The sequence below is a fragment of the Pseudomonas sp. BP11-1-1 genome, assembly GCF_052112105.1.
In the GTDB taxonomy this organism is placed as follows: domain Bacteria; phylum Pseudomonadota; class Gammaproteobacteria; order Pseudomonadales; family Pseudomonadaceae; genus Aquipseudomonas; species Aquipseudomonas alvandae.
Window position 1 is genome coordinate 1 of sequence record NZ_JAUTYU010000024.1, and the last position, 57,671, is coordinate 57,671.

Genomic DNA, 57,671 nt, shown 5'->3' on the forward strand with positions numbered 1-57,671 from the left:
GCAGAATCCCCATGTCAGCCTGGAACTTGATCGGCGAAAACGCCCAGGTCGACACCGCCACAGCCAACGTCATACCCGTCAACAACACCACTTTCCCCGTGAACAGCAGCGCCTGGTAATACGCCTGGGCCAAGGTATCGCCGGCCCGCATCCGAGCCAGGATCACACTCAACACATACAACGCATAATCAACACCAATGCCCACGCCCAGCGCGATGACCGGCAGCGTCGCCACTTTCACCCCCATGCCCAGCCCCACCATCAGCGCCTCGCACAGGATCGACGTGAGCATCAGCGGCAACATCGCGCAAAGGGTCGCGCGCCAGCTGCGGAAGGTCAGCAGACACAACAGACTGACCGCACCGTAGACCCAGAACAGCATCTCGCGCATGGACTTCTTCACGACGATATTGGTCGCCGCTTCGATCCCCGCGCTACCGGCCGCCAGCATGAACTTGACCTCCGGCACCCGGTGCTCGGCGATAAATTGCTCACTGGCCTCCACCACCCGGCTCAAGGTGTCGGCCTTGTGATCGGCCAGGTAGACGTACAGCGACAGCATCGAACAACCCTGGTTGAACAGCTCTCGCGGCGCGCGGGTTTGCACGGCCCCCAGGGCGCCGTCATTGGGGATCAGTTCATACCATTTGAAGTTGCCCTCGTTATAGCCCGCCGTGGCGATCTTGCTCAGCGCCGCCATCGAAGTGGTCGATTCCACTCCGGGCAATTGCTCCAATCGCCAGGCCAGCGCATCGACCGCCGACAGGCTGGCGTAACGGGTGCATTGATCCTCCGGGGTCTTGATCATGACCACGAAGATGTCCGAGCTGGCCGCATAGTTCTGCGTCATGAACAGCGCATCGCGGTTGTAGCGCGAGTCGGCACGCAGCTCCGGCGCGCCAGGGTCCAGGTCGCCGATCTTCAGGTGCAGGCTCACGGCAAAACCAAACGCGGCCAGCAGCAAACCCGTCAACATGGCGGCAACGGCCCAGCGCCGTTGGGTGAACAGATCGAGCGCACGCCACAGTGGATGCTTGATCTGCGCCTGCTGTTCGGTGGTTTCCGCACTCAGGCTGCGTTGGGCCGCCGCCGGACTGACGCCGATGTAGCTGAGCAGGATCGGTAGCAGGATCAGGTTGGTGAAGATCAGCACCGCTACGCCGAGGCTGGCAGTGATCGCCAGGTCCTGGATCACCCGGATGTTGATCAGCAGCAGCACCGCAAAGCCCACCGCATCGCAGAGCAAGGCGGTAATGCCGGCGGCGAACAATCGGCGGAAGGTATAGCGCGCGGCGACCACCCGGTGGGTGCCACGGCCGATGTCCTGCATGATGCCGTTCATCTTCTGCGCGCCATGGCTCATGCCGATGGCGAACACCAGGAACGGCACCAGTGCCGAATATGGGTCCAGCTCATAACCGAGCAAGGCCAGCAGGCCCAGTTGCCAAAGCACGGCGGCCAGCGAACAGATCACCACCACCAAGGTGCTGCGCGCGCAACGTGTGTAGCCAAACAGCACCAGTACCGTCACCAGTACCGCCACCACGAAGAACAACAGGACTTGGGTCATCCCTTCGATCAGGTCGCCGACGATCTTGGTAAACCCGGTGATATGAATCCGCAGGTCAGCGGTTTGATACTTGTCTCGCAGTGCCTCCAGTTGCCGTGAGAACTCGCCATAGTCCAGCGCCTTGCCGGTCTGTGGATTGATCTCCAGCAACGGCACGAAGATCACACTGGACTTGAAGTTGCCGGCGACCAATTGACCCACTTCGCCGGAGCGGGCCACGTTGATCCGCACTTGTTCAAGGCTGGTCGCCGACCCATCGTAGTCATCGGGAATCACCGTGCCGCCGTCCAGCCCCTCTTCCGTCACGGCGGTCCAGCGCGTGGTCGGCGTCCACAGTGATTTCATGTAGGGCCGATCCACCCCCGGCAGCAGGTAGAGTTCGTCGTTGAGCTTGGCCAAGGTGTCGAGGTAGTCCTTGGTGAAGATGCTCCCCTCCCTGACTTCCACAGCGATGCGCAGCGAGTTGCCCAGGCCGCTCAGTTCACTGCGATTCTCGAGGAAATTGGCAACGTAGGGATGCTCGGTGGGAATGGTCTTCTCATAACTGGCGTTGATACCGATGCGCGTGGCTTGCCAACCGAGCACCAGCGTCACCAACAGGCACAGGAGGACCACCAGCGGTCGATGGTTGAAGATCGCTCGCTCGGCGAAGTTGCCCGACGCCCGGTCGAAGTCTTCCTGGCGGCCGATCACGGTTTGGGTTTTGTCGTCTTTCAAGGTTGACTCCTGTTGCGCGAGCCGTGGCTCGATAGCGCTACACCGTGAAGTTTCAAGGTTTGCCGGACGCCCGCGGGTCCTGGTCAGCGGCCACGCCGCTCAAGCCGACGCTGGCCAGGCTGCCGTCGACCGCCTGTTGCACGGCAGCGACAGTGCCACCGCTGCGAACCTGGCGTTTGTCAAAACTGCGGCCCTGGTCATGACTGAAGAGCAGCTCGCCACTCTGGCTGGCCAACAACAGGCTGCCGTCGCGCAGTTCCACGGCAGTCGCCAGAGTCGATTCGAGACCGGTATCAAGACGTCGCCAGCTGTTGCCACGGTCATCGGAGCGCCAGGCATTTCCCCGCAGGCCGTAGGCAATCAAGGCCCCATCACGCGTCGCGAGCAGGCCGAAAAAGCTGCCCTCGTAAGGGGAATTCAGCGCCTGGAATGACTGTCCGGCATTGGTCGAACGCAACAGCAAGCCGCGCTCTCCCACCAGCAACAGATCGTTGCCCTGGGCGCGGATGCCATACAGGTTCAACCCTTGGGGATTGTCGACATGTTGCATCCACGGTTGCCAGCTTCGCCCGCCGTCGTCGGTGCGGTAGATCTGGTTGTAGGCGCCGACGACATAACCGTGCAGGCGGTCGCTGAAGTACAGGTCCAGGAACGGTTTATCCGGTCCGTCCTCGAGCATGTGCCGGGCCTGGGCCAGGTTGCCGGCGCCGCCCGGTTGATGGGCGTCGCGCTCGGCAACGTGCACCGCCAGCGCGATGGCGCGCTCGCCGTCGAGTTGTTTTTGCCAGGTTTCACCGCCGTCCTGGGTATGCAGCACCACCCCCAGGTGACCGACCGCCCAGCCCTGCTCGGCATCGACGAATTGCACCGCCGTCAGGCTGACGCTGACCGGCACCTGGGCCTGGCGCCAACTGACGCCAGTGTCATCCGAAAGCAGCACGATCCCACGCTCGCCGACCGCCACCAGGCGTTCGCCGGCCCGGGTCAGCCCCAGCAATACCGCGCGCTGGGCCTTGGCCGTCGGTATCGCCGGTTGCTGCAGCACGGCCAATGTCGTGGCCTGCGCGACCCAGGGCCCGCTCGCCAACAGGCACAACGCCAAGGCGCAAACGCTCCGTAGCGGATGGCGCCGCGCAAAGATTCTTTCAACGCTCATGTCTTTATCTCGCCTGGAAAATCACAAGCGGCCGCGGCGCATTTGCCGCGACACGGCCGCCACAGGTTCAGCGCATGTTTTCGTTGGCCATGGCGTCCGGCGTGAAATACGACGCAGAAGGCTTGGCGACTTTCTGATACTGAACCGCCAGGTCGTTGCTCGATGAGTTGAGGAAATAGGCCCCGGTGTCGAGGTTGTAGCTGCCCCACATGACCTGTGCGGTCAGGGCCGGCAGGTCTGGCGCCAGCAGCGTCAACGAATACATCTGCCGACCGAGTTTGCCTTGGGCGTCATAACCGTCGGCCATCAGGATCTGCCAGGAGTCTTCGTCGACGTAGTAGGTGCGGCGCGGCACGACATGGCGCTTGCCGGATTTGAGCGTGGCCTCGACCACCCAGACCCGATGTTTCTCCCAGCGCACCAGATCCGGGTTGAGGAAATTCACCCTGACCAGGTCGTCGCTCTTGGCCAATGCGGCGCGGTTATTGTTGTAAGGGACGATCAGTTCTTTCTTGCCCACCAGCTTGAGGTCGTAGCGATCGGTCGGCCCGAACAGCATGAACGCTTCGTCGAACAGGCCGACGCCAGAGGTCACGAAGTCCGGCGTGTCATAGGCAATGTTCGGCGCCCGGCGAACCCGGCGCTGGCCGACCAGGTACTGCCAGGCCGCACGGTTGGCCGGGTCCAGGTCCCAATGGGTCATCAGGCCTTCGCCGGCCTTGGACGACGGCAACTCGGTGAACAGCTTGCCCAGCAGGTACTTGCCCGAATAGTTTTCCGGGCTGCCGCCTTCGACGTAGTAGGGAAACTGGTAGGTGTACTGGGCCCGGGTCGCCTGGACTTTCTTGCCGCCAGCGGTCATCAGCCAGGTATCGAACGGCGAGCTGATGGTGTCGCCGCCCTGCCAGGACAAGCGGTAGTTCCACAACACTTGCGCACCGTTTTCCGGGATTGGGAATGGAATGCCACCGTAGGCGTTGGAGACTTTTTCGCTGTCCACGTCCAGCGTGGCGCGGGTGGCGTTCTTGCCGGTGTTGTCATAGACCCATTGCGGCGCGGCCGCCGACCGATGGGTCGGGTACACGTCGAGGCGATAGTCCGGGTATTTCTTGAGCAACAGCTTGGTGCCTTCGGCCAGCGCACTGGCGTACTGCTCGATGTTCGAGGCCTTGACCGAATACAGCGGTTTTTCCCCGGTGAATGGGTCCGGTCGTTTGTCTCCCGGTTTATAGCCGGGCGCAACCTGGGTGTAGCCGCCCTGCCAGGCCGGAATGCTGCCATCGGCATTGGCGGCACGCTCGGCGCCGAAGGGGGTCAAGTCGGTTTTCAGGCGCGCGGCCTGATCAGGCGCCACCGCCGCCTGCGCCAGGCCCGTGCTGGCCAGCGCCAGGGTCAGGAGACAGGTGTTCAGGAATGTTGTGTTCTGCATGGCGAATCCACCTTATTAGAATGAGGTTTTCACGTAGAGCGAGACGAAGTCGCGGTCGGCCAACGACTGTCCGTAACTGAAATTGCCGTCCTCGCGCAGCCCGGCTTTCGGTGCGCCAAAGAAATTCACGTAGTTGAGGCCGACGTCCCAGCGTTGCAGATAAGTCGCCTTGAGCCCGACGCTCCAGTCGCCGGAGTGGGTATTGCCGAAGCCGGACTTGTTGACCGCCGAGGAGCGCCCATCAAGCACGATCCCCATCCCGATCGGCACGGTCAGGTCGATCCCATCGATGATCTGGAAGTACGCCGGCTCCATCAGGACCCGGAGCGCCGTGGCATCGCGGGTGGTGTTGGAGTCCAGCGCGGCCGCGTTTTCAGTCACGCTCAAGGTGCGGTTCCACGCCAGTTCAGCCAGGGCCGAGCCGCCGTCCCAGAACGCGGTGGGCGACAGCAAGTAAATCGCCGACAGGTTGGCGTGAGCGGTCTTGCCCCTGGCAAACAACGCGTTGTCGCCACCATCGGCTTCGACGCCGGGAGCCACCACTTGCAGGTTGCTCACCAGCGGCGCGTTCCAGCGCACCGAGGTTTCACCGGCGAAGTTGAACGGGCCGTAGGCCGTGGAGAAGCTCATGCCAGCGGTCTTGATGTCTTCGGCATAGACCTGCCGGTAGGACCCCAGGATCGGCAATCCGCTGGCCGCCGCTGCCGGGCCGTCCAAATAGGCGTACAAGCCGATTGGCGCTTTGTCATGGTACTGGGCCGCGTAGAAACCCAGTTCCAACTCAGTGCCGCTCGGTTTGAAGCGGATCTGCATACCGCCCTGCCCCGAGTTACGCGGTTTCAGGTCGCCGCCATTCACCGTGTCGTTGCCGAACACTTCGCGCAGCGGACCACTGCCGTAGCCGATGGGATCGGCATCGCTCAGGTAGCTGCCGGCGCCGGGCAGGTTGGAACGTTCCCATTCGAACTGATAGTAGGCGCCCACCGACAACTGCGGGTTGATCTGCAACTGCCCGGAGATCTGATTGACCGGCCGCAGGATTTCCTTGAATTGTGTGCCCGGCACGCTGAGCAACTTGACCACATCGGTCGGCCCCTGGGCATTGGCGATGCCGTTGCCGCCGTAGAACAGGCTTTCGCCATAGATCAGGCTGTGTCGGCCCAGGCGCGCGACGCCTTGGGAGTCTTCGCCCAGATCGCCACGCAAGAACACGAAGGCGTCGAGGATTTCCGCGTCGCGACCATGAAGCTTGCGGGTTTCGCTGAGGAAATGCGGTTGTTCGCGACTGTCGGTGTCCTGGTTGTAGATGTCGTCGTACCAGGCCGCGCCGCTCACCCGCAGCCCGTAGTTTTGCCGGCTGAGGTCCATTTCGGAAAACAGGTCCAGGCGGTTGGAGACCAGCCCACTGCTGAAATTCTTGTCGCCCTGGCTCTGGATCGACGGGTACAGGCCGTTGGCGGTGGGCGCGTTGGTCAAGCGACTGTCCTGCCCATGCAGGCGCCAGGCCTGGCTGTACTTGATGGTGTTGTCCCAACGCAGTTTCCAGTCGGAATCGCCCAGGTCCATTTGCATGGCCTCGACCGTCTCGACCATCACACCCGCGCTGCATAACGCCAGGAACAGGGCGCACTGCTTGAAACCAAGGCAATCTTTGACGTTATCCATGGAGGCTTCTCATTATTGTTATTTTCGGATAGCGGCTTGCGCCGCGTGCTACGGATAAGCCCTTCAGATGTAGGTGGATGCCAATCCTCCATCGACCGGCAAGTTGACGCCGTTGATCCAGCGCGATTCGTCGGCACACAGGAAGGCGATCACCGCCGCCACCTCATCGGCGTAGGCAGGACGTTTCATGCGATGGGCATCGGCCTGGGTCCGGGCCTCCCCAAGCATGCTCACGAAGTCATCGAGAATGGGGGTGAAGACCGGGCCTGGCGCGACGCTGTTCATGCGCACCGAATGTTCGAGGAACCAGGGCTGGGCCTGCACATAGGTCCAGACAATCAAGGCTTCCTTGAAGTACTGGTAGCAGGTCGGGGCCGGCACCGGATGCTCGGCCAGCCAGGCTTGCCCGGCGGCGAAACCTTCAAGGCGGGCCAGCGCCTTGTGCTGTTCCAGGCGCAATGGCCATTCGGCACCCAGGATCGAGGCGATGTTGACGATGCTGCCGCCCGCGTTGATGCGCGGCAGCAACGCTTGGCTCAAGTGACGCAAGCCGAGGTAGTTGACCCGCGCCAACAGTTGCGGATTGGCGGTGCCCGGCACCCCGGCAATGTTGCAGAGGCTGTCGAACCGCGCGGGGAGCTGCGGCAGCAGCCTGTCGATGTGCTCGGCGCTGCTCAAATCGCCCTGCACAAAACCATCCAGGGTCATGTGCGGCGCCTTGAGGTCGACGCCGATCACCTGGGCGCCCTGGGCTCGCAGCAGGCTCGCCGTGGCGGCGCCGATGCCCGACGAGACGCCGGTTACCAGCACAATCTTGTTGTCGAGTTTCATGTTGAGTCCTCTTGTTATTGTTGTCTGCTCGCAGGGCCTTCAGCTCATCCGCCCCGATACAACCGGCTTGTCAGAACGGGTAGATCGGCGCCTTGTCCTTGACTGTCACCCACTGCCATTGGGTGTACTCATCCCAGTCCGCCGGACCGCCCACATTGCCGCCATTGCCCGAGGCGCCGCGGCCGCCGAACGGGTTGATGCACTCATCGGCGACGGTCTGGTCATTGATGTGCAACAGGCCGCACTGCAAGCGCTCACCGATCGCCATGGCCCGGCCCACCGACGGTGAAATGACCGCCGCCGCCAAGCCGTACTCGGTGCGATTGGCTAATTCGATGGCTTCGTCATCGGTGGCGAAGCTGACCACCGTTGCCACAGGCCCGAAGACTTCTTCGTCGAAGGCGCGCATGCCGGGCTTCACGCCGCTGAGCACGGTGGCCTCATAGAACAGCCGATCGTGATTGCCACCGGTTTCCAGCCGCGCCCCGGCGCGCACGCTGTCGCTGACGATGTCATGGACCCGTTGCAACTGGCGTTGATTGATCAGCGGTCCCAATGCTGCTTCGCCCTGGGCGGCGTTGCCGACGGTCAAGGCCTGGGCCTTTTCCACGAGCTTGCGGGTCAGCTCTGCAGCGATGGACTCATGGGCGAGGATCAAGCCGGTGGCCATGCAAATCTGGCCTTGGTGCAGCCAGGCGCCCCAGGCCGCGTTACGGGCCGCAAGGTCGAGGTCGGCGTCTTCCAGAATGATCAGCGGGTTCTTGCCGCCCAGCTCCAGCGCGACTTTCTTCAGGTTGCGCCCGGCCACTTCAGCGACCTTGCGACCGGCACCGGTGGAACCGGTAAACGCGATCATGCGCACGTTGGGATCACGACACAGCGCCTCACCGGCGTCCGCCGCCCCGGGCAACACCTGCAGCAAGCCTTTGGGCAAGCCTGCGGCTTCGAACAACCGGGCGATAAGGAAACCGCCACTCACCGGGGTCTGCGGGTCCGGCTTGAGCACCACCGCGTTGCCCGCCGCCAGGGCCGGCGCGACAGAACGCATGGACAGCACCAGGGGAAAGTTGAAGGGCGAAATCACCCCGACCACGCCATGTGGCTGGCGACGCGCATAAGACAAGCGCCCGGCTTCGCTGGGCAGCACCACCCCGTGGGCCTGGGACAACATGCCCGCTGCCTGATGCAGCAACACGATCGCTTCGCGTACCTCATGCTGCCCCTTGAACAGCGCCGCGCCGGTTTCCCGGGCGACGTACAGCGCCAGTTCGTCAAAGGCCTGCTCGGCCACGTCGGCGGCCTTGCGGAAGATCGCCGCGCGTTGCCGCGGGCCCAGTGCCGCCCATGCCGGTTGGGCCAAGGCAGCATCGCGACTGGCCTTGGCTATGTCGGCGGTGTCGGCGGTGGCGCTGTACATCAGCCGCTCACCGGTGGCCGGTTCGATGATTGAACGCATAGGGCCCGACGCCTTCACCCAATCACCGTTGAAGACACATTCCGACTCGATCACCTGGGACAGCAGTTGGCTTTTGGATGCAGACATTTAAAACTCCCGGCTCTTTGTTGTTGTCATCGTTTGCCGCACCTGGAAGGTATCGAGGCAAACGCCGTACGGGTGCCTGAGCAAGCGCTGTGCCGGTTTGTGCCAGGGCGCTGGATAAACCTGGCGCAAGGCTCTGGCCTGGGGATCTCCGCCTGATGCGGCGCGGATGGGTCATTCGGCAATCTGGCCGTTGGCCAGCCACTGCTTGTTCATTTGATAAAGTTATGCTTAATAACTATCTCGCCAGGTGATCATTTCGATCACCCCGCCATCAGGGGCATAACAATGAACAATCCCCACTGTCCGCTGCCGGATCACCGCTTCGCCGCCGAACCGTTTCGCCCCCGAGGCGACAGCAACTCGCTGGACGACAGCAGCTCGCCCACCCCGGCGGAGTTGGCGGACTGCCTGTTCTTTTCTCCTGACGACGGGCGCATCTGGCTCAACGACCAGCGCATGTTGCTGCTGCACAGCTCGTCGTTCGGCGCCTTGCGCCGGGAAATCATCGGGCGCCAGGGGCTGGAGCAGGCGCGTGGCATGCTCACCCGAACGGGCTACACCTCTGGCGCGCGGGACGCCCGGCTGATTCGCGAGCGCTGGCCACGGGCCGATGCCGCCGCCGTGTTTCGCGCCGGCACGCACCTGCATACGCTGGAGGGCATGACCAAGGTCGAACCCCTGCACTTCAAGTTCGATGCGGACTCGGGGTTCTATGAAGGCGAATTTCTCTGGCACCACTCCTGCGAGGCCGACGAGCATGTCGCCGCCTTCGGCACCGGGCAGGATCCGGTGTGTTGGACTGAGTTGGGCTATGCCATCGGTTTCGTCAGTGGCTTGTTTGGGCAACTGGTGATCTTTCGCGAAGTGGAATGCCGGGGCATGGGGCATGAGCGCTGCCGGGTCGTTGGCAAGACCGCCGAGCAATGGGGCGACATCGAGCGCGACCTGAGTTACCTCAACGCGTCGCAACCGGCGGTGGCCCTGGAGCCGGGCGCACGGACCGAGGGTGTCGCCAGCAGTGTCCCGCTGCCGGACAGCGAACAGCCCTTGATCGGCGCGAGTGCGACATTCAATGCCGCGACCCAGGCCCTGCAGCGAGTGGCCCTGACCCCCGCCACCGTCCTGGTCAGCGGCGAGTCCGGGGTGGGCAAGGAAATGTTCGCGCGCCAACTGCACCAACTGAGCCGGCGCCGCGACGGTCCGTTCATCGCACTCAACTGTGCGGCCATCCCGGACAACCTGATCGAAGCCGAACTGTTCGGCGTCGAGCGCGGTGCCTACACCGGGGCCACCCATTCTCGTCCCGGTCGGTTCGAGCGGGCCAACGGCGGCACGTTGTTCCTCGATGAGATCACCTGCCTGAGCCTGGCTGGCCAAGGCAAGCTGCTGCGCGCATTGCAAGAACGGGAAATCGAGCGAGTCGGCGGTGGACATGGGATCAAGGTCGATGTGCGGGTCGTCGCGGCAACCAACATCGACATGCGCAAAGCCGTGGCGCAGGGTGATTTTCGTGAAGACCTGTTCTACCGGCTCAACGTCTACCCCATCGCCCTGCCGCCTCTACGCGAACGCCGCGATGATGTCCCGCTGCTGATCAATGCCTTCCTCAAGCGATTTTGCCTGGAATATGGCCGTACGCCCGTGGGCCTGACCATGCGCGCCTTGAAGACGCTGCTGCGCTATGACTTCCCGGGCAACGTGCGGGAACTGCAGAACCTTATCGAGCGTGGCCTGATTGCCAGCGAAGAAGGCCAGGCCATCGACCTGGTGCACCTGTTTCGCGATGAGCGACTGCCCGTGGACGCGTATTCGGTCGATGGCAACGGCGGGCTCTCGCCACCGGCCAAGGCAGCGAGCGATGGCACGACCGGAACATCGCTGCTGCAGTCCCTACGCCAATCGGGAGCGGATTTCAGCATTGATGGCCTGGAATCACGCCTGATCAACGAAGCCTTGCAGATGAGCGATGGCAACCTCGCCGCGGCCGCCCGGTCGTTGGGGCTGAGCCGGGCGCAGTTCGCCTATCGGTTGAAAAAGCATCAGCTCGTGAGCGATGAATGAGCCAAGTCCAGGCATGTGGCGAGGGCGCTTGCTCCCTCGCCACGGATTTTGTTGAGGCTCAGTCCGTCGTGCCCGCCGCCATGACGCTACGGCGATAGTCGCTGGGCGTCTGGTTCGTTTCGATGCGGAAGTGCCGATTGAAGTTGGACAGGTTGTTGTAGCCGACTTCAAAACAGATGTCAGTCACGGCCATTTCACTGTGGGACAGCAATCGACAGGCACGCTGGACGCGGAGCTTGCGCATCAGGTCGATGAATCCGTGACCGGTGATGCGTTTGAAAAATCGTGAGAAGCCAGGTTCGCTCATGCCCAGTTGCCGGGCGATCACCGACACTCGAAGGTCGCCGGTGAGCTCGGCTTGCAGGTATTCGAAGGCTTTCTGGATGCGCGCCGAGCTGCGGGCATCCAGGGCAGGCGCATAGCACGGGCTTGCCAGGCATTGGACCTCGCGCTCGCTGGCGCGGCCAAGGGTATCGAGCAGTTCGAAAAACAATGCCAGGCGCGCCAGCCCCTGGGCCGGTCCGATCGCTTCGAGCAGGTACGCCGCCTGGCGCGCTGTGTCGCCGCTGAAGGCCAGCCCTCGCCGGGCGCGCTCGAATAACCTGTGCAGATCACCCAGTTCCGGCAGCGTCTGACGCATCGACATCAGCGTGGCACCGTCGAACTGCAACACCACGTCGCGCCCAGCCAGGCACTCGCCCGGCGCCAGGTCCCCCATCCAGTCGTGGGGCAAATCCGGACCGATCATCGCCACATGGCCGGGGCCGAAGGGCCCGATGTAGTCACCTGCCAGGAGCCTGCCGCTGCCGTGGCGAATCAAGTGGATCTCGAATTCCGGGTGATGGTTCCAGCGCGCCATCGCGTAGGGATAGTCATGCTCGTACCAGCGAAAGCTGTGTTCGGGCTCGGGCAGGATGACTTCCAGTTCGGCCGGTCGCTGGTCGTACAGGAGCGTTCGGTGATCAGGCATGTCGCGCCTCTTTATCGTTATAGGCGGCACCTTACGTCGATCGCACAGCGGTACGCCAGCCTTGAACCGACCGGCCACTGATACTTTTTTAACAGTGCCCGCCGAGGTTAAAAAAGTACCTGCAGTCGATCCTTTTCGCATTTGTCGGCCTTTGACGGCGCTGATGTAATCGGCTTGCCATGGACGGCTGGCAGGTCGGTCCTGCCTCCATGGCTTTCCAACAATAATAATCCTGCGCCCAGGCGCAGCTCTGGAGAAACCCATGAAAATGCTGCGCAAGGCGCTCGTCATGTCCGCGGGGCTGTCCTTCGCCCTGGCCGGCCACGCCGCCGAAACCATCACCATCGCCACCGTCAACAATGCCGACATGATTCGCATGCAAAGGCTTTCGAAAGCATTCGAGGCCGAGCATCCGGACATCAAGCTGAATTGGGTGGTGCTCGAAGAAAATGTCCTGCGCCAACGCCTGACCACCGATATCGCCACCCAGGGCGGGCAATTCGACGTATTGACCATCGGCACCTACGAAACCCCGCTATGGGGCGCCAAGCAATGGCTCGAACCGATGACCAACCTGCCCGCCGCCTATGACCTGGAAGACATATTTCCTTCGGTGCGCCAGGGGCTTTCAGTCAACGGCACCCTTTACGCCCTGCCCTTTTACGGCGAAAGCACCGTTACCTACTACCGCACCGATCTCTTCAAGCAGGCCGGGCTCAGCATGCCCGGGCACCCCACGTGGGGCCAGCTTGGCGAATACGCGGCCAAGCTTCATCAGCCCGACAAGGATCAGTACGGCCTGTGCCTTCGCGGCAAGGCCGGCTGGGGCGAGAACATCGCCTTGCTCAGTACCCTGGCCAACACGTTCGGGGCTCGTTGGTTCGATGAGCAGTGGAAGCCGCAATTCGATAGCCCGGAATGGAAGGCCGCCGCGAGCTTTTACGTCGATACGCTAAAGAAATATGGACCGCCGGGGCTGACCAGCAATGGTTTCAACGAAACCCTGGCGTTGTTCAACAGCGGCAAGTGCGCCATTTGGGTCGATGCAAGCGTCGCCGGCTCGTTCATCACCGACACCAGCCAGAGCAAGGTGGCCGACCGCGTCGGCTTCGCCGCGGCTCCTACGCAAGTGACAGACAAAGGCGCGTCCTGGCTGTACGCATGGTCGCTGGCAATTCCAACCAGCTCCCGCCACAAGGACGCCGCCAAGTCTTTCGTCACTTGGGCCACCTCCAAAGACTACGTGCAATTGGTTGCCAAAGAGGATGGCATCAGCAACGTGCCACCCGGCACTCGTACCTCCACGTACAACGACGCCTACCTGGACGCCGCGCCCTTTGCGCGAATCACGCTGCAAATGATGCAGAAAGCCGACCCGGCGCACCCCACGGCCAAGCCAGTGCCTTACGTGGGCATCCAGTACGTGACCATTCCCGAGTTCCAGGCCATTGGTACATCGGTTGGCAAGCTGTTTACCGCCGCGCTCACTGGCCAGATATCCGTGGAACAAGCCCTGGCGTCGGCGCAATCGAGCACCGAACGGGAAATGAAACGGGCCGGATACCCAAAGAAATAATGGCATGGCCATTCCCGTGGCGAGGGAGCTTGCTCCCTCACCACAACGGTTCACAGACACACTTTTTTTATTCAGGACAGGATCTCCCCCATGAAACGACTGCAAGGAAAAAGCGCGCTGGTCACCGGTGCTGCCCGTGGCATTGGCAAGGCGTTCGCCCAGGCCTATGTCGATGAAGGCGCCACTGTGGCGATCGCCGATATCGACCTGGATCGGGCCCGGGAGACTGCCGCTGAATTGGGCGACAGCGCCTATGCCGTCAGGATGGACGTGACCGATCAGGCATCAATCGACCAGGCCATCGATTCCGTCGTGGCCCGGGCAGGCAAGTTGGACATCTTGATCAACAATGCGGCGCTGTTCGACCTGGCGCCCATCGTCGAGATCACCCGGGAGAGCTACGAGCGGCTGTTCTCCATCAACGTCGCCGGCGCACTGTTCACGCTGCAAGCCGCCGCCCGCCAGATGATCCGCCAGGGCCACGGCGGCCGGATCATCAACATGGCGAGCCAGGCCGGCCGCCGTGGCGAGGCCCTGGTGGCGGTCTACTGTGCCTCCAAGGCTGCCGTGATCAGCGTGACCCAATCCGCCGGGCTGGATTTGATCAAGCATCGGATCAATGTCAACGCCATTGCGCCAGGGGTGGTGGACGGTGAGCACTGGGACGGCGTCGACGCAATGTTCGCCCGTCATGAAAACCTGCCCTTGGGCGAAAAGAAGCGTCAGGTCGGGCAACAGGTGCCTTATGGCCGGATGGGCACCGCGCAGGATCTGGTTGGCATGGCGATTTTCCTGGCTTCGGCCGACAGCGAATATGTGGTAGCCCAGACCTATAACGTCGACGGCGGTAACTGGATGAGCTGACGATCCTGAAGTTTTATGGCCTTGAGACGACGAAAATGGACCTATCCGCCTGAAAATTGATCCCACTACTTGAGGATCATCCCGAACGGTACCCAACGGTGCCGTTCCAAGGGATTTCAAGAGAGCGTGAATACCGTTGCCCCAGCCGGGCAAAAATTGCGCATCATAGGCGCCGTCCGCTCAAGGGAGATTTACATGCGTGCCATTTTTTCCGTCATGCGTCTTGCCGCGCTGTCGCTGGGACTGGCCTTTGCCGCCAATGCCGCAGCCACCGAAGAGACGCAACTGGTCGAGTCCATCAATCTTTACCGCAGCCAATCCCAAAGCTGCGCGGGCCAGGCTTCCCTGGAGCTGCCGCCGCTGGCAATGGATTCACGGTTGATCCTGTCGGCCAATGGCATCGGCGATTTGCAGCAAGCGTTGGCGCGGGCGGCCTATCCGATGGTCAACGTGCAGGCCATCAGCCTGTCCGGTCCTCGGGACGCCCAGGCTGCGATGAAGGCTGTACAGGAAAGTTTTTGCCAAGTCGTGCTGGACCCGCAGTTCGTGGACATCGGCGTGAGTCGACTGGACCGGGAATGGCGCATCGTGCTGGCTCGCCCACTGTTGTCGGCGCGCCTCGGGGATTGGCAGGCCGAAGGCCAGAAACTGCTCAAGCTGATCAATAGCGCCCGCGCGCAGCCACGCCGCTGCGGCACCGAAGCGTTCGCCGCCACGACTCCGCTGGCCTGGAACGCCGATCTGGCCCTGGCTGCGGTGAATCACACCCGCGCCATGGCCAACAACAATTTCTTCGACCACAAGGACCGCGATGGGCGCATGCCGGGCGATCGCGCCGAACTGGCCGGTTACCTGGCGCAGGTCATCGGCGAAAACATCGCAGCCGGGCAGGACACGGCGTTGAAGGTGGTGGACGGCTGGCTGGCGAGCCCGGGGCACTGCGCCAACTTGATGAATCCGCAATTTCGCGAGTTGGGGGCCGGGTATGCGATGGACCCGAAGAGCGATGCGGGGATTTATTGGACGGCGATGTTTGGTACTCAGTAGTTATGTTGACCGTGCTTTCGCCATCGCGAGCAAGCTAGCTCCCACAAAGGGATGCCGCAATCAGTGTGGGAGCGAGCTTGCTCGCGATGGCAGCGCATCGGGTCTTACTCCTGCCGCAATACCCGCCGCACATGCCCCATGAACTGGCTTAACGACGGTGACGGGGCCACCGGCTTGCGCTGCAGCAAGCCAATCGAGCGTTTTGTCGGTTGATCAATGGCAGTGACCGCGCACTGCTCACCGATGTTGAACACCGCCGTGCAACTGGCCGGCAACAAGGAAAACCCCAGCCCCTCGCGGACCAGCGCCGTGGCCGTGCTCATGTGCGCCACTTCCCAGGCGGGGAACGGATCGACATTCATATAACGCAACGCCGCGTCGGCCAACGGCCGGATGCTGGTGTCCGGCGTCAGGGCGATATAGGGCTGCTGTTTCCAGTCGCGGTGATGATCCTTGTGGCTGAGCAGGACCAGGTTGTCATCCAGCAGGCGCTCGAAGCTCAAGCCAGACAAGTCGTCCGGCAACGAACTGATGCCGGCGTCCACCTCGCCGCGCTGCACCCAACCCATGATTTCCCCGGCGCGACCATCCAGAAGATGCACCTTCACGCCTGGGTGCTCACGCTGGAACGAGGCGATAACCAGCGGCAGGAATGAAGCGGCGGCGGTCGGCAGCGCCGCCAGCCGGAGCGTGCCACGGCTCAAGCTGAGAGTGTCGCGGGCATCGCGCACGGCGTCGTCCATGTCCCGCAGCATGCGCCGGGCCTGGGGCAGGAAATGCTCACCGGCGGGCGTCAACTCGACGCTGCGGGTGTTACGCGCGAGCAACTGCAAACCCATGCTCTCTTCCAGTTTGCGGATGCTGTAGCTCAGCGCCGGCTGGGACAGGTGCAGTTGCTCGGCCGTGCGGGTAAAACTGGAGGTTTCAGCGATCAGGATGAAGGCGCGAAGCTGGCGGAAGGAGACGTTCATGACCCGCTCATAAAATTAATGGATCAATTGATTCTACCTTTAAAATTCACAGAACAATCCAGCGTCTCCACTATAGGGCCACCCTTCAGTGGAAAACGGACATGACAAAAACAATTCTCGTCGGGTGTGGCGCCGGTTTCGCCAATGACCGGCCTGACGCCGCCCTGCGCCTGGCCCAGGACCTGGCACAACGCAGCGGCCAACGCTACATCATGCTGGAGCTGTTGGCGGAACGGACCCTGGCCGAGGCGCAATTGCGCAAGCGTCTCGACCCGCAGGCCGGTTATTCCGCCCGATTGTTCGATTTTCTCGAGCCCATGCTGGACCTGTGCATCGAAGCCGGCATCCCGATCATCACCAACGGCGGCGCCGCCAATCCTAGGGCTGCCGCCCAGCGATTGCGCCACGCCCTGGCGGGTCGTTTCCCTGGGCTGAAGATCGCTTGCGTGCTGGGTGACGACCTCTTGGACGAAACACCTGCGCGCTACGCACGATGGCTGTCGTCCGATCCGCAGGAACAGCCTGTATCCGTAAACGTCTACACCGGCGCCGACGGTATCGTCCAGGCGTTGACCGACGGTGCCGGCATCGTCCTGTGCGGCCGTGTCGCCGACCCCTCGCTGGCCGTCGGTGCGATCCGCCACGGGTTGGGTTGGAAAGCCGACGATTGGCAGAAAATCGCGGTAGCGACGGCGGCTGGACACTTGCTGGAGTGCTGTACCCAGGTCACCGGTGGCTATTTTGCCCACCCCGGCATGAAAGACATTCCAGACCCGGCGAATCTCGGTTGTCCGATTGCCGAGATCCACGAGGACGGCCGCTTGATCATCGGCAAGACCCGCGACAGCGGCGGCCGGGTCAGCGAGCAGACTGTGAAGGAGCAGCTTCTTTACGAAGTCCACGACCCACGACGCTACCTGACGCCGGACGTTGTACTGGACCTTGGCGAAGCCCGCGTGCAGGACCTGGGCGAAGACCGTGTCGAGATCAACGGCCTGCTCGGCCATCCGCGCCCCGAGACCCTGAAAGGCTTGGCAGGCGTGCGCGGCCTGTGGTTTGGCGAGGCGGAAATATCCTATGCCGGCCCCGGCGCCTTGGCGCGTGCGGCCCTGGCGCGAGAAATTCTGCTGGAACGTTTCGACCGATTGGCGCCAGGCCTGCAGCCCTGGATCGATATTTCCGGCGTCGCCAGCCTGTTCAACGACCAGGGCGGTCGCTATCTGCAACAGCAACTCGCCCAGGCTCCGGCCCTGGAGGATGTGCGCGTACGCATCGGCCTGACCCACACCGACCGACCGCTGGTAGAAACGCTGTTGGCCGAGGTGGAATCGCTCTACACCAACGGGCCGGCAGGCGGCGGTGGCGTGCGACGGCATCTCGTCGAGGCCGTCACCACACGAAGTTTCCTGCTGCCGCGCGATGAAATCCACACGACCCTGGAGTGGTACTGATGAACCTCGTCACCCTTGCCGATTTCGCTCACGCCCGTGCTGGCGACAAAGGCAACATCCTCAGTATCGCGGTGTTTCCCCACGACGCGGCCCACTACGCCTGGTTGCTGCAGACGCTGACCTGCGAGCGGGTCGCCGAGCAATTCGCGACGCGACAACCCTCCAGGGTGCACCGCTATGAACTGCCGAACCTGAACGCGCTGAACTTCGTCCTCGAGGATGCCCTGGAGGGCGGCGTGAACCGCAGTTGCGGCCTGGACCGCCACGGCAAGAGCCTGAGTTACCTGCTGTTGGCCTTGCGCCTGCCCGGCCCGACGGACTGACCGAATCCAGTGCCTGCGAACCATCCGACAACAATAAAAAGAGAGGCTGCAACATGATTACAACCCTGGGTTTCCTGATGATGCTCGCCATCATCGGCTTGATATTGCTGCGCCGGATCAGCCCGGTGGTGGCGTTCACCACCCTCCCCGTGATCGTCTGCCTGCTCGCCGGCTTCAATCTTGGGCAGATCGGCGAGTTCATAAAGGCCGGCCTGATCACCGTGGCCCCGACCGCCGCGCTGTTCCTGTTTGCCATCTTGTTCTTCGGCATCATGCGTGACCGGGGATTGTTCGATCCGCTGGTCAACCTGCTGATCCGCAGCACCGGCGGCAAGCCGCTGGCCGTGGCGTTGGTGACGGTTTTGGTGACGTCCGTGGTGCATCTCGACGGCGTTGGCGCCGCCACGTTCCTGCTGACTATCCCGGCGCTGCTGCCCTTGTACAAACGCCTGAACATGAGCCCGGCAATGTTGCTGTGCCTGGTGGGTACCACGGCCGGCGTCATCAACATGGTGCCTTGGGGCGGCACGACCGCCCGCGCCGCCGCCGTGTCAGGCCTGGATGCCACCGCGCTGTGGCTGGGCTTGCTGCCGGTGCAGATGGTGGGCCTGGCGTGCATGCTCGGGGTGGCGACGGTATTGGGCTTGCGCGCCCAGCGTCGCCAACCGATGTCGCTGGGGGCGGCCGCGACGTGTGATGTAGACGACCTGCAAACCCAAGGCCGCGAGTTCACGCTCTCTCCCCGGGAACTGCGCTACTGGCTGAACGTGGCCCTGACCGGCGGCATCCTGGTGTGCCTGTTCACCGGCATTTTCCCTTTGTATGCGTGTTTCATGGTCGGACTGGGCATCGCCCTGCCCTTGAACTTCCCATCCCTGGACGCCCAGGCCGAACGCCTCAAGGCCCACGCGTCCGATGCGCTGCAAATGGTCCTGGTGATGATGGCCGCCGCCGTCCTGCTGGGAGTCCTCTCCGGCGCGAAGATGTCCGACGGCATGGCCTTGGCGCTGATCGATATCCTGCCCGCAGGTTCTGCCCAATACCTGCACGTGATCGTCGGTTTCTTCGGTGTGCCCCTGGGCATGATCTTTTCGCCGGACGCCTATTACTTCGCGCTCCTGCCGGTGATCAAGGATGTGGCCGCCGCGGCCGGCGTTCCCCTTGAAGCCGTCGCCCGGGCCATGTTGATCGGCGAAAACACCGGATTCTCCATCAGCCCGGTGGTCCCCAGTGTGTACCTGGCCCTGGCGCTGTCCGGCGTGGAACTGCGCAAGCACATGGCCTATACGTTTTTCTGGGCCTGGGGCGTCAGTCTGGTGATGCTCGTTTTCGCCGTGGCAACGGGTGCGGTACAAGTCTGAGCGTCAAGGGTGGGCCTGGAAGATCAACGACCGATGCACCCCCGAGCCCGCCCTCACCCCATCGCCAACGGCCAGCGCGACCGAGCCGAACGGCATCGCTGCGTCGCCACAGGCAAACACCCCGGGAACGCTGGTCTCCCGGGTCATCGGGTCGGTCTGGATGAACGCCCCGAGCGGGCCTTCTTCAAAGTTGCAACCCAGGGACGCGGCGAGTGAACTGGCAACGCGGGTACGCGGCAAGACAAACAGGCCATCAATGGCGATCACCCGCCCGTCCACCAACACCACGTTGGCCCGTTCGCCCTCAATACGTTCGACGCGTTCCGGCACCAGGGTTACACCACGTTGCGCCAGGCTTTGCCGTTGCTCAAGGTCGGGCTCGAATACGCCATTGGTGAAAAAAGTGGTCGGCCCCCAGTCGGGCAGCATCAGGGCATGGTGCAACGACATCGGCGACGTCGCCAGCACACCGATCGGTCCCTGCTCCAACTCATAGCCGTGGCAGTACGGACAATGAAAGACACTTTTCCCCCAGCGCTCCGTCAGCCCTGGCACATCGGGCAATTCATCGATCACGCCGGTGGCGAGCAACAGGCGTTTGGCACTGTAGCGTTGCCCGTGGGCAGTCTCCATGACGAATCCGTCTGCGTCCCGGACGGCGTGGATCGCGCTATCCGACGCCCATTCCACGGTTGGATAATCCATAAGCTGTGCGCGGGCGTCGTTGACAATGTCACCTGGAGCGCGACCGTCCTGTCCGAGAAACCCATGGGAAGTCGCGGCAAACCGGTTGCGACGCTGACCGGCGTCGATCACCAGCACTTTTTGGCGGGCGCGGGCCAACTGAAGACCTGCGGACAGGCCGGCGTAGCTGCCGCCAGCGATGATGATGTCGTGTTCCATGGGGACGATCTCCTGTTTTGGGGTTTTCTCGAAACATCGTATGTTTCTTGAAAAGTGCCTGTCAACAGTCTCGTAACTTTTGCGATTACAGGCGATACTCGGCGCAGATTTCCTTCGGACCCGCCCATGAGAAACGACACCCGCCTATCGCGCATGCTGCACGTCCTGATTCATATGGATCGCCATCAGCAATCGGCCACCTCCGACACCCTCGCCCAAATGCTGGGCACCAACCCGGTGGTGGTGCGGCGAACCATGGCGTTGCTCAAGGAACAGGGTTACGTCACTTCGGAAAAAGGCCATCGCGGTGGCTGGAGCCTGGCTAAACCGTTGGCCGAGATGACGCTGCTGGACATTCATCAGGCGTTGGGCAGCACGTCGATCTTTGCCATCGGCCTGTCCACCGATCATCCGCAATGCCTGGTGGAACAGGCGGTGAATGCGGCGCTGACGGATGCGTTCGATGAGGCCCAGGCGTTGTTGCTCAAGCGTCTGGGCAGCATTACGTTGGCGCAGTTGGCGGAAGACTTTGATGCGCGGTTTCGGGGTGAGCCCAAGGCCGAGCCTCACCTCTAATCCCTGTGGGAGCGGGCTTGCCCGCGAAGGCTTTGGCACATCCAACATTATCTATTCAGGTGAATCGCATTCGCGAGCAGGCTCGCTCCCACAGGGGGGTAGTCCGGGGCACAAAAAAAACGCCGCTCATTTTGAGCGGCGTTTTTGTACCTGACCGGATAGCGTCCGGTTTACAGCGCCATGTCAGCCGCTGGATTGGCTTCCCGAGCAGCAGCCGGCTTGGCCGGGGCTACAGGGGCCACCGCCTTGCCGATGGCCGGTGGTGGGTCCAGTTGCAGGACTTCGCTGGTGTAGGCCCATTCCTGCGCGACACGCTCCGGGCTGTCATTCAGCTTGGTGCCGTAGCTCGGTACGATCTGGCGAAGTTTTTCCTGCCAGGCCGGGGTGGCTACCTTGTCCTTGAAGACCTTCTCAAGCACCGTCAGCATGATCGGTGCGGCAGTCGAAGCGCCTGGGGAAGCACCCAGCAGGCCAGCGATGCTGCCGTCCTGGGAAGCGACGACTTCGGTGCCGAGTTTCAGCACGCCGCCCTTCTCTTCGTCACGCTTGATGATCTGCACACGCTGGCCGGCTTGCCACAGGCGCCAGTCTTCCTGCTTGGCGTCCGGGAAGTACTCCTTCAGCGCGTTGAAGCGGTCTTCGTCCGACAGCATCAGTTGGCCGGCCAGGTATTCCACCAGCGGGTACTGTTCGATACCGACCTTGGTCATCGGCCACACGTTGTGGGTCGTGGTGCTGGTCAGCAGGTCAAAGTACGAACCGTTCTTCAGGAACTTGGTGGAGAACGTGGCGAACGGGCCAAACAGGATCACGCGCTTGCCGTCCAGCACGCGAGTGTCCAGGTGTGGAACCGACATCGGCGGTGCACCCACCGAAGCCTTGCCGTAGGCCTTCGCCAGGTGCATCTGGGCAACGGTCGGGTTTTCGGTCACCAGGAACGAACCACCCACCGGGAAACCGGCGTATTCACGGGCTTCCGGAATGTCCGACTTCTGCAGCAGGTGCAGCGCGCCGCCACCGGCACCGATGAAGACGAACTTGGCATCGGTCTCGGTTTCGGTACCGTCTTTCAGGTTCTTGTACGAAACGCGCCAGGAGCCGTCTTCGTTGCGGGTGATGTCTTCCACTTCGCTGGACAGCTTGAGGGAGAAGTTCGGCTTGGATTGCAGGTAAGCCGCGAACTGGCGTGTGATTTCGCCGAAGTTCACGTCGGTACCCAGCGGGCTCCAGGTCGCCGCGACTTTCTGGCTCGGGTCACGCCCTTGCATCATCAGCGGAACCCACTTGCTGATCTGCGCCGGGTCTTCGGAGTACTGCATGCCGGCGAACAGCGGGCTGGCCTGGAGTGCGTCGTAGCGCTTCTTCAGGAACGCGATGTTGTCGTCGCCCCACAGGAAACTCATGTGTGGCGTGGAGTTGATGAACGAGCGCGGGTTCTTCAGCACGCCGTTCTTGACCTGCCAGGACCAGAACTGACGGGAGATCTGGAACGCTTCGTTGATCTCGATCGCCTTGGAGATATCGACCTTGCCGTTCTTGTCTTCCGGCGTGTAGTTCAGCTCGGCCAGTGCAGAGTGACCGGTACCGGCGTTGTTCCAGCCGTTGGAGCTTTCTTCGGCAACACCGTCCAGGCGCTCGACCATTTCCATGGTCCAGCCCGGCTCCAGCTCATTGAGCCAGACACCGAGGGTCGAACTCATGATGCCGCCACCGATGAGCAAGACATCGACTTTTTTCGGCTCGGCGGCGTGCGTGGTCGCAAGACCCATCGCCATCGCCAGGCCTAGCAGCGCCGTGTGTGTTTTCTTCAACATGTGTGTATCCCTAGGATAAAACGCCATTCCGTCCCACAGTCCCGTTCAAGAATAGACCTCGCCCAATGCCAGGTCGGCGGACGGGTATCGAATGGACTGGAGGAAGGACCTACAGGGGCCGAGCGAATCGGCCTCGCATTTATGTCTCTCCGGCGCTGACTTCTTGTAGGTCTTGGCTTCAGCTGGGTGAGGGACACTGCAAAACGGTCTAGATCGGGCCTGCCGTGGCCGTGCCCGATTGTCGCAGCGGGGGGAGTTTACAGAATGAACCAAACAGACCGAAGCGCATTTTTGCATTCCTGACAAAAACGCCGACAAAAGAACCTTGGGAGCGAGCCTGCTCGCGAAGGCGGCGTGTCAGCCGGATCTCATCGGTTGACCTGACATCTTCGCGAGCAGGCTCGCTCCCACAGAGGGCTATGCAAGGCTTGGCTAGCCGAGCAACTGGCTCAACACTGCCCGCAACTTGCCTGGTTTGACCGGTTTGTTCAGCAGCGGCGCGTTCAGTTTGCGCAGGGCGCGGCGGCACTGGTCGCTGCGGTCGGCGGTGATGATCACGGCGGGAATTGCCTGCTGGAAATGCTCGCGCAGATGCTTGACCACCTCGCAGCCGACCACCCCATGATCGAGATGGAAATCCGCCAGGATCAGTTCAGGGGCGCGGCCTTGCAGGGCGTCGAAGGCGGCCGCTGCATCGGTGGCGGTCAACACCTCGCAGCCCCACTGTTCCAGTAGCGCCGCCATGCTTTGCAGGATGCTCACTTCGTTGTCGATGACCAGCAGCCGGCGTCCCGGCAGCGGATTACCGGCCACTGCCTGCACCGGAACCTGGGACATGGGCAGCGGCCGTTCGGCGGACAGCGGCACGTTGATGCTGAACACCGAACCGCGTCCAGGCCGGGAGCGCACCTGCACCCGATAGCCGAGGATATGGGCGATGCGTTCGACGATCGCCAGCCCCAGGCCGACGCCCTTGCGATCCGCCGCCCGTCCCACGTCCAGTTGATTGAATTCGAGGAAAATCGACTCCAGGCAATCGGCGGCGATGCCGCGTCCCGTATCCCAGACTTCCAGGCTCAGGTGCCCTCCCCGCCGCCGCGCCGCCAGGAGAATGCCGCCCTGGTCAGTATAACGACAGGCATTGCTCAACAGATTGCGCAGGATGCGGGTCATCAGCCGCAGGTCGGTCAGCACCGCTTCGTCGCCGAACCGCACGCGCAGTTCCAGGCCAGCGGCACCGGCCACCGACTGGAATTCGGACACCAGCGGCGCCAACAACTCATCCAACCGATAAGGCGCGAGGTCTGGCTTGACGGCGGCCTGATCCAACCGGGAAATATCCAGCAGGTCGGCGAGCAGGTCTTCAGCGCCTTCGAGCGCCTGGTGCGTGCGCTCCACCAGCACGTGCTCGGCATTGGGCAGTTGTCGCTCGCGCAAGGTCGCGATCAGCAACCGCGCGGCGTTGAGGGGTTGCAACAGGTCATGGCTGGCGGCGGCCAGGTATTTATCCTTGCTGCGGTTGGCCGCTTGGGCTGCGTCCCGGGCATCGCGCAACTGTTGCTCGACCAGTTTGCGCTGGGCGATCTGCTGCTGCAGGTTGTGGTTGGCCTCCAGCAGCGCATCGGTGCGCTCGGCCACCCGCTGTTCCAGTTGATCGTTGAGCTGTTGCAAGCGTTGCCGGGCCTGCTCCAGCTCATCGAGACGCGCCGCCAGTTCCGGATAATGACTCTTGCGTGTCGAGTGGTTGCCCAGCCCCAGCAATCCGGCCAGGGCTTTTTGCTGCTCGTCAGAGGGCTTCGCCATAGACGACCTCGACATCCCGCTGGCTCGACTCCCGAGGGTTGGTAAGAATGCACGGGTCATGCATCGCATGTTGCGACAGGAATGGAATGTCCGAGGTACTCACACCGTGCAGCCCCAGGGTCTCGTGGAAACCGATGGTGCGCTTGAGGGCGATCAGGTGCTCCACCAGCCGGGTGCGGATCTGCCGATGGTTGAGCCCACGGCAATCGATGCCAAGGGTCTCGGCGATCACTTTGAAGCGGTCCGGCGCCGAGGTGTAGTTGAACGCTACCACGTGTTCCACCAGCACCGCGTTGCACAAGCCGTGAGGCAGGTCGAGAAAACCGCCCAGGCTGTGGGACATGGCGTGCACCGCACCGAGGATCGCGTTGGAGAACGCAAGCCCGGCCTGCATGCTGCCGAGCATGATCTTTTCCCGCAGGGCGACGTCCGCCGGATTGGCAATCATCTGCACCAGGTTGTTGTTGATCAGGCGCATCGCTTCCAGCGCGTGGGGATCGGTCAACGGTCCGTGGCCGGTGGAGACGAACGCCTCGATCGCATGCACCAACGCATCGATGCCGGTACAGGCCGACAGGAACGGGTCCATGCTCAAGGTCGTTTCCGGGTCGATCAACGACACGTCCGGCACGGCTGCCTTGCTGACGATGGAAAACTTCATGCGCTCTTGCTGGTTGGAGATGATGACGAACTGCGACACATCGGCAGAAGTGCCGGCCGTGGTGGGAATCAGGATCAGCGGCGGACTGGGCACATGCAGCGTGTCCACGCCTTCGAATTCAAGGATGTTGCGGCCATGGGCGACCACGATCCCGATCGCCTTGCCGCAGTCCATGGGGCTGCCGCCGCCAACCGCGACGATCACGTCGCAATGGTTCTCGCGGTAGGTTTCGGCACCGAGCATGACTTCCTCGACCCGAGGATTGGGCGAGACGTCGCTGTAGATGCAGTAGTCGATGCCCTGGGCTTGCAGGCTGGTCTCGACGTCGCCGACCCAACCGGCGGCGATCACCCCGGGATCGGTGACCACCAGCACCTTGCGGGCGCCGAAAGTCTTGGCGTAGTTGCCAACGTTGTGCCGACAGCCGGCACCGAACATGATTTCAGGGGAAACGAACTTGCGCAGGGGGCTGAGGCTCATCTTTTCAGTTGCGGGGCTCATGGGTAAGCCTGTTGTTATTGTCGAGGGATACGTTGAGCCTAAAGCATCCCGCCGTTAATGCAATCCGACCAATGGGTAGCCCGGCCTGAACGCTTCAAGCCGGGCCAGGCACTCATCGGTTGGCGAAGTACATCGTCACTTCAAAGCCAATACGCAGGTCGGTGTACGCGGGTTTAGTCCACATGGGTCTTTCCTCTTCTTGTACCGGGCGATTCCGGCAGGTTCATTAATGCACGGGGCGGTCAGGGCCCGAATGCTACTTTCGAAGCGGTGGGTGGGGTGCGTTGGTATTACAGGAACAGCGAGACTCCGTGGCGAGGGAGCTTGCTCCCGCTGGGCTGCACAGCAGCCCCAATTGAGCAGCCACACCATCAATATGGGCCTGAAAAGAAGGGCCGCTACGCGGCCCAGCGGGAGCAAGCTCCCTCGCCACAGGAGTCACTCGGTGAGTGCTTCGGGGGTCAGAAGAACCCCAACGGATTGACGTCATAGCTCACCAAGAGGTTCTTGGTCTGCTGGTAATGGTCGAGCATCATCTTGTGGGTTTCGCGACCGACGCCGGATTTCTTGTAGCCGCCGAACGCGGCATGCGCCGGGTAAAGGTGGTAGCAGTTGGTCCACACGCGTCCGGCCTTGATCGCCCGACCCATGCGGTAGGCGCGGTTGATGTCGCGGGTCCAGAGGCCGGCGCCGAGGCCGAACTCGGTGTCGTTGGCGATCGCCAGGGCTTCCGCTTCGTCCTTGAAGGTGGTCACGCCCACCACCGGGCCGAAGATTTCTTCCTGGAAGACGCGCATCTTGTTATGGCCCTTGAGCAGCGTCGGTTGGATGTAATAGCCGCTGGACAGATCGCCCTCAAGACGTTCGGCCGCGCCACCGGTCAGCAGCTCGGCACCCTCTTCCCGGGCGATGTCCAGGTACGAAAGGATCTTGTCGTATTGCTGCTGGGACGCCTGGGCGCCGACCATGGTCTCGGTGTCCAGTGGGTTGCCACGCTTGATCTTGGCGATTTTCTTCATGACCTCGGCCATGAACGGTGCGTAGATCGATTCCTGCACCAAGGCGCGAGATGGGCAGGTGCAGACTTCGCCCTGGTTGAAGAACGCCAGTACCAAGCCTTCGGCAGCCTTCTCGATGAACGCCGGCTCGGCTTGCATGATGTCTTCGAAGAAGATGTTCGGCGACTTGCCGCCCAGCTCCACCGTGGACGGGATGATGTTCTCAGCGGCGCACTTCATGATGTGCGAACCGACCGGAGTCGAGCCGGTGAAGGCGATCTTGGCGATGCGCTTGCTGGTGGCCAGGGCTTCGCCGGCTTCGCGGCCAAAGCCGTGGACAATGTTCAACACGCCGGCTGGCAGCAGGTCGGCGATCAGTTCGATGAATACGGTAATCGACAGCGGCGTCTGCTCCGCCGGCTTGAGCACGATGCAGTTGCCGGCGGCCAGGGCCGGGGCGAGTTTCCAGGCGGCCATCAGCAGCGGGAAGTTCCACGGGATGATCTGGCCGACCACGCCCAGCGGCTCGTGGAAATGATAGGCGGTGGTCAACTCGTTGATTTCGGCAGCGCCGCCCTCTTGGGCGCGGATGCAACCGGCAAAATAGCGGAAATGGTCAGCCGACAGAGGCACGTCGGCATTCAGGGTTTCACGCACGGCCTTGCCGTTGTCCCACGTCTCGCTGACGGCGAGGATTTCCAGGTTCTGCTCGATGCGGTCAGCGATTTTCAGCAGCACCAGGGAACGATCCTGAACGGAGGTCTTGCCCCACGCATCGGCGGCGGCATGGGCCGCATCCAGGGCTTTGTCGATATCGGCTGCGCTGGAGCGCGGGAATTCGCCGATGACTTCGCCGTTGACCGGCGACGTGTTGGTGAAGTATTCGCCGTTGACCGGCGCGACGAACTCGCCGCCGATGAAATTGCCATAGCGCGGCTTGAAGGAAACGACGGCGCCTGGGGTTCCGGGTTGTGCGTAGATCATGATGGGCCTCTGCCTGGTCGATGCCTGTCGCGGGACAGGCGATAGGCCGATGGTAGAGAGCCCCGTGCGGTGGACGAATGCGTCATTGGCAGGGGGCTCTCTCGTTATTTGGTCGTAGGTTTGGATTTTCAGGACACGAAGAGCGGGAACGAGCGCTGCCTTTGTGGCGAGGGGATTTATCCCCGCTGGGCTGCGAAGCGGCCCCAGAATCTCTGCGAGCGCTACGCACTCGAGCGGGGATAAATCCCCTCGCCACAAAAGCAGCACCCCGCTCAATGACAACTCAGCGCTTGGCCACAAGCTCCTTCGGCAACTTGAAGGTCCAGAGCATGCCGCCCTGGTTGAAGTCCTTCACGCGCTTGGCCACCTCGCCGCCCCACAGCGGCACCGCACCACCCCAGCCGGACACCACCGAGACGTACTGCTCGCCGTCCATTTCCCAGGTAATCGGCGAGCCGAGCACGCCGGAGCCGGTCTGGAATTCCCAGACCTTTTCCCCGGTCTTGGCGTTGAAGGCTTGCAGGAAACCTTCAGGCGTACCGGTGAACACCAGGTTGCCCTTGGTGGTCAGCACCCCGCCCCACAGCGGCGCGAAGTTCTTGTGGCGCCAGACTTCCTTGCCGGTCTTGGGGTCGATGGCCCGCAATACGCCGATGTAATCCTCGTTCAGCGGCTTGATGGTGAAACCGGCACCGAGGAACGCCGCGCCTTTCTTGTAGGCGATGCCTTCGTTCCAGATGTCCATGCCCCATTCATTGGATGGCACATAGAACAGGCCGGTGTCCTGGTTGTAGGCCATCGGCATCCAGTTTTTCGCACCGAGGAACGCCGGCGCCACGAACACCGAACTGCCCTTGGCTTCGCTGCCCGGCGCGCCCGGACGGCTGGCCTCGTTGTAGATTGGTCGGCCATCCTTGTCCAGGCCGGTGGCCCAGGTGATCTTGTCGACGAACGGGAAGCCGCGGATGAACTTGCCGTTGGTGCGATCAAGCACGTAGAAGAAGCCGTTACGGTCGGCGGTCGCCGCGGCCTTGATGTCCTTGCCGCCTTCCTTGTAGTTGAACGAGATCAGTTCGTTGACGCCGTCATAGTCCCAGCCGTCGTGGGGCGTGCTCTGGAAGTGCCACTTGATGCTGCCGTCGTCCGGGTTCAGGGCCAGGCGCGACGAGGAATAGAGGTTGTCGCCAGGGCGCAGGTGGGAGTTCCAGGGCGCCGGGTTGCCGGTGCCGAACAGCAACAGGTTTGTTTCCGGGTCGTAGTAGCCGCCCAGCCAAGGCGCGGCACCGCCAGTTTTCCAGAGGTCACCCGGCCAGGTCTTGCCCGCCTCGCCGCCGGAAATACCGTTTTCCACGGCCTTGCCGTCCTTGTAGACGTAGCCCATGTGGCCTTCCACGGTCGGCCGGGTCCACAGCAGTTCACCGTTTTTCGGGTCGAACGCACTGATCTGGCCGACCACGCCGAACTCGCCACCCGCCACGCCCGTGATGAGCTTGCCGTTCACCACGAGCGGCGCGGCACTGATGGAATAGCCTTCCTTGTGGTCGGCGACTTTCTTGCTCCACACCACTTTGCCGGTGTCCTTGTTCAAGGCCACCAACTTGGCGTCGAGGGTGCCGAAGAACACCAGGTCGCCATACAGCGCCACGCCCCGGTTGATCACGTCGCAGCACGGGCGGATGTCATCGGGCAGGCGCGCGTCGTATTGCCAGAGTTTCTTGCCGGTGCGCGCATCCACCGCGAACACCCGCGAGTAGGACCCGGTGAGGTACATCACCCCGTCCTTGATCATCGGCTGGGCCTGCTGGCCGCGCTGCTTTTCGCCGCCGAAGGAGAACGCCCAGACCGGACGCAGGTCCTTGACGTTATTCACGTTGAGGGTGTCGAGCGGGCTATAGCGCTGGCCCTGGACCCCCAGGCCGTTGGTGACGATCTGTTGCGGGTTCTTCGGGTCCTGGAGAATTTCCTGGTCGGTCACGGCGGCCAACGCCGAGCCGGACAGCAGCATGGCACTGAGCAGCAGGTTCACGGCGAAGGGCTGGCGACGTGCGGGATGAATCATGGCGGCTACCTCTGCGGTTATTGTTATACCCGGGAAATTTTCCCGGTCTGCCACAGATTCTTGGCCCCGACGGCGCCGCCAACAATTGCCCGCTGTGTTGAGTTTTCTAGTTCCTTGGTACATGTAGAAGTAAGCGAATCCCCCCGTGGCGAGGGAGCTTGCTCCCGCTGGGGCGCGCAGCGGCCCTAAAAATGGGTTTGTCAAAACTGATATGGAGGTGAAAAACATAGGGGGCCGCTTCGCAGCCCAGCGGGAGCAAGCTCCCTCGCCACGGGGATCTGCGCTCAGTCAGGGGCGTGGGTGTCCACTCGCTTCATCCCCACCCGCTCATAACGCGGATAAAGATGACTGACACTGCGAATCAGCTCATACCGGCTCAGGCTGATCCCGGCGAAGCGCTCGGGGATGGGGCTGCGGATCATCTCGGCCATGTCGTCGCCCCGGGCCGCGCCGTCGCGCATCAGTTGGTCGAGCCAGCCCAGGTAGTCGCGCATCTGCGAGAAAGGCCGGGCATCGCTGGCCACCGGGCCGTGGCCGGGGACGACTTGCTTCCAGGGCAGCGCCTGGAGCGTGTCGAGGTCCTTGAGCCAGACATCCAGGCCAGGGCTGTTCGGGGTGGTCAAGGCCCGTTCGTAAAACACCAGGTCGCCGGCAAACAGCACGCCGGTGGTTTCATCGAGGATCGCCAGGTCCGCGCCGGTGTGCCCGGCCAACGCCAGCAGGCGCAGTGAATGATCGCCGACCTTCAGCGTCCCGGGGCTCAGCGCCTGGGTCGGCAAGACCACCTCGGTGCCGCGCATCCAGTCGCCTACCAGCCGGTACATGTTTTCCGCCAGCGCATCGCCCTGCTGTCGCAGCAGGTCGGTGGTGCCGGGCAACGCGCCGATGGGTACGTCGCTGAAGGCCTGGTTGCCCAGCACGTGATCGGGATGATGATGAGTCAGCAGCACCTGGATCACCGGTTTACCAGTCGTCGCGGCTATGGCCTGGCGCAGCGCCTCGCCATAGCGCCTGGACGGTCCGGTGTCGATGACCACCACGCCCGCCTCGGTGACGATGAACCCGGTGTTGACGATGTTGCCACCGTTGGCCTTGGCGAAATTATCCGTGCTGCCTTCCAGCAACCAGGTGCCGTCGGCGATCTGCCGCGGCTTGAGGGAATAATCGGTGGCGGACCATGCCGGCAGGCACAGCCCAAGACAGACCAGCAACAACCAGCGCATGGTGCGCTCCTTTGATCAGGGGATGGCCGCCTCGAACTGGTTGCCGCTGTTGTCGCGCAGCACCAGGCGGGTCTGGCCCGGGCCTTGGATATCGAAGCCCAGGTTGGGGTTTTCGCTGACCGCCGGGAACAGCTCCAGGCGCGCCAGCAGCTTGCCCTCGGCGTCCAACAGTTGCGCCTGGTTGAGGAAGAACTCCGGGATGCCGCTCACCAGGCCGTTGTCCATGGGATGGGCGATCTGCAAGCGCAGGCGATTGGAATCCCCACGCGGGTAACGCCCGCCCAACACTTCGCCCAAGTGTTCTTCCCATCCCGGTTGGGTGCGCACCACGCTGGGCGCGGTGCAACCGCCACCCGCCGCATCGATCAGGGTCGAGCCAACGTGCCACAGGCCGTCGCGGGTCTGCACGGCGGCACGCAGCGGAGTCGCTTGCTCGATGCGAATACGGATCGACAGCCACGGCAGCACCCGCTCCGAAGGCTGGAAATCAACGATTCTTGGCAGCGGGTTGAGCTCGGCCCAGGCCAGCACCCGCACGACGTCGCCCGTGAAGGCCCGCGCATCGATTTCCAGCGGCACCTGGCGCGCGTCTTCGGCAAAGGGCGGCGCCAGCACCCGCACCCGCTCGTCGAACACGAACGGCGCATCCGCCAGCAACTGTTTGTGATAGAAGGCCCACATCACCGACGGCACCGGGTCCTTTCCCGGCTCGATCGCGCTCGCCATCAACGGCAGGCAACCCAACAGCAGGCCGAACGCTCGCCAATTCATCCCGCGCTCCTATTGGTACATCTCGGGTACTTCGTAGCGCAGGCCATAGTGGGCATACACCGTCTTGAGAGTGCCATCGCGAATCAAACCTTCCAGTGCCTCTTCCACTGCGTAGGCCAACTGACGGTTGCTTTCATGCACCGCCATGCCGATCTCCCAGCGCTGCTTGCCCATGTTCGGGTAGGCGTTTTCAGCGAGGGCCAACTGCGGGTCGGCCGCCTGATGCACTTGCCAGTCGATCTCCCCGCGCATCGCCATGACCGCGTCGACTTCGCCGGCCTGCATGGCCCCGAAGGCTTTGGCGACGGTGGGGTAATGGCGGGTCTTGGCGCTCAGCATGCCGTTGAACACCGAGGTCAGGTAGAACGAGGGCACGCTGTCGACTTCGACGCCGATGGGGTGCTGCTGGAACACCGCGACGCTGCCCACCGACTCCAGTCGGCGACGGTCATACGCCACCTGCCAGCATTCCTGTTGATACGGCCCGAACATCACCACCTGGGCGTTTTCCAGCTCACCGATGTCGTTGCGCCGTTGCACATAGTCGTGATCGTACGGCACGCGCATCATCAGGTCGGCCAATTGCCGGTCGTGCAATGGACTGCTGCGCCAGATGTAGTCACGCAGGTCATCGTCGAGCTTCTCGCCGGGCGGCGCCCAGATCAGTTTCAGCCGCACGCCCATGGCCTTGGCCAGGGCCTGTGCCAATTCCACATCGACGCCCCGGGGCTGGCCCTGGTCTTCGAAACTGTAGGGAGCGAAATCCTTGTAGACCGCGACCTTCAATTCGCCGTCGGCGATCATCTGGTCATAGCTGCGCACCTGCGCCTGCACCGCCGGGCCCCACAGCAACAGGCCGCACATCACCCACGCGAACAAGCGCATGGCAATCACTCCTCGACGTGCACGCTGTCCAGATAAGTCCGCACCGCCCACAGCGCTTCCTGGCTCAGGTAATCGGCCATCTTCGGCATGTAGACGCGACCGTCGCGCACCGCGCCGTGGCGCACGCGCTCGACAAACCATTCATCGCCGGCTTCGGCGGCGTCGAGCATGCGCAGGTCCGGTGCGATCCCGCCGGACTTGGCTTCCAGGCCATGGCAGGCCGCGCAGTTCTGGTTGTAGGCCGAAGCGCCGATTTCCACGGCCTTGTCCCGCTCCGGAGAGTTGCGATAAGGGTTCTGTGCAACCCAACCGTCGGCGTCCACCGGCAGGTTGGCGTCCTTGATGGGCGTCAGCCCTTTGGTTTCCACTGCCTGGGGCACTACGTTGCCATGGGCCCATGCAGAGCCAGCGCCGGTCAGCCCCATCAGCAATGCGGTAGCGATGATGGCGTTGCGTTTTGTTGTCATTGTTATGCCCTCGAAATTGCACGCAAGACCTCTTTGCAGAGGCCGTGCCGTCATCTTAGGAACCGCGTGCCTACAGCCGAATGCTGCTTTGGTGGTCGCGGTCTAGTTCCTTGGTAGCAGGTCGTCCGACGCAAGTCGCAAAGACAGGCGGCCTGGGAAGTCTTCCCGGCAAGGGCGGGACTTTTTCCGTATCGGACGAGGCGTGCGAGCCCCGACCCTAGTCAGGCCAAAACCTCACTGGGAAATCCCACCATGACAATAAAAACCCGCCCCGCCCTCTCCTCCCTGGCCGTTGCCTTGCTGCTTGCCGGTGGCCTGTCCCTGGGCACCCAGGCGCACGCCGCCGTGACCTGGGAAGACATCGCCAATGATCACCTGACCACCCAGGACGTGCTGCAATACGGCATGGGGACCAACGCCCAACGCTGGAGCCCGCTGGCCCAGGTCAACGACAAGAACGTGTTCAAGCTGACCCCGGCCTGGTCCTATTCTTTCGGCGACGAGAAGCAACGCGGCCAGGAATCCCAGGCCATCGTCAGCGACGGCGTGGTGTACGTCACCGGCTCGTATTCGCGGGTGTTCGCGCTGGATGCCAAGACCGGCAAGCGCCTGTGGACCTACAACCACCGCCTGCCGGACAACATCCGCCCGTGCTGCGACGTGGTCAACCGCGGCGCGGCCATCTATGGCGACAAGATCTACTTCGGCACCTTGGATGCCCGCGTCGTCGCCTTGGACAAGAACACCGGCAAGGTGGTGTGGAACAAGAAGTTCGGCGACCACGCCGGCGGCTACACCATGACCGGCGCCCCGGTGCTGATCAAGGACAAGACCAGCGGCAAGGTCCTGCTGATCCACGGCAGTTCCGGCGATGAGTTCGGCGTGGTTGGGCAACTGTTCGCCCGTGATCCGGACACTGGCGAAGAAGTCTGGATGCGCCCGTTTGTCGAAGGCCACATGGGCCGCCTCAACGGCAAGGACAGCACCCCGACCGGCGACGTGAAGGCGCCGTCCTGGCCTGACGACAAGACCACCGAGACCGGCAAGGTCGAAGCCTGGAGCCACGGCGGTGGCGCACCTTGGCAGAGCGCCAGTTTCGATGCCGAGACCAACACCATCATCGTCGGCGCGGGCAACCCCGGCCCTTGGAACACCTGGGCGCGCACGGCCAAGGACGGCAATCCGCATGACTACGACAGCCTCTACACCTCCGGCCAGGTGGGTGTCGACCCAAGCACCGGTGAAGTGAAATGGTTCTACCAGCACACGCCGAACGACGCCTGGGATTTCTCCGGCAACAACGAGCTGGTGCTATTCGACTACAAGGACAAGGACGGCAAGGTGGTCAAGGCCACCGCCCACGCCGACCGCAACGGCTTCTTCTATGTGGTGGATCGCAATAACGGCAAGTTGCAGAACGCCTTCCCCTTCGTCGACAACATCACCTGGGCCAGCCACATCGACCTGAAGACCGGTCGGCCGGTGGAAAATCCCGGCCAGCGCCCAGCCAAGCCGCTGCCGGGAGAAACCAAGGGCAAGCCGGTGGAAGTCTCGCCGCCGTTCCTCGGCGGCAAGAACTGGAACCCCATGGCCTACAGCCAGGACACCGGACTGTTCTACGTACCAGGCAACCAATGGAAAGAGGAGTACTGGACCGAGGAAGTCAGCTACAAGAAAGGCTCGGCCTACCTGGGCATGGGTTTCCGGATCAAGCGCATGTATGACGATCACGTCGGCAGCCTGCGGGCGATGAACCCCACCACCGGCAAGGTGGTGTGGGAGCACAAGGAGCCGCTGCCACTGTGGGCCGGCGTGCTGGCGACCAAGGGCAACCTGGTGTTCACCGGCACCGGCGACGGTTTCTTCAAGGCCTTCGATGCGAAAACCGGCAAGGAGCTGTGGAAGTTCCAGACCGGCAGCGGCATCGTCTCCCCGCCCATCACCTGGGAGCAGGACGGCGAGCAGTACATCGGCGTGACCGTCGGCTACGGCGGCGCCGTGCCGTTGTGGGGCGGCGACATGGCCGAACTGACCAAGCCAGTGGCCCAGGGTGGTTCGTTCTGGGTGTTCAAGATTCCGAGTTGGGATAAGGCCACGGCGCAGAAATAACCCTGACCCACCTGGGCCCCAACCCACACCACCACCCCCTGTGGGAGCGAGCTTGCTCGCGATAGCGCAATGTCAGTCAACATCAATGCCGGCTGGACCACCGCCATCGCGAGCAAGCTCGCTCCCACAGTTAACACCGAGTTCCTGCCATGAAATTTTTGCCATTACTGCTTCTGTTCATCGGCGCCGTTGCCCATGCCGATGACCCCGACACCGCTCTGACAATCAACGGCTGCACCATCGCCGAATCCAGCCAATGCCCCGGCGCCAACCTGCGGGGCGCCAAGCTCGCCAACCAGGACCTGCGCAAGATGAACCTCGCCGGCGCAGACCTGCGCGATGCCGACCTGCGCCACGCGCGGCTGGACCTGGCCAATCTCGAGAAAGCGCAGCTACAGGGCGCCAATCTCAATCGAGCCAGCCTGCAACAAAGCAATCTGCGCCTGGCGGACTTCAGCGGTGCCACGCTGAAGGCTATCCAGGGCTGGGGCCTGTTTGCCCAGGGTGCGCAGTTCCAGCAGGCCGACCTGACGGCGGCCTATCTTCAGTTCGCGCGGTTGTCCGGCGCCCGACTGCACGACGCCAACCTGCAGGCCGCCGACCTGGAAATGGCCTGGCTGAGCAAGGCCGACCTCAAGGGCGCTGATCTGCGCGATGCCAATCTGCAAGAGGTCAAGCTGGGTGAAAGTAATCTGGAGCAGGCCAACCTGATGGGCTCGCGGCAGCACTATGGGAATTTCCAGGATGCGAATATGCAGGGGTGTGTCGGGTGCCCGACTTCTTGGGAGCGCTGAACGCCCCGTGGCGAGGGGATTTATCCCCGCTGGGCTGCGAAGCAGCCCTAAAACCCGACAACTCGGTATGCCAGGTAGATCTAGGGGCCGCTTCGCGCCCCAGCGGGGATAAATCCCCTCGCCACAATTATCTTCATCGCCTGCTTTCACCCCGCCACCCGCACCACCCCCATATCAATCCCCAGATGCACCAACTCAGCATGGGAACTGACCTGCAACTTGCTCTTGAGCAACGTCAGGTGGTTGGAAACGGTCTTGGCGCTGATGCACAGCCGTTCGGCAATGGTTCGCGCGGGGGTGCCCTTGGCGAGCATGACGAAAATCTCCAGCTCGCGTTGGGTCATCGATTGCAGGCGCGGATCGCTGTCGTGGCGGGTGGTCGCGCAAGCCAATTGCGTCGCCAGGGCCTGTTCGATATAGGCATGACCGGCCAACACCCGCCGCACCGCTTCCACCAATACTTGCGGTGCCGAATTCTTCGTCAGGTAACCTGCCGCGCCGGCCTCCAGCGCCTGGCGAACCAATGGCAATTCATCGTGCATGCTGAAAAACAACACCCGCAGTTGCGGCAGGCGCTGCCGCAGGCGCCGGGTGGTTTCCAGCCCGCTGATGCCCGGCAGCCCGAAGTCCATGATCACCAGGTTCGGTACCTGCTCCTGCACCTGGCTCAACGCCTCTTCACCCGAAGCGGCTTCGCGAACCTGCAGCTCCGGCATCATTGCTCGCAACAGGCTGGCGTAGCCTTGCCGGACCACGGCGTGGTCATCCACCAACAAAATGTTCATGACGCCTCCAGGGGAATGTTCAAGTCCAGCGCCCAACCCGCGCCGGGCCGGCTCATGACCCGCAGCTCACCGCCGAGGCTGCGGGCCCGTTCGGCCATCGAATGCAAGCCCACGCCGGCCCGGGCGGGCTGCTGGGCACCGCAACCGTTATCGCGCACCCATAGCCGCAGGCGCCCGGCGCGGTGCTGCATGCGGATGCGTACCTGGCTGGCGTCGGCATGCCGGGCGATGTTGGTCAGCGCCTCCTGCAACAGGCGGTACAGGTGGGCTTTGTCCGGCCCGGCCAATGCCGGTAGCGCGCCATCGACCCGCAACTGACAGGCGATGCCGTGGTTGTCCTGCCATTGCCGGGCCAACAGCTCGATGGCCTCGCCCAGCGGCAGATGCTGGAGCACGACGGGGTACAAATCGTTGACCAAGGCGCGAAAACCTTGCTGCAAATGATCGCAGTGTTCTTCCAGTTCGCTGGCGGTCTGCTCCAGCGCAGGCGGCTGGTGGATCACCAGCCGCAGCAGGCAGGCCCGCGCTCGAATGCCTGCCACGTACTGGCCCAAATCGTCGTGCAGGGTTTGCGCGAGGGACCTGCGCTCCTGCTCTTGCACAGCCAGCAATGCCTGGGTCAGCCGAGCATTGTCCGCCCGGGTCTGGGCCAGGGCGGCAGTCATCCGATTGAAATGCTCCGCCAACCGCTGGGCCTCCGAAATGCCTGCTGCCCGCAGGTTCACCTGCAGATCCCCGGCGGACACCTGATGCAGCGCCTGCAGCAATTCGTCCAGCAAGCGCATGCCCCGGCGCACCGCCCAACGAATCGCCAGCAAGCTGAGCAGCAAGGCCATCGCGCAAACGCCGAGCAGTTGCACCAGGGAATCGAGGATCTCATCCACTTCATCCACGGGGTCAACGGCGATCCAGGCCCGACGTCCGTCCTGCAATTCAACGACCTGGGCGGCAGGACCATCGGCCAACAGTCGACGCCCCAACCAAGCGTTCAAGCCAGGCTCTTGCGCTGGCGAATTTTCCCCGGGTGCCGACCAGCGCACCCGTACATGACGCAGGCTGCCAGTCAGCCTCGATTGGAGGCTGGCCGGGTCGCGCTGGGCGGTCTCGCGCAGGTAATGCACCACCGACTCGGCCGATTGCAGTTCCCGTCGCACATCCGCCGTGGCCTGGTGCAACAGCAGGGTTGCACAGGCCAGGGTGACCAGGGCGAAGAACGCCGTGACCCAGAGGTTGATTCGCCAGAGGGCTGACATGGCTAGTGCTCCGCCCCCTGACTCACGCCGATCCCCCGTGGGAGCGAGCTTGCTCGCGATAGCGGTGGGTCAGCCGGCCTCAATATTGAATGTGCCGCCATCATCGCGAGCAAGCTCGCTCCCACAGGGGTCGGGGCACGCCAATCCACTCCGATCAAACTCAGGATCAGTAACAACGGCAACAGCAGCGTCTTGAACATTCGCACGGTCTGTCCGCTCCCTGATGAATGACAATTGAAAGCATCCTAAAACCCCGGCGCCTGGGGCGAGCTACTACCTTGGTACTGCCCCGGCGGTACTTTCTGCATATTTCCCCGGGACCACGGCCTTCCTATGCTGGCGCTACCTGCAATGGAGGACGTCATGCGCCGGCTTGTCAGTTACGCCCTGGTTTACCTGTTGGCTGCGGCGACCGCCCAGGCAGGCGACGCCGTGCCGTTGCAGGTGCGCATCGGCTACCTCGGCTACCGGCCCGACCCTGGCCCGCTGTTGTCCAACGTCATCGCCGAACCCTCCGATGCCGGGCTGCGCGGCGCCGAACTGGCGATCATCGACAGCAACAGCACCGGACGATTTCTCAAGCACGACTACCGCCTCGAAAGTGCCAACGTCGACAGCCCCCAGGCATTGCTGGAGGCCGCCCGTGCCCAGCATGCGCAAGGCCTGCGTCTGTTCGTGGTGAATGCGCCGGGCGAAAGCCTGCGCCAGCTCAGTGCCGCCCTCCCCGACAGCCTGCTTTTCAACGCTGGCAGCCCTGATGACAGCCTGCGCACCACCGAATGCCCGGGCAACGTCTTGCACACCCTGCCCGACCGCTCGACCCTCGCCGATGCCCTGATCCAATTCAGTGTCGTGCGCAAATGGCAGCGGGCCTTGCTGATCGTCGGCCAGACACCCGAAGACCAGGCCTACGCCGCCGCATTGCGCCGGGCCATGAAGCGCTTCGGCATGAAGATCGTCGCCGAGAAGGCCTGGCAGTTCGACAACGACCAGCGCCGCAGCGCCCAGGCCGACATGCCGCTGTTCACCCAGACCGCGGAATACGACGTGGTGCTGGTGGCCGACGAGCGCGGCGACTTCGGCGAATACGTGCCCTACCAGACCTGGTATCCGCGCCCGGTGGCCGGCACCCAAGGGCTGACGCCCACCGGTTGGCACAAGACGGTCGAGACCTACGGCGCGGCGCAACTGCAAAAACGCTTCGAAGCCTTGGCCGGGCGCTGGATGAACGACCGCGACTTCGCCGCCTGGATCGCCGTGCGCAGCATCGCCGCCGCCGTCAGCAAGTTGCGCCAGGACGACCCGTTCGCGATTCGCCAACTGGCCCTCGGCGATCAGTTGCCGCTGGATGGATTCAAGGGCCGCAAGCTCAGCTATCGCCCCTGGAACGGCCAGTTGCGCCAACCGATTCCCCTGGTTCAGCCGCGAGCCTTGGTCAGCACCTCGCCCCAGGACGGTTTCCTGCATCCGTCCAACGAAATGGACAGCCTGGGCTTCGACCAACCCGAAGTGAGCTGTCGCTACCCCTGATCGATAACAACAATAAGGAAAACGCCATGCGCCGCCCCCTGCTCAACCCGGCTCTGCTTTGCCAAGCCCTCGCCCTGGGCGCCTCGCTGCTCCTTGCCGGTCCCGCTGCGGCCAGCATTGCCTGGGTCTCCAATGAAAAAGACAACAGCCTCAGCCTGATCGATCTGCAGAGCCTTGAAGTCGTCGAAACCTTGCCGGTCGGCCAACGCCCCCGGGGCCTGTTGCTGTCCCATGACAACCGCCTGTTGTACATCTGCGCCAGCGATTCGGACCGGGTCCAGGTGATGGACGTCGCCACCCGCAAGATCATCAAGGAGCTGCCGTCCGGCAAGGACCCGGAACAATTCGCCCTGCACCCCAACGATCGCTGGCTCTATGTTTCCAACGAAGACGATGCCCTGGTCACGGTGATCGACACCCAGACCTCCGAAGTGCTGGGCCAGATTGGCGTGGGCGTCGAGCCCGAAGGCATGGCCGTCAGCCCCGACGGCAAGTGGGCGGTCAACACCAGCGAGACCACCAACATGCTGCACTGGATCGACACCAGCACCCAAACGTTGGCGGACAACACCTTGGTCGATCAACGGCCGCGCTTCGTCGAGTTCAATCGCGACGGCACGCAGCTCTGGGCCTCGGCGGAAATCGGCGGCACCTTGACTATCCTCGACGTTGCCACGCGCCAAGTCCTGAAAACCCTGACCTTCCAGATCAAGGGCGTGCATCCGGACAAGGTACAACCGGTGGGCATCAAGCTCAGCGCCGACGGCAAGCTGGCGTTCGTCGCCCTGGGCCCGGCCAACCATGTCGCGGTGATCGACGCGAAGACCTTCGAAGTGCTGGATTACCTGTTGGTGGGCCGGCGCGTCTGGCAACTGGCGTTCACCCCGGACCAGAAGCAATTGCTGGCGACCAATGGCGTCAGCGGCGATGTCTCGGTCATCGACGTCCAGAGCCGCAAGGTGCTCAAGTCGGTGAAAGTCGGACGCTATCCCTGGGGCGTGGTGGTGACGCCATGAACGCCTTGGAGGTCAGCGACCTGGGCTTCGCCTACGGCGCCCGGGAGGCCTTGCGCCAGATCCATTTCAGCGTGCCCGCCGGACACTTCGCCGCGCTCCTCGGGCCCAACGGCGCGGGGAAGTCGACGCTGATAGCCCTGCTGACGCGCCTGTATGACGTGCAGCGCGGCGAGATCCGGGTCGGCGGCCATTCGCTGCGCACGTCACCGCGCCAGGCCTTGCGCCAGCTGGGCGTAGTGTTCCAGCAAAGCACGCTGGACCTGGACCTGAGCGTCGAACAGAACCTGCGCTATCACCTCGCGCTGCACGGTGTGTCACGCCGCCAGGGCTGCGCGCGGGTCGACGCCGAGCTGGCCCGCCAACAATTGACGGAACGGCGCCACGAGCGCGTGCGCAACCTCAACGGCGGGCATCGGCGCCGGGTGGAAATCGCCCGCGCCCTGCTCCACGAGCCGCGCCTGTTGTTGCTGGACGAGCCGAGCGTCGGCCTTGATCCCGCCAGCCGCCAGGCCCTGGGGCAGCATATTCGCCAGTTGTGCAACGAACACGGCATCAGCGTGCTCTGGACCACTCACTTGCTCGACGAAGTGCAGCCCAGCGATGACTTGCTGATCGTGCATCAAGGCCGGTTGGTCGCCAGCGGTCGGGCCGCAGACGTGAGCGAGGAACACGGCGGTAGCCTCGGCTCGGCCTTCCATCGGTTGACCGCCTCGGGAGTCGCCGCATGAATGCTTATTGGCAATGTTTTAGTGGCATCGTGATGCGCGAATGGCTGCGCTTCGTCTTGCAGCGCACGCGGTTGCTCAGCGCGCTGGTGCGACCGCTGTTGTGGTTGCTGGTGTTCGCCGCCGGTTTTCGGGCGGCGCTGGGCATCGCCATCATCGCGCCCTACGACACCTACATCCCCTACGAGGTATACATCGTGCCGGGGCTCGCCTGCATGATCCTTCTGTTCAACGGCATGCAAGGCTCGCTGTCGATGGTGTACGACCGGGAAATGGGCAGCATGCGCGTGTTGCTGACCAGCCCCCTGCCCCGGGCCTTTCTACTGGCGAGCAAGTTGCTCGCGACCTCGCTGATTTCCTTGTTGCAGGTCTACGCCTTCCTCGCCATTGCCTGGCTCTACGGCGTCCAGCCTCCGGCGATGGGCCTGCTGCTGGTATTGCCGGCCCTGTTGTTGGTGGCGCTGATGCTCAGCGCCCTGGGCCTGTTGTTGTCCAATGCGATCCGGCAACTGGAGAATTTCGCCGGGGTGATGAATTTCGTCATCTTCCCGATGTTTTTCCTGTCTTCGGCGCTGTATCCGCTGTGGAAAATGCTCGAGGCCAGCCCGTGGTTGTACTGGTTGTGCGCGGTGAACCCCTTCACCCATGGCGTGGAACTGGTGCGGTTCGCCTTGTACGGGCAATTCAACCTGCTGGCGATGACCGTGTGTGTGGGGCTGACGCTGCTGTTCGCGCTGCTGGCGGTGTGGACGTTCAATCCGCAGCATGCGGCGTTGCGCAAGGCTAGCTGAACGGTCCAGCACACAGGGCCCCTGTGGGAGCGAGCTTGCTCGCGATAGCGGTGGACCAGACACATCAATGCTGACTGAACCACCGCTATCGCGAGCAAGCTCGCTCCCACACGGCAATGTGCGGGTCTTCAGGCCGGAAATTACTACTTTAGTACCGGTTTTCCTGTCTATGGTCGCATTCACAAGACCTCGACCCTGGCATGTAATGGGCGCATAACAAAAAGGATAAATCCCATGCCCCGTTTGCTGGCGATCGTCTTGCTGGGCCTGGCGCTGAATGTCGCTCAGGCCGACACCGCGCTGTTTTCCCCACAGGGTTATCGCATTACCCAATACCGCAGCCCGACGCCCGCCTCCGCCGACGGCGCGCAAACCCTCGACACCGAATCCTTGCAGCGCCTGCTCGGGCAAACACCCGCCCCGGTGTTGATCGACGTCTACCGACGTCCCTGGGTCCAGGGGCGTTTCATCGACACCGAGCCCCACGCCAACCTTCCCGGCAGCCTGTGGCTGGCCAACACGGGCGATGGCGAGCTGGATCCGACCTGGCAGGACTACTTTACTTTCCACCTGCGCAAAGCCACCGCCGAACGCCTGGATCAACCATTGGTCTTTTACTGCCGCTCGGATTGCTGGTTGAGCTGGAACGCGGTAAAACGCGCCGCGACCATGGGCTATAAACATTTGTATTGGTACCGCGACGGCCTCGACGCCTGGGAGGCGGCCAACCTGCCCCTGCAAGCCGCCCGCCCCGAACCTTTTCCCTGATGTGAGCGACCTGCGTGCAACTGCCCCAACACGACAATAACGAGGTGAATGGCCATGTATAAAATCCTGATAGCCGACGATCACCCACTGTTTCGCGAAGCCATCCACAACGTCATCAGCGACGGTTTTGCCGGCAGCGAGGTGATGGAAACCGCCGACCTGGACAGCGCCCTGGCGCTGACCCGCGAACACGACGACCTGGACCTGATCCTGCTGGACCTGAACATGCCCGGCATGCACGGCCTCAATGGCCTGATCAACCTGCGCAACGAGGCGCCGACCATCCCGGTGGTGATCGTTTCCGCCGAGCAGGACAAGCAGATCGTCCTGCAGGCCATTACCTATGGCGCGGTGGGCTTCATCACCAAGTCTTCGCCGCGCTCGCAAATGACCGACGCCATCGAGCAGATCCTCAATGGCAACGTGTACCTGCCGCCTGACATCATCCGCACCCAGAAGAGCCCGACGGGCCGGCGCCTGAACGAAACCCCGGCGTTCCCGCCCGAACTGCTCCAGGCCCTGACGCGCAAGCAACTGCTGGTGCTCGAACGCATGACCAAGGGCGAATCGAACAAGCAGATCGCCTACACGCTGGATATCGCCGAAACCACGGTCAAGGCCCACGTCTCGGCGATCCTGCGCAAGCTCAACGTGCATAACCGGGTGCAGGCGATTCTCAGTGCGGGGGATATCGATTTCGGGGCGTACTTGCGCCGGTAGCTGGCTACCCGCGCTCCGTGGCGAAAAGAGATCAACTGTGGCGAGGGGATTTATCCCCGCTGGGCTGCGAAGCAGCCCCCTGGATCTTTCTGTGGAACCGAGTAATCCGGAATTAGGGCCGCTTCGCGCCCCAGCGGGGATGAATCCCCTCGCCACAAAAGCGGTTCGACTCATCGGCTGGTTGTTTGGCCCAGCAAGTGACTCATCGCAATCTTCAACTTCATCGGCCGCACCGGCTTGTGCATCAGCGTGTGGCCAAGCTCGCGGATCTGCTGCTTGAGTTCGTTGCTGTAATTGGCCGTGATCATCATCGCGGGAATCGGTGAGGTTCGGCAGGCGTTGATCCGCGCCACGGCATCGACGCCGTTCTGGTCGTGATCCAGGTGGTAGTCGGCAATCAACAGGTCCGCGTCGGCACGATAATCGTCCACCTGCCGCGCGAGGTCCTGTTCCGACAATGCCGTCACCACCCGGCAGCCCCAACCTTCCAGCAAAGTGCGCATGCCGGCGCAGATCGCCGCGTCGTTGTCCAGTACCCAGATCCGCGCCCCACGCAGGCGTTCGAGCATCGGCTCGCTCATGTCCAGGCACGGCAGTGGCTTGGGCGCGGTGGCGCTGAGGGGGACTTCGATGGCGAATACCGAGCCTTTGCCCGGCCATGAACGAACCTGGATGCGATGCCCGAGGATCCCGGCGATCTTCTCGACAATCGCCAACCCCAGGCCCAAGCCACGATCCTGGTCCGGACGCTGGACGTCACCGCGCTTGAACTCTTGGAAAATCTCCTCCAGGCGATCCTGGGCGATGCCGATGCCGGAGTCCCAGACTTCGATCGACACACGATTGCCGTGGCGCCGGCATCCCAACAGCACTCGCCCGTTCGGGGTGTAGCGCAGCGCGTTGCTCAGCAGGTTGCGCAGGATCCGCGCCAACAGTTGGATGTCGCTGCGCACCAGCACCGAGCAAGGTATGAATCGCAACTCCAGACCCTCGCTGCGAGCCACTTGGCGATATTCGGCTGCCAGGTTGTCGAGCAATTCGCACAACGCGAACGGCGCTACATCGGCCTTGATCACACCGGCATCGAGCTTGGAAATATCCACCAGCGTGCCCAACAGATTTTCCACGTCCTGCAGGGAATTGCTGACGTTGCGCACCAGTTGCGCGTTCGCCACTGGCTCGCGGCGTTCGAGCAAGGCGCTGGTGAACAGCCGCGCCGCGTTCAATGGTTGCAACAGGTCATGGCTCACCGCCGCGAGGAATTTGGTTTTCGACAGGTTGGCCCGCTCGGCTTCACGCTTGGCTTCGCGCAGGCGCAGTTCCACCCGGCTGCGCTCGTCGATTTCCCGTAGCAACTGGTCGTTGAGGGTGGTCAGTTCTGCGGTGCGCTCCTGCACTCGCTGTTCCAGGTTCTGATATGCCTGGTGCAGCGCCTCGGCGGTGCGACGGCGCTCGGTGATGTCGCGGATCAGCACAAAGATGCCCACCACCTCGCCGTTGGCCAGCCGGTTGGGCACGTAGGAGCGCAACATGTAGCGCTCCTGGTTGTTGATGTTGGTCTCGGCGAATTCGAAGGTCACACTCTCGCCAGCCAACGCCCGGGCCACGTAGGCTTCCAGGCGCTGGTAGTGCTGTTCACTGTGGGCTTCGCGCAGGCTCTGGCCGAGCATCACGCCGCGGGGCCAGCAATACCATTGCTCGTAGACCTTGTTGGTGAACTCATAGACCAGATCGGCATTGAGGTAGGCGATCAGCGCCGGCACGTGGTCGGTGATCAGGCGGATCCAGCGCTCGCTCTCGCTCAACGCTTCGGCGTGCTGGTAACGCTCGGTGATGTCGGTGAAGGTGTTGACGTAGCCACCGGTGGGCAGCGGATGGGTGCGGATCTCCAGGACGCGGCCATCAGAGAGGCGCTGCTCGCACTCCTGAATCCGCCGGCCACTGCCGTCGCGACTGGCCGGCGTCAGCAGTTGCAGTTCGCTGTCGGCGATCACTTCGTTGAACGGCCGATGGGCCGCCACCGGCGCCAGGCCACTGAGTTCCAGGAAGCGCCGGTTCCACAGTTCCAGCACGCCTTGGGCGTTGACCATCGCCACGCCCTGGGACAGGTTGTCCACGGCGCGTTGCAACAGATGGGATTTCTGCGCGACGGCCTGTTCGCGGCGCACGGTTTCGCTGAGTTTGACGTCGGTGATGTCGGTGAACAGGATCACACGCCCGCCTTCCTGGGTCGGCCGTTCGCTGACCTGCAGCCAGCGCCCGTTCTGCAAGCGATACAGCACCGGCTCGTCTGGCTGGCCGCGGGTTTCCTCGCTGAACAAACCGTTGGCGGTCATCAGGCGCTTGACCTCGCCAAGGCGCATCCCCGCAATGATCCGCACGCGGCTGTGGGCCCAGAACGCCTTGAAACGGCTGTTGAACAGAACGATGCGTTGTTGCTCGTCGAACAGCACGAATGCATCGGAAATGCTTTCGATCGCATCGATCAGGTGCCGATGGGCCGTTTCCGCCCGCAACCGTGCTTCGCCGAGCAAATGATTGCCGGCCTTGAGCTCGGCCATGGCCTGGTTCAACGCATCGGTACGTTCACGCACCTGCTCGGCCAGCACCACCGAATGCTGGAACGCGGCATACGGGTCGCTGCCGCGGGTCACGCCGGATTCCACCCGTTCGATCAGTGCGTCGTTGATGCGCCGCAGTTTGTGGTTTTCATGCTGCAGGGCGGCGAGCTGCGCCTGCAGCTCAGCGATGGCCGGGGACGCGATGGCGGGCAATGGCAACTCCGGTGAACGTCTGGTTGATGTGCATGCCATTGAACTGTTCTCCATAGGTGTTGAACCCCATCACCCGATGTTCACGCAAAAATTGGCCGATCTGCTCCAGGCCGTCGCGCCCTTCCAACTCCAGGCGCCGCAGGAAACAGTCGCAGCCGATGGTCAGCAACAGATCGCCGAGGCGCGCCTGCAAGCCGTCGAACAGGTCTTGCAGGTTGTGCAGCAACGGCCCCGGATCCATGGCGGTCAGGACGATGCCGTTCTCCACCGCACAATAAAAACTCAGGCTCAGGTCCGGATGGACCTGCTGGATCGCTCGGACGTAGTACTGGTCGTTGATCCGCACCGCCAAGGGGTGCGCGGCGAATACCCGATAGTCCAGGGCACTCACCGGGACGCCGATGTGCCGCGCGTATTCCTCCGCGGCAGGCTCGGCGTTGAGTTCGTAGACCCGCCGCGAGGCGCTGTCGGCGCCGGTCACCACCAGTTTCTCTTGCCGGGGCAGGATGTGGTGGGTGGTGAACACCTCGAATTCCAGCCAGGTATTGATCAGCACTACCACCGCTGCGCCGCTGTGGAACTGGCCTTCAAAGTAAACGTGGGTGTGGGTCAGGTAGTTGTCATCGCCGGCCGAACCGCCGAAATGCGGGATGTCCCCCAGGGCGGCGCTCAAGGCTGCCAGCACCATTTCCTCACGGCTGGACAGGCCGTCCAGCAGGGTCAAGGCGAAACTGTGACCCTTGATTGGCGCCAAGGCGTTGCTGCGACAACCGCTCGCCAGCCGCTCGACCATCTGCTGGGCGTCGATCAGGCTGAAGTGCTCCATCTCGCCGATCAGTTCGGCGGCGATGGAGAAATGCCGGTGGTCGAAACCCACCGCCGTCACGCAATTGCGGCCGTAGCCTTGCGGGGTGATTTCCCCGGCGCTGGTGCAGCCCACCAGGCGAATCCCGCCAAAGCTCCGGGCCAACGCCTGGGCGAGGTCTGGCAAATGGTATTCGGCGGAACAGAAAAACAGCACGAACCCCAGGTACGGGTGCAACAACTGTCGCGCCAGTTCCTGGGCCACTTGTTCGACGTCCGTTGCCTGGGACATGGCGCTGACCACACCCTCGCTCTGGGCCTGCTGCATCTGCGCCTCCGACGGTGCGTGATAGAGCCTTGAGTGTACGAATCCGCGCCCTGCCCACGAATGCTACTTGGGTAGCGGGTGGGCACTTCCATGGGAGGAGAACCGTGACGGCCCCGGCCGCGATGCGCACGGTCGGGGCCGACACGAAAACCTAAGACATGTTCGAGACCGCTTTTGTGGCGAGGGGATTTATCCCCGCTGGGCTGCGCAGCAGCCCCCGGACCTTTGTGTGGAACCGAGTAATCAGGGATTAGGGCCGCTTCGCGCCCCAGCGGGGCGGTGCGACGTTTCGCTAAATCCCCTCGCCACAGGGGTCATTGCAACCCGATCGATCGGATTACCAGGTCAACACCGCCCCCACCGCAAAGGTGTCGGTGTCTTCGTTCTGCGCGCTGGTGTCATGGCCATCGATTTCGAACTGGTTGTATTCGGCCACGAGCTTGAGGTTGTCATTGATGTCATGGAACAACGCGATACCGCGCGTCTCGTAATCGGCGCCGCTGCCGACCACGCCGTTGCCGTCGTCCTCGGTCTTGCCGTAGGACAACGCCAGGCGATTCTTGCCCAGTTTGTAGGAGCCCTGCAGCAGGTAGCCCTTGCTGTCGACATTGCGCAAGGTGGCTTCGCCGGCATTGTTGGTGAAGAACGGGTTGATGCCCTTGGCCTGGAACCCCGAGCCGGTGAGCGACAGCCCGCCCATCTTCGCCTGCACCCCATAACCCAGGCCTTTGGACGTCACCGACTCGACGTTGGAATCGGTGTTGTCGGAGGTCTGGTAGCTGCCGTTGAGCCAGCTGTAGATCTTCGCCCCGGCCAAGTCGAATTGGTAAGTGATCTCGCTCTCGGTGCGTGGGTTTTCCTGGTAGGCCTTGCCGGTGGCGCTGCTGTCGTTGGTGTCCACCGGGTCCATGATGCCCACCGCCACGCGCAGCCCTTCCATCACCGGGGTGCGATAGGTGATCTGTGACGTCGGGAACGGGTACGGATAACCGCTGCCGATATTGCCGAACGACACGCCGCCACCGTCCACCAGGCCCAGGGTGTCACTGACCTGGCCGTAACCGGCGAGCAGCTCGTCGAGCAGGATGTTGGAACGGGCGAACAGGCCGAAGTCCTTGCCGATCAGCACCTCGCCCCACTCCGGGTTGGCGACGGTGCCGTAGAACTGCCGCACGTCGATGGCGGTATCGGTGCCGTTGGTTTCACTGTCATTGATGGTCACCCAGAACGAGGCACGGGCGCCGAGCTTCAGGTCATCGACCTGCTTGCCCATGTTGAAGCCCAGGTAGTTGGGCAAGAAACCCATCTTGACCCGTGCCTGACGCCGGTCGAACTGATCCCCGGCGCGGTCCACGTCGCTGTTGACGTAGAAGGCGTTGATGTAGCCGTCGGTGGAAAAGGTCGTCTGGTCCTTGTCGTACAGCATGATTTCGGCGTGGGCCCAGGGCATCGAGCCGAGGGTCGAGAGGCCGGCGATGACCGCAGGCAAAAAACGCAGGCAGGTATTTTTATTGTTGTGCATGGCGCGCTCCGCAACAGGGGACGGGATGTCGGAGGCGATTATCGAAAGGCGCCAGGGCGCGTCATACGCTGCCTTGGGGGTGATTGGCGGCTGCTTTGGCAGCGCAGGGTCGGCGCGGCAGTTTTGGCGTAAGACCCCGATGCCGCCGGGCGCGGTACTTTGGGTGTGGGCCGGTGGGTGGGTTGGGGATGGTGCTGAGTATGACCAACTTGTGGCGAGGGGATTTAGCGAAACGTCGCACCGCCCCGCTGGGGCGCGAAGCGGCCCTAAAACCTGACAACTCGGTACATCAGGACAATCCAAGGGGCTGCTGCGCAGCCCAGCGGGGATAAATCCCCTCGCCACAACGGCCCCTCGCCTTCGGGTCAGAACCTCGGCTTGACTGTCTTCCAATCCGGCCGATAGCGCCGCATCTGCCGCACATCGTCACGCTGGAGAATGCCGCAACTGAGGAACTGTTCATGCAGCTTGCCCAGTTGATCCCGGTCCAATTCCAGGCCAAGGCCCGGCGCCCGGGTGATCTTCACGCAGCCGTCGACAAACGGCAGCTTGCCGCCCTTGATCACCTCTTCATCCGGTTCCTGCCACGGGTAATGGGTGTCGCAGGCGTAATCCAGGTTCGGCACCGAGGCCGCGACGTGGGCCATGGCCATGAGGCTGATGCCCAGGTGCGAATTGGAATGCATCGATACGCCGAGGCCAAAGGTGTCGCACATTTTCGCCAGCACCTGGGTGTCCCGCAGCCCGCCCCAATAATGATGGTCGGCCAGGACAATCTGCACGCTGTCCTGGGCCACGCTGCGGCGGAACTCGTCGAAATCGGTGACCACCATGTTGGTCGCCAACGGCAGCCCCGTACGCTTGTGCAGCTCGGCCATGCCCTCCAGCCCAGGTGTCGGGTCTTCGTAGTACTGCAAGTCGTCCCCCAGCAACTCGGCCATGCGGATTGACGTCTCCAGCGACCAGTTGCCATTGGGGTCGATGCGCAGCGGCAGCCCGGGGAACGCCTGTTTCAGCGCCTTGATGCAAGCGACTTCATGCTCCGGCTCCAGGGCGCCGGCCTTGAGCTTGATGCTCTTGAACCCGTACTCCTCGATCATCCGCCGCGCCTGGGCGACGATCTGCTGCTCGTTCAGCGCTTCCCCCCAACTGTCCGCCGGGTACGGCGAATCGATGTGCTCGGCGTACTTGAAAAACAGATAGGCACTGAACGGCACCTCATCGCGAATCGCACCGCCCAGCAGATCCACCAGCGGCACGTTCAGGTAATGCGCTTGCAGGTCCAGGCAGGCCACCTCGAACGCCGAATAGGCATTACTGACGGCTTTACTCGCATGGGAGCCCGGCGCCAATTCCGCCCCGGCAACGCTGGCCGGTTTATGGGCCGCAACGGTGGCCTGGACGATGGCCCGCAATTGGTTGAGGTTGAACGGATCCATGCCGATCAATTGGTTCTGGACCTGCTGCTGGATCGCCAGGGCCGGCGCATCGCCGTAGCTCTCGCCGAGGCCGATGTAGCCGTTGTCGCTTTCAATCTCGATGATCGAGCGCAGCGCAAAGGGTTCATGGATGCCACTGGCGTTGAGCAACGGTGGGTCGCGAAAGGCAATGGGGGTCACGGTGACGCGTTTGATTTTCATGCACGGGCTCCGGAAGGTCTCCACGCCGATGATGGACGCCGCCGATTGTTCCCGTCTAATCTAACTTGGCACTTGATTGATACCGGAATTGAATCAATGTTTGAATTGGCCCAACTGCGTTGCTTCACCACCGTAGCGACGGAACTCAACTTCCGCCGCGCCGCCGAACGCCTGAACATGACCCAGCCACCCTTGAGCCGGCAGATCCAATTGCTGGAGCATCACTTGGGTGTCGAACTGTTCACCCGCAGCACCCGCAGCGTCGCCCTTACTGCCGCCGGGCGGGCGTTTTTCATCGAGGCGCAGAACCTGCTGCAACAGGCGCAGCAGGCCGCCGTGGCCGCCAAGCGCTTTGCCCAGGGCGATATCGGCTCCGTCACCATCAGCTTCGTCGGCAGCGCGGTGTATGAATTCCTGCCCAAGGTCATCGCCGAGGCGCGGCTCAAGCAACCGCAGGTAAAGATTGTCCTGTCGGAGATGAATACCTACCAGCAACACGAAGCCCTGCGCGCCCGGCGCATCGACCTGGGCGTCGTCCGCTCGCCCCTGCTGGAAACCGGCTACGCCACCGAATGCCTGGTGCGCGAACCGTTTGTCCTGGCGGTGCCTGCCGGTCATCCACTGGCCGACGCCGAGACCGTCAGCGTGCAGGACCTGGATGGACAGCCGTTCCTGATGTACTCCCATTCCGCCTACCCACCTTTCAACGAACTGCTCACCGGCATGCTCCGCTCGGCCCGGGTCGCCCCGCAGTTCGTGCAATGGCTCGGCTCCTCGCTGACCATCCTGGCGCTGGTCAACGCCGGCATGGGCCTGGCGCTGGTGCCGCGTTGCGCAACCAGCGTTGTGTTCCGGCAGGTGGTGTTTCGTGAGATCGATTTGGGTGAAGGGGTGCAGAGCGAGTTGCACCTGGTGTGGCGGGAGGACAATGACAATCCGGCGTTTACGATGTTGCTGGAGGGGATTCGCGGGGCGGTTCGGGAAGGAATGTGAAAGCGGAGCCAGGTGCTTGCGCTACCGGCTGACTCCGCACCAGGCCCATGGACTCGAAATGAAGCTCAAGCCTTGTGGTGAAGCGCATCGGCCATGGTTTCAATCTCCTGTCGCATCCACAGCTTCTGCAACCAATCGGAGGGAATAGCCTGTATTCCATAAAAAGCCCCGGCCAACTGCCCGACGATGGCTGCGGTGGTGTCTGCGTCATCGCCCAGGTTCGCAGCTGCCAGCACTGCCTCAGCGAAACTGTCCGTGTGGTAAAAGCACCACAACGCCGCTTCCAGGGAAGCGACCGAGTAGCCAGTGCCTGACACTTCACTGCGAGCCTTTCCCCGATACGTCCCTTGAGCGAGCGCAATCACCTTGGCCTCGGTCAGATGTTCGGACGACACTCGCAACACATCCGTCTTTGAATCACCGCTCAATGCGTTGCCGATGACGTCCGCCAGCACTTGGCAACACTCCACCGCCTCTGCCGCCCCATGAGTGGTACGCGAACTCAGCGCGGCGAATTCGCGGATACGGTTGCGATCCGGATAAAAGAACAGCACAACCGGTGCCAGGCGCATGAGCGAGCCATTACCAGCCGTTTGAGGATCGGTGTTGCCCGCGAATGGGTCGCGATAGGACTGATAGTGCTCCAGTGCGTCGCGAACGGTCATGCCGATGTCAAAGCACGCGCCCGTCGAACTCAGGTAACCCCAATGCCACCAGTTGAGGTATCGCCCCATCTGGTCAGCCGCATCAAAACCACGCTTTTGCAGCAGACTTTCCGCCAGACACAGCGCCATGGAGGTGTCATCGGTCCATTGGCCAGGCTGGAGATTGAAAGGACCGCCACCGACCATGTCGGTTACCGGTGGAAAGGTATTTCGTGGCTTGAACTCAACAGTCGTGCCAACGGCGTCGCCACATGCCAAGCCCAGCAGGCATCCGCGATAGCGGTCTGAAAGTGTCGGGGCCATTCTGATTCCTTCCGTTTCGATTTTGTCCGCGTCCAAACAGCGCACAGTCGGCGGAATGATAACGGCTGGGCGCGTTCAGGAAACCTGGTCGCAATCTTCTCTATCAAATTTGTGCCCCGCTTCCACTTGGCTATTCCCGCGCATCACTACAAGTTGTACGATGACCGACGAGCCTAGGTGCTCGAACTCCTGATACCTACAAAAACAAGGAAAGACCCATGAAAAAAGCATCATTGCTGATCGGTTTCGTTTGCCTGTTCAGCGGCTACGTAGCCGCCGCGCCCGCATCGGCTGAGAAGGAAGTGGCCGAAGCTGTCGACCACCTGACCCAGGCCATGCTGCACAAGGACATCCCCCAGCTCCAGGCCTTGGCCGCCGAGAACCTGACCTACGGCCACTCCAGCGGCAACATCCAGGACAAGAAAGCCTTCATCGCCGACATCGAGACCGGCAAGAGCGCATTCAAGACCCTTGAAATGCAGAACCAGAAAATCACCGTCTCAGGCGACGTAGCCATGGTTCGCAACCACTTCTCCGCCCAGGCGCTCAAGGGCACCGAAGTGGTCCCGACCGAAATCGAGAACTTCCAGATCTGGCAGAAGCAGAAGAATGGCAAGTGGCTACTGATTGGTCGGCAGGCGTTTCGGTTTTGACCTGAGAATCTCCATGGGCACTCAGCTGACGTGAGGTCGCTGGGATTCATTGTGGCGAGGGGATTTAGCGAAACGTCGCACCGCCCCGCTGGGCTGCGCAGCAGCCCTGGAAATGACAGCTCGATATGCCGGATGAACGCATAGCTGCTGTTAGGGCCGCTTCGCAGCCCAGCGGGGATAAATCCCCTCGCCACAGATTTGAATCAGTCAATCCGCCGCCCACTGCTGTCGGTGCTCCAACAGGAAATCCACAAACGCCCGCACCCGCTGCGGCACGTACCGGCCGTGGGGATATAGCAATGTGAACGGCCGCGAGCGCCCTGCGAACGGCGCGAGCACTTCCACCAGTCGCCCGTCCGCCAATTCCTGTTCGACGATAAATCGGTAGGTCTGGAACAGCCCGGCGCCATTTTTGGCCAGCGTCACCCCGCCCAGCACATCGTCGGAGCAGCAATACCCGCCCTGCCCGAACACTTCCTTCTCCTTGCCCTCGACATTGAACAACCAGGAAATTCGACGACCACTGCTGGGCAGTTCGAACTGGATGCACTCGTGCAGGTCCAGGTCTTCCAGCGTTTGCGGCGTGCCGACCCTGCGCAGGTAGTCCGGGGAAGCGACCACCGCCAGTTTCGCGTCTTCCAGCAAACGGGCGATCATCGAGGAATCCGGCTGGGCCCTCACCCGAATCGCCAGGTCATAGCCCTCGGCAACGAAATCGATATTACGGTTGCTCAGGTGAACGTCCACGCTGACCTGCGGATAAAGCGCGCGAAATGCTGGCAGCAACGGCAGGATCCGGTGATGGCCGTAGGTGGTGGGCACACTGATGCGCAGTTGCCCGGACGGCACCGATTGCGCGCCCATGACTTCCTGCTGCGCTTCGACCAGTTGCGTCAACGCCTGGCGGCATTGCTCGAAAAAGGTCCGGCCGGCATCGGTGAGGCGAATGCTGCGGGTGGTGCGCACGAATAGCCGCGACCCCAGGCGCTCCTCCAGACGAAAGATCGAACGGCTGACCGCTGCCGGAGTGACGCCCGCTATCTGCGCCGCAGCCGTGAAACTGCCCGCCTCGGCCGCCAGGCAGAACAGTTCGATACTGCCTAACTGCAAGTCTTCGAAGTGACGCTTCATGATTCATTACACCGCGTATCAACTGAAGATTCCCGATGCCTGTTTATCAGGCCGTGGCGTATAAATACAGTGGTCCTCGATTGCGCGGAGTCTTTCCTGCGCACATTTCGTCAACTGGAGTGCAACATGCCTTTCGTCAATGTTCGTATCACCCGCGACGGCGTCACCCGCGAGCAGAAAGCCCAGGTCATTTCCGAAATCACCGAAACCCTGCAACGCGTGCTGGGCAAGGACCCGCACCTGACCCATATCGTGATCGAGGAAGTCGACACGGATAACTGGGGGTATGCGGGCATGACGACGACGGAGTACCGAAGTAAACCCAAGGAGTGACACTTCGCCTTGCCGAGCCCGGTCCGAATGACCGGGCTTTTTTCTGCCTGCCAACCTGCGGCCTCTGTGGGAGCGAGCTTGCTCGCGATAGCGGCAGGTCAGCCGGCTCACATATGGCTGATTAAATGCCATCGGGAGCAAGCTCGCTCCCACAAGGAGTTGTGTGGATTCGATGGATTGATTACACCAAGTATCAACTCAAGTACCAGACCCCCCATTTATCAAACCCAGGCGCATCAATAACCTGATCACAACCAACGCCCAGACAGGCGCAGCGGTTCCAACTCAACGTGATCAGGAGTCAACATCATGAGCAATCAGAAAACCGTCATCATCACCGGCGCTTCCAGCGGTATCGGCCTTGGCCTGGTCAAGGCGTTCCTGGCCCGCGGCTACAACGTGGTGGGCAATGCCCGCTCCCAGTCCGGCCTGGACGATGCGGCTGGCCAGCTCGGTCATCCGGCAAGCTTCGTCGGCGTGGCCGGTGACATTGCCGATCCGGCGACGTCGACCGCCCTTGTCGGCAAAGCCATCGAGGCGTTCGGCGCGGTGGATGGGCTGGTCAACAACGCCGGTTTCTTCCTGCCCAAACCCTTCGTCGAATACAGCCCCCAGGACCTGGAATCGCTGCTCGACACCAACCTCAAGGGCCTCGTCTACGCCAGCCAGGCTGCTGCCGCGCACATGATCAGCCGCCAGCAGGGTTTCATCATCAACATCTCTGCCTCGGTGGCCCTGCAACCGAACATCCAGGTGCCGGCAGCGCTGCCCGTGCTGATCAAGGGCGGCGTCAACCAGATGACCCGCGCCCTGGCGCTGGAATTGTCGCCCTTCAACATCAAGGTCAACGCCGTGGCGCCCGGCATCATCGACACGCCGATGCATGACCCGGCCCACCGCGACTTCCTCAACAACCTGGCACCTGCCGGCCGGGTGGGCACCATCGACGAGATCGCCGAAGCCGTGTTGTACCTGGCGGGTGCCGATTTCACCACTGGGGCGATCCTGCCGGTGGACGGCGGCATGAGCACCGGCAAGTGGTAAAAACACAAAACCCCGAAGGCAGGACCTTCGGGTTTTTTCATGCAGCCTTGAATCTACAGCGTGTAGGAGATCCCCGCCTGCACCGTTCGAGGTGCGCCCGGGTAGGCGTAGACGCCACCAAACGCGCCCTCTTCGTAATCGGCGTCGAACAGGTTCTTCAGGTCGAGGTTGAGGCGGATGCGCTCGTTGACCTTGTAGTAGCCGAGCAGGTCGACGACGGTGTAGTCGTCCATGGTGAAGGTCGTCGCCGCCGTGTTGCCGGCCCGCTCATCGACATATTTCGCACCGAGTCCCACGCCTAGCCCTTTCAAACCGCCATCCTGGAACTCATAGACGTTCAACAGGCTGAAGCTGTTCCTGGGCACGTTGAGCAAAGGAGTGCCGGTGGGGATGTTGGCGTCCTTGGTCACTTCGGCGTCCACATAGGCGTAGCCACCGATGACGCGCCACTCCGGCGTCAGGTTGCCCGCCACGTTCAAGTCGAAACCACGGCTGCGCACTTCGCCAGCGGCGACGTTGAAGGTCGAGTCCAGCGGATCGGGCGTCAGCACGTTGCGTTTCTCGATCTGATAGATGGCCGCATCGACGCTCAACTGACGATCCAGGGCCTCCCACTTGACGCCCATTTCATAGGACTTGCCCTCTTCCGGCTTGAATCCACCGCCCTCGCGGCTGGCGCCATTGTTGGGTTTGAACGAGCGGGCGGTGTTGGCGTAGACGGCCACCGTGTCGGTCAGGTCGTAGATCACGCCCAGGCGCGGGGTGACCGCGTTGTCGGTGACTTCCCAGTTCCGGCTGCCGGGGCGTGCCTGAGGCACAAAACTTTCATACTCATGCTCGAACCGCTCGAAACGCGCACCGGCCAGCACCTTCAAACGCTCGGTCAGCGCCACCTGGTCCTGGACGAATACACCGAAGGTCTTGAGATTTTCCTCGTCATCGGTCGGCGTGCGGGTCAACGCCGGGCGCGGCTGGCCATACACCGGATCGAAGATGTCGATCGGATAGGCGCCGGTGCCGGCGGCGGAGCGTCGGATGATCGACTTGTAGTCGTAGTCTTCGTACTCGACCCCGGTCAGCAGGGTGTGCTCGAACCCACCCGTGGAAAAATGCCCGGTGAGGTTGAGCTGGGTATCACGGTCGGTCCATTCCAGCTTGCGGTAGTTGAAGTTGCGGCCCAGGGTGCGCCCGTCGGCGGCGATGCCGTTGCCCTCCACCGCGTTGCCCTGCAAGGTGCCGTCTAGCCACTGGGTGCCACCGGCCAGGGTCCAGTCGTCGTTGAGCATGTGCTCGAAACGCACCTGCAGCATGTTGTTGTCGTTGTGCAGCTTGCCGGCGTCTTTTTCACCGAAGAACGTATCGCGGGACGCGGTGCCGCGCTGGCCGGCGTAATGCGTCAGCCCACGGTCCAGCGGCGCATTGTTGCGCATGAAGTCGCCTTCGAACGTCAGGCGCGTGGTGTCGTTGACCTGCCAACTGACCACGGGAGCGACGCCATAACGCTCGGTCTCGACGTGATCGCGGAACGTATCGCCGCCCTCTCCCACGACGTTCAGGCGATAAGCCAGGCGGCCTTCTTCATCCAGCGGACCCGACGTATCCAGGGTGCCGCGACGCATGCCCTGGTCGCTGACCTGGCTGCCCAAGGTCACCGTGCGTTCGGCCAACGGTTGCTTGGACACCACGTTGAACGTGCCGCCCGGGTCGCCACGGCCATAAAGCATGGTCGCCGGGCCACGCAGGACTTCCAGGCGCTCGATGGTGTTGGCATCGGGCATGTTCGGGTAACCCCGGTTGATCGGGAAACCGT

General features: G+C 62.7%; 48 protein-coding genes (1 of these 48 running past the window's edge). 20 read left to right on the forward strand and 28 right to left on the reverse strand.

The window, feature by feature from the left end:
* From Q7C33_RS26350 to Q7C33_RS26375, 6 genes are all read right to left on the reverse strand, one after another.
* On the reverse strand, window positions 1-2,287 hold a 2,287-nt coding region (locus Q7C33_RS26350), incomplete at its 3' end, for an efflux RND transporter permease subunit (protein ID WP_407684392.1).
* Window positions 2,288-2,339: 52 nt separating this feature from the next.
* Complete coding sequence (locus Q7C33_RS26355; protein WP_407684393.1) at window positions 2,340-3,443, reverse strand: WD40/YVTN/BNR-like repeat-containing protein; 1,104 nt, start codon at window positions 3,441-3,443, stop codon at window positions 2,340-2,342.
* 67 nt (window positions 3,444-3,510) lie between these two features.
* Window positions 3,511-4,872: a DUF1329 domain-containing protein gene (locus Q7C33_RS26360; protein WP_407684394.1), complete on the reverse strand. Its 1,362-nt coding sequence runs from the start codon at window positions 4,870-4,872 to the stop codon at window positions 3,511-3,513.
* A 15-nt stretch (window positions 4,873-4,887) separates the two neighbouring features.
* Window positions 4,888-6,537, reverse strand: a complete 1,650-nt coding sequence (locus Q7C33_RS26365) for a DUF1302 domain-containing protein (protein ID WP_407684395.1) — start codon at window positions 6,535-6,537, stop codon at window positions 4,888-4,890.
* 63 nt (window positions 6,538-6,600) lie between these two features.
* Window positions 6,601-7,368: a coniferyl-alcohol dehydrogenase gene (locus tag Q7C33_RS26370; protein ID WP_407684396.1), complete on the reverse strand. Its 768-nt coding sequence runs from the start codon at window positions 7,366-7,368 to the stop codon at window positions 6,601-6,603.
* Between the two features lie 70 nt (window positions 7,369-7,438).
* Complete coding sequence (locus Q7C33_RS26375) at window positions 7,439-8,911, reverse strand: benzaldehyde dehydrogenase (RefSeq protein ID WP_407684397.1); 1,473 nt, start codon at window positions 8,909-8,911, stop codon at window positions 7,439-7,441.
* Window positions 8,912-9,196: 285 nt separating this feature from the next.
* Here Q7C33_RS26375 and Q7C33_RS26380 point away from each other — a divergent pair, with 285 nt between their 5' ends.
* Entirely contained in the window at window positions 9,197-10,972 is a 1,776-nt protein-coding gene (locus tag Q7C33_RS26380) for a sigma 54-interacting transcriptional regulator (protein ID WP_407684398.1), read from the forward strand.
* A 58-nt stretch (window positions 10,973-11,030) separates the two neighbouring features.
* Here the strand turns inward: Q7C33_RS26380 and Q7C33_RS26385 are convergent, their stop codons facing one another.
* Entirely contained in the window at window positions 11,031-11,942 is a 912-nt protein-coding gene (locus Q7C33_RS26385; RefSeq protein ID WP_030138931.1) for an AraC family transcriptional regulator, read from the reverse strand.
* 262 nt (window positions 11,943-12,204) lie between these two features.
* Between Q7C33_RS26385 and Q7C33_RS26390 the strand changes: the two genes are divergently transcribed.
* The 3 genes from Q7C33_RS26390 (at window position 12,205) to Q7C33_RS26400 (ending at window position 15,429) form a co-directional block, all read left to right on the forward strand.
* Window positions 12,205-13,518: an ABC transporter substrate-binding protein gene (locus tag Q7C33_RS26390; RefSeq protein WP_407684399.1), complete on the forward strand. Its 1,314-nt coding sequence runs from the start codon at window positions 12,205-12,207 to the stop codon at window positions 13,516-13,518.
* A 90-nt stretch (window positions 13,519-13,608) separates the two neighbouring features.
* Window positions 13,609-14,382: an L-iditol 2-dehydrogenase gene (locus Q7C33_RS26395; RefSeq protein ID WP_030138933.1), complete on the forward strand. Its 774-nt coding sequence runs from the start codon at window positions 13,609-13,611 to the stop codon at window positions 14,380-14,382.
* 195 nt (window positions 14,383-14,577) lie between these two features.
* Complete coding sequence (locus Q7C33_RS26400; RefSeq protein ID WP_030138934.1) at window positions 14,578-15,429, forward strand: CAP domain-containing protein; 852 nt, start codon at window positions 14,578-14,580, stop codon at window positions 15,427-15,429.
* A gap of 104 nt (window positions 15,430-15,533) precedes the next feature.
* Here the strand turns inward: Q7C33_RS26400 and Q7C33_RS26405 are convergent, their stop codons facing one another.
* A complete protein-coding gene (locus Q7C33_RS26405) occupies window positions 15,534-16,400 on the reverse strand; it encodes a LysR family transcriptional regulator (RefSeq protein WP_407684400.1) in 867 nt (288 codons plus the stop codon).
* A gap of 101 nt (window positions 16,401-16,501) precedes the next feature.
* Here Q7C33_RS26405 and Q7C33_RS26410 point away from each other — a divergent pair, with 101 nt between their 5' ends.
* The 3 genes from Q7C33_RS26410 to Q7C33_RS26420 are packed head-to-tail and all read left to right on the forward strand — an operon-like array spanning window position 16,502 to window position 19,535.
* Window positions 16,502-17,851, forward strand: a complete 1,350-nt coding sequence (locus Q7C33_RS26410) for an acyclic terpene utilization AtuA family protein (RefSeq protein WP_407684401.1) — start codon at window positions 16,502-16,504, stop codon at window positions 17,849-17,851.
* Window positions 17,851-18,174, forward strand: a complete 324-nt coding sequence (locus Q7C33_RS26415) for an AtuA-related protein (RefSeq protein WP_264429888.1) — start codon at window positions 17,851-17,853, stop codon at window positions 18,172-18,174. The genes Q7C33_RS26410 and Q7C33_RS26415 overlap by 1 nt, the downstream gene beginning before the upstream one ends.
* A 53-nt stretch (window positions 18,175-18,227) precedes the next feature.
* The gene (locus Q7C33_RS26420; protein WP_407684402.1) at window positions 18,228-19,535 is read left to right on the forward strand and encodes a CitMHS family transporter; all 1,308 of its coding nucleotides are present in this window, start codon (window positions 18,228-18,230) and stop codon (window positions 19,533-19,535) included.
* 3 nt (window positions 19,536-19,538) lie between these two features.
* Here the strand turns inward: Q7C33_RS26420 and Q7C33_RS26425 are convergent, their stop codons facing one another.
* Window positions 19,539-20,438, reverse strand: a complete 900-nt coding sequence (locus Q7C33_RS26425; protein WP_217859511.1) for an NAD(P)/FAD-dependent oxidoreductase — start codon at window positions 20,436-20,438, stop codon at window positions 19,539-19,541.
* 126 nt (window positions 20,439-20,564) lie between these two features.
* On the opposite strand from Q7C33_RS26425, the gene Q7C33_RS26430 reads away from it, so the two are divergent.
* Window positions 20,565-21,014, forward strand: a complete 450-nt coding sequence (locus tag Q7C33_RS26430) for an Rrf2 family transcriptional regulator (RefSeq protein WP_030138940.1) — start codon at window positions 20,565-20,567, stop codon at window positions 21,012-21,014.
* Between the two features lie 170 nt (window positions 21,015-21,184).
* On the opposite strand, the gene mqo is transcribed toward Q7C33_RS26430, so the two are convergent.
* The 10 genes from mqo to pedF all read right to left on the reverse strand — a co-directional run bounded on the left by mqo (window position 21,185) and on the right by pedF (window position 33,180).
* Complete coding sequence (gene mqo, locus Q7C33_RS26435; protein WP_030138941.1) at window positions 21,185-22,828, reverse strand: malate dehydrogenase (quinone); 1,644 nt, start codon at window positions 22,826-22,828, stop codon at window positions 21,185-21,187.
* Between the two features lie 432 nt (window positions 22,829-23,260).
* Window positions 23,261-24,631 (reverse strand): ATP-binding response regulator, encoded by a 1,371-nt coding sequence (locus Q7C33_RS26440; RefSeq protein WP_407684403.1) that lies wholly within the window; start codon window positions 24,629-24,631, stop codon window positions 23,261-23,263.
* Window positions 24,615-25,772: an alcohol dehydrogenase-like regulatory protein ErcA gene (ercA, locus tag Q7C33_RS26445; protein WP_030138943.1), complete on the reverse strand. Its 1,158-nt coding sequence runs from the start codon at window positions 25,770-25,772 to the stop codon at window positions 24,615-24,617. The genes Q7C33_RS26440 and ercA overlap by 17 nt, the downstream gene beginning before the upstream one ends.
* Window positions 25,773-25,905: 133 nt before the next feature.
* Window positions 25,906-25,977 carry a pyrroloquinoline quinone precursor peptide PqqA gene (pqqA, locus tag Q7C33_RS26450; RefSeq protein WP_003243383.1) on the reverse strand — a complete coding sequence of 24 codons (72 nt, stop codon included), beginning with the start codon at window positions 25,975-25,977 and terminating at the stop codon, window positions 25,906-25,908.
* Window positions 25,978-26,254: 277 nt separating this feature from the next.
* Complete coding sequence (exaC, locus tag Q7C33_RS26455; RefSeq protein WP_030138944.1) at window positions 26,255-27,775, reverse strand: acetaldehyde dehydrogenase ExaC; 1,521 nt, start codon at window positions 27,773-27,775, stop codon at window positions 26,255-26,257.
* A 283-nt stretch (window positions 27,776-28,058) separates the two neighbouring features.
* The gene (locus tag Q7C33_RS26460) at window positions 28,059-29,834 is read right to left on the reverse strand and encodes a PQQ-dependent methanol/ethanol family dehydrogenase (RefSeq protein WP_030138945.1); all 1,776 of its coding nucleotides are present in this window, start codon (window positions 29,832-29,834) and stop codon (window positions 28,059-28,061) included.
* 284 nt (window positions 29,835-30,118) lie between these two features.
* Window positions 30,119-31,057, reverse strand: coding sequence for a quinoprotein relay system zinc metallohydrolase 1 (locus tag Q7C33_RS26465; protein WP_258647080.1), 939 nt, complete (start codon window positions 31,055-31,057; stop codon window positions 30,119-30,121).
* Window positions 31,058-31,072: 15 nt separating this feature from the next.
* Entirely contained in the window at window positions 31,073-31,828 is a 756-nt protein-coding gene (locus tag Q7C33_RS26470; protein WP_407684404.1) for a quinoprotein dehydrogenase-associated SoxYZ-like carrier, read from the reverse strand.
* Window positions 31,829-31,837: 9 nt separating this feature from the next.
* Window positions 31,838-32,713 (reverse strand): substrate-binding periplasmic protein, encoded by an 876-nt coding sequence (locus Q7C33_RS26475; protein ID WP_030140757.1) that lies wholly within the window; start codon window positions 32,711-32,713, stop codon window positions 31,838-31,840.
* 5 nt (window positions 32,714-32,718) lie between these two features.
* On the reverse strand, window positions 32,719-33,180 hold the full coding sequence (gene pedF, locus Q7C33_RS26480; RefSeq protein WP_030140756.1) for a cytochrome c-550 PedF: 462 nt from the start codon (window positions 33,178-33,180) through the stop codon (window positions 32,719-32,721).
* Window positions 33,181-33,432: 252 nt separating this feature from the next.
* Here pedF and exaA point away from each other — a divergent pair, with 252 nt between their 5' ends.
* Together exaA and Q7C33_RS26490 are read left to right on the forward strand one after the other, a co-directional pair.
* Window positions 33,433-35,289, forward strand: a complete 1,857-nt coding sequence (gene exaA, locus Q7C33_RS26485; RefSeq protein ID WP_407684405.1) for a quinoprotein ethanol dehydrogenase — start codon at window positions 33,433-33,435, stop codon at window positions 35,287-35,289.
* Between the two features lie 149 nt (window positions 35,290-35,438).
* Entirely contained in the window at window positions 35,439-36,083 is a 645-nt protein-coding gene (locus tag Q7C33_RS26490) for a pentapeptide repeat-containing protein (RefSeq protein ID WP_258647092.1), read from the forward strand.
* A 146-nt stretch (window positions 36,084-36,229) separates the two neighbouring features.
* Here the strand turns inward: Q7C33_RS26490 and Q7C33_RS26495 are convergent, their stop codons facing one another.
* Both Q7C33_RS26495 and Q7C33_RS26500 read right to left on the reverse strand, forming a co-directional pair.
* Window positions 36,230-36,868: a response regulator gene (locus tag Q7C33_RS26495; RefSeq protein ID WP_030140753.1), complete on the reverse strand. Its 639-nt coding sequence runs from the start codon at window positions 36,866-36,868 to the stop codon at window positions 36,230-36,232.
* Entirely contained in the window at window positions 36,865-38,121 is a 1,257-nt protein-coding gene (locus tag Q7C33_RS26500) for a HAMP domain-containing sensor histidine kinase (RefSeq protein WP_030140752.1), read from the reverse strand. Before Q7C33_RS26500 ends, Q7C33_RS26495 begins: the two co-directional genes overlap by 4 nt.
* Window positions 38,122-38,484: 363 nt before the next feature.
* On the opposite strand from Q7C33_RS26500, the gene Q7C33_RS26505 reads away from it, so the two are divergent.
* The 6 genes from Q7C33_RS26505 to Q7C33_RS26530 all read left to right on the forward strand — a co-directional run bounded on the left by Q7C33_RS26505 (window position 38,485) and on the right by Q7C33_RS26530 (window position 43,671).
* A complete protein-coding gene (locus Q7C33_RS26505; protein WP_030140750.1) occupies window positions 38,485-39,651 on the forward strand; it encodes an ABC transporter substrate-binding protein in 1,167 nt (388 codons plus the stop codon).
* A 26-nt stretch (window positions 39,652-39,677) separates the two neighbouring features.
* Complete coding sequence (locus Q7C33_RS26510; RefSeq protein ID WP_249874727.1) at window positions 39,678-40,667, forward strand: YVTN family beta-propeller repeat protein; 990 nt, start codon at window positions 39,678-39,680, stop codon at window positions 40,665-40,667.
* A complete protein-coding gene (locus Q7C33_RS26515; RefSeq protein ID WP_407684406.1) occupies window positions 40,664-41,395 on the forward strand; it encodes an ABC transporter ATP-binding protein in 732 nt (243 codons plus the stop codon). The genes Q7C33_RS26510 and Q7C33_RS26515 overlap by 4 nt, the downstream gene beginning before the upstream one ends.
* Window positions 41,392-42,183 (forward strand): ABC transporter permease, encoded by a 792-nt coding sequence (locus Q7C33_RS26520; protein WP_407684407.1) that lies wholly within the window; start codon window positions 41,392-41,394, stop codon window positions 42,181-42,183. Before Q7C33_RS26515 ends, Q7C33_RS26520 begins: the two co-directional genes overlap by 4 nt.
* Window positions 42,184-42,417: 234 nt before the next feature.
* Window positions 42,418-42,951: a PQQ-dependent catabolism-associated CXXCW motif protein gene (locus Q7C33_RS26525; protein ID WP_407684408.1), complete on the forward strand. Its 534-nt coding sequence runs from the start codon at window positions 42,418-42,420 to the stop codon at window positions 42,949-42,951.
* Between the two features lie 54 nt (window positions 42,952-43,005).
* Window positions 43,006-43,671: a response regulator transcription factor gene (locus Q7C33_RS26530; RefSeq protein ID WP_039588789.1), complete on the forward strand. Its 666-nt coding sequence runs from the start codon at window positions 43,006-43,008 to the stop codon at window positions 43,669-43,671.
* A gap of 170 nt (window positions 43,672-43,841) precedes the next feature.
* Here the strand turns inward: Q7C33_RS26530 and nahK are convergent, their stop codons facing one another.
* The 4 genes from nahK to Q7C33_RS26550 form a co-directional block, all read right to left on the reverse strand.
* Complete coding sequence (gene nahK, locus Q7C33_RS26535) at window positions 43,842-46,484, reverse strand: hybrid sensor histidine kinase/response regulator NahK/ErcS' (protein ID WP_407684409.1); 2,643 nt, start codon at window positions 46,482-46,484, stop codon at window positions 43,842-43,844.
* Window positions 46,414-47,577 (reverse strand): nitric oxide-sensing protein NosP, encoded by a 1,164-nt coding sequence (gene nosP, locus Q7C33_RS26540; RefSeq protein WP_030140744.1) that lies wholly within the window; start codon window positions 47,575-47,577, stop codon window positions 46,414-46,416. Before nosP ends, nahK begins: the two co-directional genes overlap by 71 nt.
* A 337-nt stretch (window positions 47,578-47,914) precedes the next feature.
* On the reverse strand, window positions 47,915-49,099 hold the full coding sequence (locus tag Q7C33_RS26545) for a porin (RefSeq protein WP_030140743.1): 1,185 nt from the start codon (window positions 49,097-49,099) through the stop codon (window positions 47,915-47,917).
* Window positions 49,100-49,464: 365 nt separating this feature from the next.
* Entirely contained in the window at window positions 49,465-50,739 is a 1,275-nt protein-coding gene (locus tag Q7C33_RS26550) for a glucarate dehydratase family protein (RefSeq protein ID WP_407684410.1), read from the reverse strand.
* 96 nt (window positions 50,740-50,835) lie between these two features.
* Here Q7C33_RS26550 and Q7C33_RS26555 point away from each other — a divergent pair, with 96 nt between their 5' ends.
* Complete coding sequence (locus Q7C33_RS26555; RefSeq protein ID WP_407684411.1) at window positions 50,836-51,732, forward strand: LysR substrate-binding domain-containing protein; 897 nt, start codon at window positions 50,836-50,838, stop codon at window positions 51,730-51,732.
* 65 nt (window positions 51,733-51,797) lie between these two features.
* Here the strand turns inward: Q7C33_RS26555 and Q7C33_RS26560 are convergent, their stop codons facing one another.
* Window positions 51,798-52,700, reverse strand: coding sequence for an ADP-ribosylglycohydrolase family protein (locus tag Q7C33_RS26560; protein WP_030140740.1), 903 nt, complete (start codon window positions 52,698-52,700; stop codon window positions 51,798-51,800).
* Between the two features lie 218 nt (window positions 52,701-52,918).
* Between Q7C33_RS26560 and Q7C33_RS26565 the strand changes: the two genes are divergently transcribed.
* Window positions 52,919-53,353, forward strand: a complete 435-nt coding sequence (locus tag Q7C33_RS26565) for a nuclear transport factor 2 family protein (protein ID WP_030140739.1) — start codon at window positions 52,919-52,921, stop codon at window positions 53,351-53,353.
* Window positions 53,354-53,560: 207 nt separating this feature from the next.
* On the opposite strand, the gene Q7C33_RS26570 is transcribed toward Q7C33_RS26565, so the two are convergent.
* Window positions 53,561-54,484, reverse strand: coding sequence for a LysR family transcriptional regulator (locus tag Q7C33_RS26570; RefSeq protein ID WP_217859521.1), 924 nt, complete (start codon window positions 54,482-54,484; stop codon window positions 53,561-53,563).
* 126 nt (window positions 54,485-54,610) lie between these two features.
* Between Q7C33_RS26570 and Q7C33_RS26575 the strand changes: the two genes are divergently transcribed.
* Window positions 54,611-54,817 (forward strand): tautomerase family protein, encoded by a 207-nt coding sequence (locus Q7C33_RS26575; RefSeq protein WP_030140737.1) that lies wholly within the window; start codon window positions 54,611-54,613, stop codon window positions 54,815-54,817.
* Window positions 54,818-55,126: 309 nt separating this feature from the next.
* Window positions 55,127-55,861 carry an SDR family NAD(P)-dependent oxidoreductase gene (locus Q7C33_RS26580; protein WP_030140736.1) on the forward strand — a complete coding sequence of 245 codons (735 nt, stop codon included), beginning with the start codon at window positions 55,127-55,129 and terminating at the stop codon, window positions 55,859-55,861.
* Between the two features lie 53 nt (window positions 55,862-55,914).
* Here Q7C33_RS26580 and Q7C33_RS26585 read toward each other — a convergent pair whose 3' ends face one another.
* Window positions 55,915-57,671, reverse strand: partial view of a TonB-dependent siderophore receptor gene (locus Q7C33_RS26585; protein ID WP_407684412.1) — the 3' portion only. The gene runs 385 nt beyond the window's last position; 1,757 of the gene's 2,142 nt are visible here — the last part of the coding sequence; its start codon lies beyond the right edge, outside the window; it ends in the stop codon at window positions 55,915-55,917.

Bases quoted from the DNA above. Each gene is read 5' to 3' on its own strand.
- Q7C33_RS26395 (WP_030138933.1), top strand. From the start codon at position 13,609: ATGAAACGACTGCAAGGAAAAAGCGCGCTGGTCACCGGTGCTGCCCGT.
- Q7C33_RS26465 (WP_258647080.1), bottom strand. From the start codon at position 31,057: ATGCGCTGGTTGTTGCTGGTCTGTCTTGGGCTGTGCCTGCCGGCATGG.
- Q7C33_RS26415 (WP_264429888.1), top strand. From the start codon at position 17,851: ATGAACCTCGTCACCCTTGCCGATTTCGCTCACGCCCGTGCTGGCGAC.
- exaC (WP_030138944.1), bottom strand. From the start codon at position 27,775: ATGATCTACGCACAACCCGGAACCCCAGGCGCCGTCGTTTCCTTCAAG.
- Q7C33_RS26375 (WP_407684397.1), bottom strand. From the start codon at position 8,911: ATGTCTGCATCCAAAAGCCAACTGCTGTCCCAGGTGATCGAGTCGGAA.
- Q7C33_RS26530 (WP_039588789.1), top strand. From the start codon at position 43,006: ATGTATAAAATCCTGATAGCCGACGATCACCCACTGTTTCGCGAAGCC.
- Q7C33_RS26380 (WP_407684398.1), top strand. From the start codon at position 9,197: ATGAACAATCCCCACTGTCCGCTGCCGGATCACCGCTTCGCCGCCGAA.
- Q7C33_RS26495 (WP_030140753.1), bottom strand. From the start codon at position 36,868: ATGAACATTTTGTTGGTGGATGACCACGCCGTGGTCCGGCAAGGCTAC.
- Q7C33_RS26525 (WP_407684408.1), top strand. From the start codon at position 42,418: ATGCCCCGTTTGCTGGCGATCGTCTTGCTGGGCCTGGCGCTGAATGTC.
- ercA (WP_030138943.1), bottom strand. From the start codon at position 25,772: ATGAGCCTCAGCCCCCTGCGCAAGTTCGTTTCCCCTGAAATCATGTTC.
- Q7C33_RS26470 (WP_407684404.1), bottom strand. From the start codon at position 31,828: ATGAATTGGCGAGCGTTCGGCCTGCTGTTGGGTTGCCTGCCGTTGATG.
- Q7C33_RS26390 (WP_407684399.1), top strand. From the start codon at position 12,205: ATGAAAATGCTGCGCAAGGCGCTCGTCATGTCCGCGGGGCTGTCCTTC.
- pedF (WP_030140756.1), bottom strand. From the start codon at position 33,180: ATGACAACAAAACGCAACGCCATCATCGCTACCGCATTGCTGATGGGG.
- Q7C33_RS26410 (WP_407684401.1), top strand. From the start codon at position 16,502: ATGACAAAAACAATTCTCGTCGGGTGTGGCGCCGGTTTCGCCAATGAC.
- Q7C33_RS26385 (WP_030138931.1), bottom strand. From the start codon at position 11,942: ATGCCTGATCACCGAACGCTCCTGTACGACCAGCGACCGGCCGAACTG.
- Q7C33_RS26580 (WP_030140736.1), top strand. From the start codon at position 55,127: ATGAGCAATCAGAAAACCGTCATCATCACCGGCGCTTCCAGCGGTATC.
- mqo (WP_030138941.1), bottom strand. From the start codon at position 22,828: ATGTTGAAGAAAACACACACGGCGCTGCTAGGCCTGGCGATGGCGATG.
- Q7C33_RS26460 (WP_030138945.1), bottom strand. From the start codon at position 29,834: ATGATTCATCCCGCACGTCGCCAGCCCTTCGCCGTGAACCTGCTGCTC.
- Q7C33_RS26520 (WP_407684407.1), top strand. From the start codon at position 41,392: ATGAATGCTTATTGGCAATGTTTTAGTGGCATCGTGATGCGCGAATGG.
- Q7C33_RS26500 (WP_030140752.1), bottom strand. From the start codon at position 38,121: ATGTCAGCCCTCTGGCGAATCAACCTCTGGGTCACGGCGTTCTTCGCC.
- Q7C33_RS26560 (WP_030140740.1), bottom strand. From the start codon at position 52,700: ATGGCCCCGACACTTTCAGACCGCTATCGCGGATGCCTGCTGGGCTTG.
- Q7C33_RS26475 (WP_030140757.1), bottom strand. From the start codon at position 32,713: ATGCGCTTGTTCGCGTGGGTGATGTGCGGCCTGTTGCTGTGGGGCCCG.
- Q7C33_RS26425 (WP_217859511.1), bottom strand. From the start codon at position 20,438: ATGGAACACGACATCATCATCGCTGGCGGCAGCTACGCCGGCCTGTCC.
- Q7C33_RS26565 (WP_030140739.1), top strand. From the start codon at position 52,919: ATGAAAAAAGCATCATTGCTGATCGGTTTCGTTTGCCTGTTCAGCGGC.
- Q7C33_RS26555 (WP_407684411.1), top strand. From the start codon at position 50,836: ATGTTTGAATTGGCCCAACTGCGTTGCTTCACCACCGTAGCGACGGAA.
- Q7C33_RS26400 (WP_030138934.1), top strand. From the start codon at position 14,578: ATGCGTGCCATTTTTTCCGTCATGCGTCTTGCCGCGCTGTCGCTGGGA.
- Q7C33_RS26510 (WP_249874727.1), top strand. From the start codon at position 39,678: ATGCGCCGCCCCCTGCTCAACCCGGCTCTGCTTTGCCAAGCCCTCGCC.
- Q7C33_RS26405 (WP_407684400.1), bottom strand. From the start codon at position 16,400: ATGAACGTCTCCTTCCGCCAGCTTCGCGCCTTCATCCTGATCGCTGAA.
- Q7C33_RS26570 (WP_217859521.1), bottom strand. From the start codon at position 54,484: ATGAAGCGTCACTTCGAAGACTTGCAGTTAGGCAGTATCGAACTGTTC.
- Q7C33_RS26370 (WP_407684396.1), bottom strand. From the start codon at position 7,368: ATGAAACTCGACAACAAGATTGTGCTGGTAACCGGCGTCTCGTCGGGC.
- Q7C33_RS26545 (WP_030140743.1), bottom strand. From the start codon at position 49,099: ATGCACAACAATAAAAATACCTGCCTGCGTTTTTTGCCTGCGGTCATC.
- Q7C33_RS26365 (WP_407684395.1), bottom strand. From the start codon at position 6,537: ATGGATAACGTCAAAGATTGCCTTGGTTTCAAGCAGTGCGCCCTGTTC.
- Q7C33_RS26515 (WP_407684406.1), top strand. From the start codon at position 40,664: ATGAACGCCTTGGAGGTCAGCGACCTGGGCTTCGCCTACGGCGCCCGG.
- Q7C33_RS26575 (WP_030140737.1), top strand. From the start codon at position 54,611: ATGCCTTTCGTCAATGTTCGTATCACCCGCGACGGCGTCACCCGCGAG.
- Q7C33_RS26420 (WP_407684402.1), top strand. From the start codon at position 18,228: ATGATTACAACCCTGGGTTTCCTGATGATGCTCGCCATCATCGGCTTG.
- nosP (WP_030140744.1), bottom strand. From the start codon at position 47,577: ATGCAGCAGGCCCAGAGCGAGGGTGTGGTCAGCGCCATGTCCCAGGCA.
- exaA (WP_407684405.1), top strand. From the start codon at position 33,433: ATGACAATAAAAACCCGCCCCGCCCTCTCCTCCCTGGCCGTTGCCTTG.
- Q7C33_RS26355 (WP_407684393.1), bottom strand. From the start codon at position 3,443: ATGAGCGTTGAAAGAATCTTTGCGCGGCGCCATCCGCTACGGAGCGTT.
- Q7C33_RS26360 (WP_407684394.1), bottom strand. From the start codon at position 4,872: ATGCAGAACACAACATTCCTGAACACCTGTCTCCTGACCCTGGCGCTG.
- nahK (WP_407684409.1), bottom strand. From the start codon at position 46,484: ATGGCATGCACATCAACCAGACGTTCACCGGAGTTGCCATTGCCCGCC.
- Q7C33_RS26430 (WP_030138940.1), top strand. From the start codon at position 20,565: ATGAGAAACGACACCCGCCTATCGCGCATGCTGCACGTCCTGATTCAT.
- Q7C33_RS26505 (WP_030140750.1), top strand. From the start codon at position 38,485: ATGCGCCGGCTTGTCAGTTACGCCCTGGTTTACCTGTTGGCTGCGGCG.
- Q7C33_RS26490 (WP_258647092.1), top strand. From the start codon at position 35,439: ATGAAATTTTTGCCATTACTGCTTCTGTTCATCGGCGCCGTTGCCCAT.
- Q7C33_RS26550 (WP_407684410.1), bottom strand. From the start codon at position 50,739: ATGAAAATCAAACGCGTCACCGTGACCCCCATTGCCTTTCGCGACCCA.
- Q7C33_RS26440 (WP_407684403.1), bottom strand. From the start codon at position 24,631: ATGGCGAAGCCCTCTGACGAGCAGCAAAAAGCCCTGGCCGGATTGCTG.